We start from the raw sequence: 57671 nt of genomic DNA, 5'->3' as shown, positions 1-57671 counted from the left end.
CGCGAATTTAACTTCAAGATCGGCAACAATCATCCCTTCTTCTTCACTCATTTCAGGCAGAGAGTAAATTCTGTCACGTTCTTGTTTTACTTCCCAAAGCTCTTTGTAACCCATGATAACAGTGTCGATCACTGTGTATTCTTCATAGGCAAATTGGTCCTGATTAAGCTTGGCTACTCGCTCTTGTGGGTCGTAACTGACATTACCACCAGTAGGCTCTAACTCGCCGCTAAGAATTTTCATGAAGGTTGATTTACCACAGCCATTTGCACCGATCAGGCCGTAGCGATTACCTTCGCCAAATTTGACGGAGATATTTTCAAAAAGCGGCTTAGAGCCAAATTGTTGTGTGATATTCGCTGTAGAAATCAAAATCTCATACCTTAAAAAGTTTAAATCGGCGCCACGTTACCCGCTGAAGGCTACAACTGCAAGTGCTGAACCATATAAATGTGTGATTTCGTCAATTCGATGTGGTGAAAACTATGGCATTGTTCAGATTCGTTCAATTTTAGTGTCAAACTCGCCAATATGCAGATTGTTGACTATAAGTTTAATTACGTAGACATAAAATGACCATTACAATATGCAATTAACCGTTTCGGCTCGTGTAATGAGTGGGTTTACGGCAGTTGTAGTTTTAGCTTGCATTATTTACATAGTAGCGCTGACAGGGAACATAACTATCGGTGGATCTGTTCAGAAGGTTTCCAAACAAAGCGTACCTACGCTGATCTCTGGCAATAATATGTTGCAGTCTATTTTGTTATCCAGACTGTCTCTTACACAACTCGATCAAGCAACGTCGCTTGGTGCAGTAAATGCGATTCGTACTGAGTATGATACGCAAAGAAAAAGAAATGAAAGTGCGCTGAGTCAGTTATCTGAGCTGACCAAATCAGAACTTACATTAAGCACACCATTTGATAATTCAAGAAAGCTAAACGCACTCTTTTTTCAACGGGCAGATCAAGCATTTGGTAGTGCAATCAATGCAATTAAGTTAAAAGAGAAAACGTCAGAATTAGCCAGCGAGTTTGCAGACATGGGTGACGAAACACTGAGCCTAGCTTACGACTTGGATGGCATATCCGACGACCAAAGCGTATCAGATACGGTAAATGCACTCATAGAAAATGTTGAAGCGCTTGTTGACGAAGTGAATGCTGGGTTGGCCTCGAGTATCACGTTTGAAATCATGAATGTAACCAGTGTCGCCAAAGAGTCGATAGCGGAAATGGAAGGCCAGTTAGTAACATTGAAGCAATCACCTGATATAGCCAATAGCCAGTCGCTGGCTGATATGGAGAGCAACTTCACCCTGTTCAAAGAAGCAATTGTGGGCTCAGATAACGCACTTAAATCAAGGATAGAGACGTTAAATGAGAAAAAACGCTTAAAAACTTTAATAGAAGAAGCCTCTATTACGGCGAACAAACTACAAACACAGCTGAAAGAGCTCAATACGCGTATTGTTGGGTCAACTGAAGAGGCGCAGCAAGCGGCTGAAAATGCGATTGCAGAAAGCCAACAAGTCACCACTGCACTGACAGTGGTCACGATAGTATTGTCTGTGATGATTGCATATTTTGTGATTAACAGTGTGCGTAAGCCCTTACACTCAATTATTGATTCAATAAACCAAGCTGCACAAGGTGATTTAACGGTGCAACTTATTGGCTTTAAACAAGACGAGTTTGGGCAACTTGCTACAAATATTCAAAAGCTGATCACCACGCTTGCGTCAACCCTCAGAGATGTTACCAGCAACACTCAATTACTGGCATCGACTGCCGAGCAGACCAACATCATAGCGGAGCAAAGTTGCAGTAGTGCAACGCAGCAGAGTGAGCAAATGAGCGCAATGAGCAGCTCTATCTCTGAGATGAAGGAGACAGTGAGCTCCGTTACCGACAGCATACATCGCACTTTGGAGCAAGTGCAGCAAGCAAGTTCTGAGGCAGCGTCAGGGGAAAGCCTGCTAGTAACGAATGTACAAAATATTAAAGGGCTAGAGTCATCTATTGAGACCTCAGCTAATGCCATTAATCAACTCAGTAATGAGCTTGAAAATATCAATACTGTCCTTGCGGTGATCAGAAGCATTGCAGAGCAAACTAACTTATTAGCATTAAATGCGGCCATAGAGGCAGCTAGGGCGGGAGAGCAGGGGCGTGGTTTTGCTGTTGTAGCAGATGAAGTAAGAACACTGGCGAGCCGCTCACAGGATGCCACCGAAGAAATCGAGAAAGCGATTGCTGGCTTACAAGATGGTGCCAAGGGCGCTGTGGATACCATGTCGAACTCACAGCGTGAAACGCATACGTGTGTGAGCGGTATCGAGGCTGTTCAAGGCACGTTAGGTTCGATAGTAACCAGTGTCGAGACAATCAAAGATATGAGCCAACAGATAGCTGCTGCGTCTGAGCAGCAGAGCTTGGCTGCTGTGAGCCAATTTGAAAACGTGCAGCATATGCATGACATCACCAATCTCAGCTCAAATCACGCACAAGAAAATAAGCAGGCGAGTCAGCAACTGGCAGAAATGGCAGAAACACTCAGGCTGATGATGAGCCAATTTAAAACTTAGGAGATGAAAATGAAATTACTTTTAGCAATAGGGGCTGTATCACTGGTTTTAAGTGCCATGCCAGTGGAGGTAAAGGCCGGAACATGTGAAATAAAGTACCTCAGAACCGCGTGTCCTGGGAAAGAGAAGATCAGTTATAAAAAATGTAAGGGCAAACAGCGCTGCTCTAAATTTAAAGAAGCCGCCACAGCAGCAGAGTGTGGAGAAATGGCTGTTAAATCATGCCGCAATAAGCGCTTAACCATTACCGAGTCTAAAGTGATAACCGCATTATTTGATGGGCAGCAAATTAAAGCGAGTAATGGCAGTGAAGACTTTTGTACGGTATATGAAAAAGCGTCTGAAGAATTCAACAAGTGCGGTGGGTAATATACTTTATCGCTTGAACCATTTCTTTTAGGCATATAGCTAAGCTACATGCCTGAACTTTTTCTTTATGAAATAGGTGTTGTTTTCAACCTTGATAGCTAGTGGAATTTCAATACTAAGGTGCTTTTTAATCCTGCGTATGGGGTCTGCTCTTCTCTGACCAAGGTATTGCTAATTAAGCGTTGCTTCGGATTGTCTCAAAGTAAAAAATTAGCCATAATCACCTCAGTTTGATTTTTTATTTAAGAGCAACCAATTAGTTGATTTAGCGGCTAGAGTAGGTGTTACAGCCAAACATGTTGTTAGAAGTTAGCTCATAAATAGTGTTAGATAAGGCCAGAAAATGTGTGAGCTATTAGGCATGTCAGCGAACGTGCCGACAGATATTTGTTTTAGTTTTTCCGGGCTATTAGAGCGCGGGGGGAATACAGGCCCTCATAAAGACGGGTGGGGGATCACCTTCTATGAAGGTAAAGGGTGCAGGACATTTAAAGATCCAGAGCCGAGTTGCCAGTCCGAAATTGCCAAGCTAGTTAAAGCGTATCCTATTAAGAGTGTGTCGGTGATAAGTCATATCAGGCAGGGAAACCGAGGCCGGACGTGCTTGGAAAATACACACCCTTTCACCCGAGAGTTATGGGGCAGAGAGATCTCTTATGCGCATAATGGTCAGTTGTCGAATTATAAAGACCTGAAGCCTGAATATTATAAACCGGTAGGCAATACGGACAGTGAACTGGCGTTTTGTTGGATCCTAGATAAGATCCGAGAAAAGTACCCTAAAAAGCCATCAAATATGGCAACGGTGTTTCGTTATGCGGCGAAATTAGCCGATCAGCTTAGAGAAAAAGGCGTATTTAATATGCTGTTGACTGACGGCGTGTTTGTACTGGCATATTGCAGTAATAATTTGCATTGGATAACGCGCAGAGCACCGTTTGGCAAAGCGACCTTGATTGATGCTGATATGGTGGTGGACTTTCAAAAAGAAACGACACCTAATGACATCGTTTCTGTGATAGCGACTCGTCCATTGACCAACGATGAGCAATGGACCAAGATGGAGCCGGGTGAATCGGTGCTATTTAAGCTCGGAGAAAAGATGTAAAACAGGTGCTTATGCACCTGTTTTTATTTATTTTTTGACTGTTTGGGCAGTCATTTGAATTTGAAACTGCTCAACACCATCTTTGCCTTTGAGCATTTGCACCAGCATGTAATCATATTCTGGTGCAAACCAAGCAAGTGCATGGCGTTTATTATTATCGTACAGGCGTTTGACTTTGACCGTTTTGACATTACCAATTGGCAAGGTTATGGTTTCTTCCCCAACGACTTTAAAATTGTACATGCGTACATTTCCATTTTTGTCGATGATGGGATAACTAAATTGTGTTTTACCTTGTTTAAGCTCGGTTCTCAGTTGGTTTTGGTAAGAAAGTACATCTTGTCGGGATTCATCCCAATCTACTTTTAACGGGTATTCTTGGGCTTTGGAAAATAACTGTTTGTTTTCTCTATCGAACTTAATCTTAAAGCTTTTATCTGGTCTTGTGCCTTCTCGGTTTAAGATATAGTGCAGTGGTTTTGTTTGCCCATCTTCAAATTTAAACAGGCTTTGTTCAGTGCGTTTTTCTGTGAAGATCATCCACTTCACATCAGTCTCATAGCTCAGTGCGTAAGTATTCTCTGCAACTTGTAGAAACTCTCTGGTTGCGGTGCCATGAATTTTCCCTTTTCTAAGTACATTGTACTCGGCTGTATATTCGGTGAGCGTAGAAGCATGAAGGGAAGAAGAGAAAACAGCGCTTAAGCCAAAGAGCAAAGCGCTGTGGATTTTAATTTTAGCTGTAATCGACGCCTTGCGTTGGAAGGGGTTGTTTATCAAAAACTGCATAGTCTGCTTCCATTGTTAGTCTGTGTTCACTGAACCACTTGACCACCAAAGGATAAATGACATGTTCTTGTTCATGCACCCGCTTCGCTAGTGTCTCTGCTGTGTCCTCTGGCAAAATAGCAACTTTTGCTTGGACAATCACAGGACCACCGTCTAGTTCTTCTGTTACGAAGTGAACACTAGCGCCATGGTACGCATCATTTGCGTCAATTGCTCTTTGGTGGGTGTTCAGCCCTTGATACTTAGGCAACAAAGATGGATGAATGTTCAACATTTTCCCTTTAAATTTTTGCACTAAGTCAGGAGTTAGAATACGCATAAATCCAGCCAATACAACTAAATCTGGATTACAAGAGTCAATTAATTTTGCTAGTTGCTCGTCATAAGCCTCTCGACTATCAAAGTCTTTGTGACTTAAAACATGTGTATTGATCCCTGCTTGCTCAGCTCGAACAAGACCAAAAGCGTCCGCTTTATTGCTGATGACATTGACGATTTCGCCATTGATATCACCAGATTGGCAATGGTCAATAATTGCTTGTAAATTAGAGCCACTGCCAGAGATCAAAACAACGATCCGAGAGGGTGCCATTACTGGGCACCGCCTACGATTTCAACCTGCTCTTCACCTTCCACTGCATCTTGGATTTCACCAATGTGCCAAGCGTTTTCGCCTTGAGCGGTTAAAATTTCTAAGCTTTGCGTTAGCTTATCAGCTGGAACAACTAAGATCATACCTACACCACAGTTGAATGTACGGTACATTTCATGTGTGCTGATGTTGCCATTTTCTTGAAGCCAGTTGAAAATTGCAGGCCACTCCCAGCTATCACCTTTTACAACCGCTTTTGCTGATTCAGGAAGTACGCGAGGGATATTTTCCCAGAAACCACCACCAGTGATATGTGATAGTGCATGTACATCAACATCTTTTAGTAATTCAAGAATAGGCTTAACGTAAATGCGAGTAGGCTCAAGTAAATGTTCGCCTAGGGGTTTACCCGCATATTCTTCATTAGTATCCGCGCCAGAGACTTCTAACACTTTGCGAATTAATGAGTAGCCGTTGGAATGAGGTCCGCTTGAAGCAAGTGCGATAAGCTGATCGCCTGCTTTTACTTTAGTACCGTCGATAATTTTCGACTTTTCAACAACACCAGTACAAAAGCCTGCCATGTCGTAATCATCGCCTTCGTACATGCCTGGCATTTCAGCTGTCTCACCACCGATAAGTGCACAGCCAGAAAGTTCACAGCCTTTACCAATACCGCTTACTACATCCGCTGCTGTATCAACGTCTAGTTTGCCAGTAGCATAATAGTCTAGGAAGAAAAGCGGCTCTGCGCCTTGTACGATTAGGTCGTTTACACACATAGCGACAAGATCGATACCTACCGTGTCGTGTTTTTTCAGGTCAATGGCTAAACGAAGTTTAGTGCCCACACCGTCAGTACCAGCAACCAAGACAGGCTCTTTGTAACCTGTTGGAAGTTCACATAGTGCGCCAAAACCACCGATACCGCCCATCACTTCTGGACGACGTGTTTTTTTCACTACGCCTTTAATGCGCTCTACTAATGCGTTACCCGCATCAATATCAACGCCTGCGTCTTTGTAGCTCAGAGACTGTTTTTGTTCGCTCACAGGTTTTCCTCAAAATAACAGTATAGATTTGCTTAGAAACGCGCGTATTTTACAACAATTGCGCCCAAGCGGCTAGTTAAAATAAACGCTCAGGGCAACCTTGTTTGAAACTGGGGTTTAGAGAAAGCGAAAAATAGTTCTTAGCGATTATGTTTCAGGGCATTAAGTGGTATTTAACTTGCGGTAGATCAAGGCTGAAGCCGTATTTGAGCTTAGTATTTGTGATGTGGCATAGGGCGATAATCAGCGAATGGATCATCAGACTAAGGTGTGGTTAGACCAAAATAGCGCGTGATTCCAAAATCAATGAAGAGGGATTGTCAGCAGCTTTCTCTTTTACGTTTAGGCAATAGGGGTCGATTATGTGTATAGAGCGTTGTAGTTTAGTGAAAGAGCTACCCGAGTTTAAGTCCAAAATAGATGAGTTGATATTGACAGATGAGGAGTTTGCTCAGCTTTCAGAGGATTATCACGCACTTGAGCAACAAATAACGGCATGCGAAAAAAGTAATGGGCCAATGTGTGAAGCAAAACTAAAAGAGCTAAAGATCCGATGTTTTACGCTCAAAGATCGGCTGTATATGCGTCTAAAGCATGGGGCATGAATATGTATCTAAATTGGATTGGCATGCCAAGCAGAGTGAAAATAATAAACTATAATAAAGGCAAGTTTCGTTAACAGGCTGCGCTTTTGGAAACTTTGAGTCTTTGCTTAATTTTGATGGGGTTAATTTTTTTACTGCTATCAATCAAGCCTGCTGTAGAGATATGTGGCATAGCGCAATCGAAAGGCTGGTGGTTGCTCCTTTCGTTGATATGCATATTTACCTTTGGATACGCAAGTTTTGCTGCATATGTTTATTTAAGTGTTGATAGCTCACAAGTCGTGATGGCTTTTTCTCTCATCCTAGCCTTGGGCGGTTTATTTGTCATCGTTGTTGTGGACTTGGGGAAAACCAGTCTGGTCAGATTACAGGCTGCTCTGGATTTGGAGAAATATAATGCGCAGCATGATCATCTAACTAAATTACAAAATCGTCCACAGTGTTTTGCTTCTATTGAACAAAGAAAACAGCAAAAAGCAGACTTTGCCGTTGTTATATTTGATCTTAATAACTTGAAACAAATCAACGATGCAATGGGGCACTTTTTTGGTGATCAGCTTTTGGTTGCTTTTTCGGGTGCGATATCCAACAGTTTGCTACCGGGCAGTGAGCTGTTTCGTATTGGGGGAGATGAGTTTGCTGTGGTCAGTGAAGCCCGTAATGAATCAGCATTGTTCGCACAAAATAATGCCATTTTGAGTGCGCTACACAATGGGTTAGTGGTAGAACAAACAGCGGTTGATGTCATATATAGCTCCGGCGCTATCCTCAGCAAACCCAGTGAAGATATTTCTGCGCCTGAGCTGCTTAAGCGTGCCGATATTGCAATGTATGCAGCCAAAAGAAGTAAACAGAGTTTAGTGCTTTTTGATAAAACCTTACATCAAGGGGTTGTATCTGAATTTCACATGCTGAATGACTTTAAAGGCGCTTTGGCACGAGGCGATTTAATGGTGTTTTATCAGCCAATAGTGGATGCGCAGAGTTCTATGATCCATGGGGTAGAGGCGTTGGTCAGATGGCCGTCAGACGATGGCAGTTATATCATGCCAGAACGTTTCATTCCCATTGCAGAAAAAAACAACATGATAAAGTACTTAAGTGCCTACGTTATTAATACTGTTTTCAGTGATTTAGAGATGCTATTGAAACTCAATAGTAAATTGACGGTACACATCAATTTATCTTGCCAAGATTTATTGGGTAAAAACCTTATCAATGTATTAAATAGTCAAATTAGCAGTAAAAAAGTAGACCCAAGTCGCATCATATTTGAGCTCACTGAAAGTATGGTAATGACGGATGTCGAACAAACTAAAACGTTGATAGAGCAACTAATCGAAATGGGATTTTCTGTTAGCATAGATGATTTTGGCACTGGCTTTTCGTCTTTTTCTATACTGAAAGAGCTACCTATATCGCAAATCAAAATAGACAAATCCTTTGTCACTCAGTGCCTTTTGGAAGACAAAGACCGTGCAATTATAGAAACAACCCTGTTTCTTGCTAAGCGACTTGGCTGTTCGGTCGTGGCTGAAGGGGTTGAAAATGACGAGACCACACACTATCTAGCACAGCAAGGCTGCAAATATATTCAGGGTTATAACATCAGTGAACCGCTTGCACTTGGTGAGATAAAGCGCTGGATATCAAGCAATGGCTTAGTGCACACCGCGTTAAGGAAGTATTAAGGTTTAATCTCCTATAATGTCAGGCTTTTTCACTTTGAGTTGTCACTAAAATACAGGCAATTAACGTGTTTTATTAGTCGCGGTATAAATTTATTTTGTGAACTAAATCAATCCACTACTACGTAATAACATTGAGTTTTGGTATTTATTACCACAACGATGAATGTGATTTACCAGCGGTGCGGTCCATTCTGTTTGGGAGAATGTATCATTCTGTAAAATCCCATACAATTTTTGACAACTTTTGCGATCATTAAACCGTAATATATGCCTTAGTTTACTCAGGTCTATACACCTGTTTTGTTATCGTTAAATCCGCCTTCGCATTTGAGCCGTGTGAGGCGTAAATATTTTTTGAGGAATTAAAATTGAAAAAAGTCATCAGCTTTTTATTTTTACTTGTTTGCTCAACGATGGCTATGGCCAATGAGACTCCATATCAACTCATCAATCAAGTGGGTGAAGGGCTCTTTGCGGACATAAAAAAAGTCAATGCAGGAGGCAAAGCAACATCCAAGGAAATGCGAAGTATTGTTAAAGTACGATTAATGCCACATATTGATACGCGTTTTGTATCGAGAAAGTTACTTGGAAAACATATTAAAGGACTTAAACGCCAAGAAGCGATTAAGTTCATTGATGCTGTAACTCATTATCTAGAAGTAACTTATGCAAGTGCATTAATGCAGTATAAAGGGCAAGAAGTGGTGTTTGAGAAAGCGCCAGCTCCCACAGACAGTAAGTACGCTACGGTCAAGGCAGTGATTAAAGAAACTTCAGGTCCAGATATTGACTTACATTTTAAGTTTCGCAAAGGAAAAGACGGTAGTTGGAAAGTCTATGACCTTGTCGCTGAGGGAATATCTTTACTTAGCGCGAAACAAAAAGAGATTGTTTCGCGCATTTCTCAAGTAGGCCTTGCACAGGTTACTGAAGAGCTTAATAAAAAAGCTTAACCTATTTTGTTAACCACGAGGAGATAAAAATTTACCCGTTTCTATCTCCTCACGGGTCTTAAGTGCTAGTTGATTTAATACGCCGATACTTCTGCCACGCGATGTGAGCTCGTGCTCTATATCGATGATGTCAATTTCTTTAAAACCTGATAGTTGAGCAATTCTTGCAAAAGTATATGCGTGTTTGTATTTTTTTTGTTTGTAAAAAATACTTACCAGAGCCTTGTACACCTCTAAATCAGGTGTTTGACCAGCCTGATTAAGTTCTAGTACGCGGTACAGGAAGTCGATGGTTTTGTCATCGTCAAACTTTGCATAGTAGGTTGCCAAAAACATTTGTATTTCTTGGCTTTGACGTACATAAGGCTCATCTTCTTGGCGCAGCAATTTGTTCATTGCAAATTGGCTGTTATTTCGTGACCAATGATAGTAGAGCAAACCCGGATGCGAAGTTTGTTTCGTATCTTGATAAATTCGATTCATTTCTTTCAAGCTGGTGAGGTGACCTTCAACGCGAGAAGTGGTTTTCTCTTTTAGCTTGATATGCTCAATTTTTGCCGCAAGTGATACGCATTCATTATATGCTTCGAATTGTTTAAGGAGTTGGTATTTATTTTCGTCTGTTGGGTCTTTGTACTCAACATAACGACCGATGATCACAGATGCTCTTTCCTCTTTACAATGACTGTCTTTATTTAAATCATTGCAAAAACCAGGGGTTTCCTCACACACCTTTGCCAATGTCAACGGTTCTTCACATCCACTCAGCAGTGTCAATAAAGAAGCGCTAACGATGGCTAGCATCCACTTATTAGCCATTGTTTATCCTACGTAATATTTAAACGCGCACAACATACCACTTTTGCTCCTTTCGAAACAGCCCAAACGCGTTGAACATCACTAACTTTGCTGTGTGGGCTCGCTACTTTACTACTAATTACCTAGTTTAGTCCGATATCTCGAATAAGATATAAGTATATTTTCTCCAATGTTCGGAAAAAATAAGACATTTTTCCTGCTTTTAAATGTTCCCTTTACGAAAACAACAGGAAATGTATGGCTAGGAGTGGAGAATAATTGCAGATTAAATTAGAATGGCTGTGCCCAATAGGGCTATCCGTTCAAAAAAATTGTTTATTAGGCAGAAAAAATGACCTTATCTCACGAGCAAGAATATCAAAATAGCTGGCAAGAACGCCAAGACTACGCTGAAAATATGCAACCTATCATTGGTCGCTTATACCGTAACTTGGGTGTTGAAATTGCTGTTTATGGCCGTCCACTTGTTAACACAAGCACAATCGACGTAATTAAAGCACATAAAACAGTAGCACGTTTTGAAGAGACTAAATTGCGTCTTCGTGAAAGCTTCCCTTTCCTAGAAGCTATCAGCAAAATGGAGCTTGCACCTGGTCGTATCGATTTAGGTAAGCTAGCTTATGCATATATCTACAAAAATGCAGGTGAAGGCCGCTCTATCGAAGAGTATTTAAATGGCGAGCTTGCTGACTTATTAAATAAAGGCACAGGCCCAGAACCTCGCGATGTTGTATTGTATGGTTTTGGTCGTATTGGACGTTTATTAGCGCGCCTGCTTATCGAGCGCGGCGGCTCTCACGCTGATTTACGTTTACGTGCAATTGTTGTACGTGGTGGCCGTGATGGCGATCTTGAAAAGCGTGCAAGTTTATTGCGTCGTGATTCTATTCACGGTCCTTTTGACGGTTCAATTACTGTTGACCATGAGAAAGGCGCAATTAAAGCAAATGGTAATTACATTCAGGTGATCTACGCAAACTCACCAGAAGAAGTTGATTACACAAAGTATGGTATCGAAAACGCACTTGTTGTTGATAATACGGGTGTATGGAAGGACGAAGATGGCCTAGGCAAGCACCTAGCATCTAAAGGCGCGTCAAAAGTGCTACTTACTGCACCTGCTAAGGGCGACATCAAGAACATCGTTTACGGCGTAAACAACCTTGATATCCTTAACGAAGATAAAATTGTATCAGCAGCAAGCTGTACGACAAATGCAATCACGCCAGTGCTTAAAGCGTTAAATGATAAGTTTGGTATTAAGAATGGCCACGTTGAAACTGTTCATTCTTACACAAATGACCAAAACTTAATTGATAACTACCACAAAGCAGAGCGTCGTGGTCGTAGTGCTGCATTGAACATGGTTATCACGTCAACGGGTGCTGCAAAAGCCGTTGCTAAAGCACTTCCAGAGCTTGCTGGCAAATTAACTGGCAACGCAATTCGTGTTCCAACTCCAAATGTTTCAATGGCAATTTTGAACTTAAACTTAAATGCAGAGACGACTGCAGAAGAGTTAAATGAGTTCTTACGTGAAACGTCGTTGTATTCAGATCTTCGTGATCAGATTGACTACACTGCGTCTACTGAAATCGTATCAACAGATTTAGTGGGTAGCCGTTATGCAGGTGTTGTTGACTCTCAAGCAACAATCGTAGATGGCGACCGTGTTGTACTATATGTTTGGTATGATAATGAGTTTGGTTACAGCTGCCAGGTAGTCCGTGTAATGCGTGATATGGCGGAAGTTGCTTTCCCAAGCCTGCCATAATTTCGCTTTGACGATGAAAAAAGCCAGCATTTGCTGGCTTTTTTAGTTTTTGATCTGCGTTATGTATGATAGGCTTTTCAATGTTTTTAGCTACATTTGGCTAACATGAATAACAACTCATTGTTTAGCGAAGAAAGCGCAATATTACGGCAAGAATCTTGCCATAAATTTTAGGGTATATATGAGAATTTCTAGTAATTTTGACAGTGGTAATATCAAGGTCATTTCGGCACAGCAGCCTCACGATATTCAACTTGAAATCAACAAAGACAACAACTCAGACTTCTTTCAGTGGTTCCACTTCCGTCTTGAGTCAACTCCTTTTGTAGAACATAAATTACATATCAACAATTTAAAAGCATCAGCATACCCTGAAGGGTGGGATGACTACCAAGCGGTTGCGTCATATGATAGACAAAACTGGTTCAGAGTGCCTACATCGTATCAAGATGGCCAGCTCGTCATTGATTTTGAACCAGAGTACAGTCATACGTTTTTCGCTTATTTTGCACCATATAGTTATGAGCGCCATTTGGACTTATTGTATTGGGCTCAAAGCCACGATGCATGTCAGATTGAAACGCTTGGTGAAACAATTGATGGCAGAGATATCAGTTTACTCGTAGTGGGTGAGCCGAGCGAAACTAAGAAAAAGATATGGATCACGGCGAGGCAACATCCAGGTGAAACGATGGCTGAGTGGTTTGTTGAAGGTTTACTGCACAAACTATTAGACGATGAAGACCCACATGCGGCAGCATTGTTGTCAAAGTCGGTATTTTATATTGTGCCAAATATGAACCCAGATGGCAGTGTTCGCGGTCATTTAAGAACAAACGCAAATGGTGTTAACCTAAACCGTGAGTGGGAGACACCGAGCGTTGAAAACTCGCCAGAGGTTTATTACGTGCTTGAGAAGATGCGCGCGGTTGGTCTAGATTTGTATCTAGACATTCATGGTGATGAAGCATTGCCATACAACTTTGTGGCTGGTAGTGAAGGGATCCCAAGCTATGATACACGCCTTGAGAGCCTTGAAAACCAATTTAAAGACGCGTTGTTGGCGATTACTCCAGATTTCCAAGATGTGTATGGCTACCCGAAAGATGAACCTGGTCAAGCGAATTTAACGGTTGCTTCTTGCGCTGTAGGCGAAGAGTTTAAAGCACTGTCTTATACAATTGAAATGCCATTTAAAGACAACGCAGACTTACCAGATCCTCATTATGGTTGGTCTGATAGACGCTCTTACCAATTTGGACAAGATACGTTATCAGCAATAGTGAAAGTAGTTGATAACCTAAGATAATCAATAATTAAGGCAGTCTGTAAGGTTGCCTTTTTTAATATAACAACAATTAAAAGAGGATAAGTTGTGGACGTATTAGGAAGTTTTCTTGATAGCTTAGATGCCATGCTGGGGGGCTCGTGGTGGTTTCCCTATGTATTGCTGGGGGTGGGATTCTTTTTCACAGTATATTTAAAGTTCCCGCAAATTCGCTATTTTAAACATGCTTGCCGAGTAGTCTCTGGTAAGTATGATAAACAGTCTCATGAAGGTGATACGACACACTTCCAGGCATTATCAACCGCATTATCCGGCACTGTGGGTACGGGTAATATTGGTGGGGTAGCACTGGCGATATCTATCGGTGGCCCTGCTGCTTTATTTTGGATGTGGATGACTGCATTCTTCGGCATGACAACCAAGTTTGTGGAAGTGACCTTGTCACATAAATACCGTGTTAAAACAGAGGATGGCACCATGGCTGGTGGTCCGATGTATTACATGGATAGACGCTTAAACATGAAATGGCTGGCCGTGTTATTCGCAATTGCAACGGTTATCAGTTCTTTCGGTACAGGTAGTTTACCGCAGATAAATAATATCGCTCAGGGTATGGAAGCCACTTTTGGGTTTGAAAGGATGGCTACTGGCGCGGTGTTATCAATTTTACTCGCTTTGGTTATTTTAGGTGGTATCAAGCGTATTGCGGCGATCACGTCTAAAGTAGTACCTATTATGGCTGCTGTCTATATCTTAGGTGCTTTTGCCGTTATTTTCTACAATATTGAAAATATTGGTCCATCTTTCGCGTCTGTTTTTACTAATGCATTTTCTGGTTCAGCGGCTGCCGGTGGCTTCTTAGGCGCATCGTTTGCATACGCATTTAACCGTGGTGTAAACCGTGGCTTATTCTCTAATGAGGCAGGTCAAGGTTCTGCGCCAATAGCGCACGCATCAGCAAAAGCAGATGAGCCGGTATCTGAAGGGATGGTCTCTATTTTGGAGCCTTTCATCGATACCATTATCATTTGTACCTTAACTGGCTTGGTTATTTTGTCTTCTGGTGTTTGGACTGAGAAGTTTGAAACCGAATTTGAACGCTCTTCGATGACTTTTATTAAAGGGAATTATGATGAGGCGAATGAAGCGGATAGAACAGAGCTGTATAAATACTTAAACGGATACGCAGACCATAAGGTTGAGGAGTACAATGGTGCTATTCAGGTTGTGCAAGGTATAGCAGTCAACAAGGATTTCACAGTCATCCATTCTCGTTCAATCGGTGAAGATATTCGTTTTGGGATCACGGATAAACACCAGTACACCGGTACAGTCGAAATTGAAGGGGGGATCCCAGCGGATCCGAGTATATCTGTTCAGGGTAAATCACTCGTTCATTCGGCCGAGCTGACGACAAAAGCATTTACTCGCGGGTACTTTGGCGACAGTGGTAAATACATCGTATCTATTGGTCTGTTGTTATTTGCATTCTCTACAGCCATTGCTTGGTCATATTATGGTGACAGAGCGATGACTTACCTGTTAGGTCCACGTTCGGTGATGCCATATCGTGTATTTTATGTTGCAGGTTTCTTTTGGGCATCGTTTGCAGACACAACCTTAGTATGGAAGTTAGCAGCGGTGGGGATCGTAGTTATGACGTTACCAAACTTATTCGGCATTATGGTTTTAAGAAAAGAGATGAAAGAAACCGTTGATGACTACTGGGAAAAGTTTGAAAATGGAAAAGGTCAAGCGTCAGATGACGATAAAATAGAAAAATCTCGCGATTTCCAGTAAGACAAAGTAACTCAAAACAAGTAGAATAGGGCGCCATATGGCGCCTTATTTTTTATTCGGAGTAACGAAAGTATGGCAATAGCCCAATGCCCGAGTTGTAATAAACCCATTTCATCAAAGCACACGGTTTGTCCGCATTGTGACGTTGAGATTGGAAAAATAAGTGATGACGAACTTCGTCGAATTGCGGTTAAAAACCGTATAAAGAAACAACAGAGTATTATGAATTACTCGTTTCTGGCTTTGATTTTGTTTTTGGGTGGTTTTTTATACCTATATTGGCAGCACCCAGTTGAAGGCAGTATTGAAATGTATGCTGCAAAATCCGCGATTGGCATCGGTATGGTTTGGTACCTTATCAATCGTGTGATATTGGTTATTTTGAAAAAGAAAAAGTGACGATGAATGTAGATAATTTGGTAAGTAACATTACCCCAGAAGTATTCGAACGCCTTCAGTATGGTGCCTCTACAGGTCGCTGGCCTGACGGTACTGAGCTGACTGAAGCACAAAAAGAGCAAACTGTTCAACTCGTCATGTTGTACCAGGCAAAAGTTGCTAAATCGAACGAGCAATTTACGATTAATGAAAATGGCGAGATGGTTCAAAAGTCTAAACGCGAATTGCAAAAAGAATTTAAAGCAGAAAACGAAATAGCTAGGTTCACTGAAAATGATCTTTAAACACTTATTTACACCTAAATGGAAGCACCCTAAGGCGCAAGTGCGCTTAGCGGCGGTGGATAAATTAGACACAACCAAGGATGTCGAAGCACTAACAACGCTAGCCCTAGAGGACGACTCAATTCAAATAAGAAAAAAAGTCCTTAATAAGATTGATGATTTAGGCTTGTGGTGGAAAGTCTACAAGCAGGATCAAGAGCTTAAAGACATTGCTGAACAACACATCAGCCAAGCAGTCTTATCAGGCTCGAATATGTTGAGTAATGATATTCGCGAAGAGTACATCGATAGGTATGCACCGCAAAAAACGCTAGAAAAGTTAGCGTTTTCTGATATTGCACAGCCACAGCGTGTTAAGTTATTGAAGCGTATTGCCAATGCGCGTTTGATTGAGAAGGCATTTAAAGAGGGACAAGAAGCCCTTCAGGTTGCTTTGCTTGACCTTATTTTTCAATATGACTTAACTAAAGTTGTACTAAAAAGTGCTCAAGGCGAGGCAAAAATTCAATTAGATGAGCATCTTGAACAAGCTAGGCTCGCAAAAGTAATGCCTAAGCAGGTTGCAGAGCAGGTTAAACTCATTTTAGCTAAGTTCAATGCATTGAGAGAAAAGCTTGATTATGAAAGTGTTAGCACTCAGTTTAATGCACTAAGTCAACAGTGGCAAAACGTAGAGCTCAAGTGGTTGGACGAAGAAACGTTAAACGTACAGTCTGAAAAATATCAACTACTTACTGATAAACTCACCACTCACATTGAAAAGCTAAAAGCGCAATTTGACGCAGATGTTGCGGCGCAAAAAGCACAAGAAGAAAAGCAGCGTATCGTTGCAGATTACACCTCTCAAGTGGATGCTTTTGAGTGTTTACTCAATGAAGCTGTTAGCAAATTAGATATTGAGTCTCAAACATCACTGCAAAGCAAGTTCACACAATTGCAAGGTACTTTAAGCGAGTCCCTGTACAAAGATTCTGATCAGCTAAGAGCACTGTCTCAACGCTTAGCAAAGCTTAGTCAACTGTTACAATCACTGCCTGAAATGATCGCTGCATCAAAAGAGTTTCAGGTGGCATTAGACGCTTTAAAAGCCATTGAAGCAAGCGACGACTTAAGCCAATTAGATGCATTATTGTCTACGCAAAAGTCGGCATATCAAGCATGTAATAACGCGTTGAAGTCTTTACCGTCTGAGTTGAAGCAGGTGGCGAAAGTTGAATTAAGCCAAGCTTCGAAAGTATTTTTAGAAGCAATGAAGCCATTAGTCGATAAACAGCAAAAGCTGCTAAAAGAGGCTCGTAAAAAAGCGCGTGATGTGCAAAGGCTCATTGAGCAAGGTCGCTTTAATATTGCATTCGGTGTATTTAATGGTTTATCTGAAAGCTATGATGCGCTCACTGAAGGTCATAAGGAACAAGTAAGTAAGCAGTATGAGGCCTTACAGTCTCAGCTCGCTGAGTTTAAAGATTGGCAAAAATATGCATCGGCGCCGAAGCGCACAGAACTATTGGAGCAATTGGAAGAAAAGTTGGCAGAAACTGACATTGATCCTAAAGTGCGTGCTGCTGATGTAAAGATGTTACGTATTCGATGGAATGAACTTGGACGCATAGAAAGTGAAGAAGAGAAGCAGCAAGCTCAAGTATTCGATGAAAAAATTGAATTGCTGTTTGCACCATGTCGAGCGTATTTTGCTGAACAAGAAGAAGCGCGTAAACAAGTGATTGTTGAGCGTGAAAAGCTGATCAATCAAATGAAAGAGCTTGAGCAGTTCTCAGTGGAAGAAGAGGGTGGCTGGCGTAAGCTGGAAAGCCAATTTAATCGCATAAACAAGCTGTGGCGCGGTGCAGGTAGTCTAGATTCACAGACTTACCAAGCTTTGAACGGACAATATCGTGATGCGTATGCACAGGTTAATGGACGACTTAAAGCGCATCATCAAAATAATGCTGAACAAAAGCAAGCACTTGTTGATGAAGCTTTGGCTCAAGTAGAAAACGAGAATGTAGCTGAAGCGTGTGAAGTTCTTAAAACATTGCAAAAACAGTGGCAAGGTATTGGTTTTGCAGGTAGTAAGAGTGAGCATGTTTTATGGCAGTCATTTAGAAAGCATAATGATGCTGTTTTTGCTAAACGTGAAGAAATGGCTGCGCAGCAAAAGCGTGAAAATGCCGCGTTGGAAGCACAGCAGCGACAAGAGTTAGCGAATTTTGATAATTTAGTGATTGAAGCTAAAACGCAGTCAGAGCTTACTCAGCTACAAGAGCAGATCAGCGGCCTTGATGTGCTTGGTGGTCTAAATAAAGTTAAGAAGTCTTTACTTGAACAAGTTGACGTTAAGCTGAATGAACTGTTTTCGACATTGAATCGTGAAAAGTTCTCAGAGCTAGTCAGTGCTGTTGAAAACAATCAAGAAATTCCAGCATGTTGGCAAGGTAAAAATGTATCTGGGATAAGTGCTGCGCAGTTGCTATTAAGGTTAGAGATCCTCACAAATATAGAGTCTCCAGCAGATGAGCAGCAGGCGAGAATGGCTGAACAGGTTGCATTATTAGATGAAAAGCTTCAAGGTGAGTCTCACAAACTTGATTTTTACTTGGTCAGCTATTTTGCACAAGCTAAGATCGAAGGTATTGAGTTTGACTCAAGCAGAATCTTAAGAGTATTAAACGCATAATGTTAAAGGGCCCTGTTTAGGGCCTTTTCTTTTCTTTTCTTTTCTATCTCGTGTTGTCTACGTCGAGTGTAAAATCACATTTGTTTTACATGCATTGCACAAAGCTTTACTTTGTTTTGTTTTTATCAATTAAACGTTTCTCGCCTTTTTTAATCAATTGCTGTCGTTTTTATTTTAGGTATTGTTTTGAACAGCAAGCTCATCTTATCCTCTCAATTTATTGATTTAATTTCATATATTTATATCTCTATAGCGTGTATAAGGTTGTTTGTGTTGAAGCTTATGCTTTCAATTGTGCAGTTATTGTCATCAATTGGTTTGAAATTGGGCGCTCTGTCATCTACTTTTAGCGAGGAACGTGACAAATATTTATCTCGGAAATAATAATCATTATCACATAATTGGTATTTATACCGCCCATTAACTTTATAAATTAGCGTAACCTAGTGAATTTAGTGTATTTTGCGGCGCAAACTAATACTAAAAAGTGCTTTTTAGTTAAATGATTACTAGCGCTTTAAATTTAGGGTAAAATAACCCTGATTTATATATGCGTATTACTGCCTGACGAGGTTCATATGAGTTTGTATACTGAGTACTTGGAAGAAATCCAAACCCGTAAAGCGGAACTTGGACTTAACCCAAAACCAATTGATAGCGCTGATTTGCTATCAGAAATTATCGCCCAAATTAAAGACACAGAGAACGAGCATCGCGAAGATTCTCTTAAATTCTTCATCTACAACACACTTCCTGGCACAACTAGCGCAGCTGGTGTAAAAGCACAATTCCTAAAAGAAATCATTCTAGGTGAAGAAACTGTCGCTGAAATCTCAGCTGAGTTTGCGTTTGAACTACTTTCACACATGAAAGGTGGTCCTTCAATCGCTGTGCTTCTTGACCTTGCTCTTGGCAATGATGAAGCAGTTGCAAAGCAAGCTGCTGATGTACTTAAAACACAAGTATTCTTATACGATGCGGATACTGCTCGCCTACAAGAGGCTTTCAAAGCAGGTAATGCCGTTGCTAAAGATATTTTAGAAAGCTACGCGAAAGCAGAGTTCTTCACTAAGCTTCCTGATGTTGCTGAAAAAATCGAAGTTGTTACTTTCATCGCAGGTGAAGGTGATATTTCTACTGACTTACTTTCTCCAGGTCACCAAGCGCACTCACGTGCAGACCGTGAGCTTCACGGCCAATGTATGATCACACCTGAAGCACAACAAGAAATCGTTGCGCTTAAAGAAAAGCACCCTAACGCGAAAGTGATGCTTATCGCAGAAAAAGGCACAATGGGTGTTGGTTCTTCACGTATGTCTGGTGTGAACAACGTAGCACTTTGGGCTGGTACTCAAGCAAGTCCATATGTTCCATTTATCAACATCGCACCTGTTGTTGCGGGTACTAATGGCATTGCACCTATCTTCCTAACTACGGTTGATGTAACCGGCGGTATTGGTCTTGACCTTAAAAACTGGGTTAAGAAAGTAGATGCTGATGGCAACACAGTGACTGACGAAAATGGCGACCCAGTATTAGAAGAAGCATACTCAGTAGCAACTGGTACAGTGCTTACTATCGATACCAAAGCTAAAAAGCTTTTCAACGGTGAAGAAGAACTAGCAGATATCTCATCTGCGTTCACACCACAAAAAGTTGAATTCATGAAAGCGGGTGGTTCTTACGCAGTTGTATTTGGTAAGAAGCTTCAAACTTTAGCTGCAGAAACACTAGGTGTTGATGCGCCGACTGTTTATGCGCCTTCGAAAGAAATCTCACACGAAGGACAAGGTTTAACAGCTGTTGAGAAAATCTTTAACCGTAATGCGGTAGGTGTTGCTTCAGATGCACCACTACACGCTGGTTCTAACGTTCGTGTTAAAGTGAACATCGTAGGTTCACAGGATACAACGGGCCCTATGACGTCACAGGAGCTTGAAGCAATGGCTGCTTCAACGATTTCTCCACTTGTTGACGGTGCATACCAGTCTGGTTGTCATACAGCGTCTGTATGGGATAAAAAAGCGCAAGCGAACATTCCAAAGCTAATGGCATTCATGAACAAGTTCGGTCTTATCACAGCGCGTGATCCGAAAGGCATCTACCACTCAATGACTGACGTTATCCACAAAGTACTGAATGACATTACAGTGGACGACCGTGCTATTATCATCGGTGGTGACTCGCATACACGTATGTCTAAAGGTGTAGCGTTCGGTGCTGACTCTGGTACTGTTGCACTTGCATTGGCAACGGGTGAGTCTGCAATGCCAATTCCTGATTCTGTTAAAGTAACCTTCAAAGGTAAAATGGCAGAGCACATGGACTTCCGTGATGTTGTACACGCAACTCAAGCGCAAATGCTTAAGCAGTTTGGCGGCGAGAACGTGTTCCAAGGCCGTATCATTGAAGTACACATTGGTACACTTATGGCTGACCAAGCGTTTACTTTCACTGACTGGACTGCAGAAATGAAGGCGAAAGCGTCAATCTGTATTTCAAACGACGAAACGCTTATCAAGTCAATTGAACTGGCTAAGAGCCGTATCCAGATCATGATCAACAAGGGTATGGAAAACGAAGCGAAGACACTACAAGGTCTTATCGATCTTGCTGACGAGCGTATTGCAGGTATCAAGTCTGGTGAGCAACCAGCGCTTGCACCAGATGACAACGCGAAGTACTACGCAGAAGTTGTAGTTGATCTTGACGAAATCGTTGAGCCAATGATTGCTGACCCTGATGTAAACAACGAAGACGTATCTAAGCGTTACACGCACGATGTAATTCGTCCAGTTTCATTCTACAACGATAAGCCAGTCGATCTTGGTTTTGTTGGTTCTTGTATGGTTCACAAAGGCGACATGCAGATCATTGCACAGATGCTACGTAACCTTGAGAAGCAAAATGGTTCGATTGAGTTTAAAGCACCACTAGTTGTTGCGCCGCCAACATATAACATTGTTGACGAGCTTAAAGCAGAAGGTGACTGGGAAGTGCTAGCTAAGTACGCTGGTTTTGAATTTGATGATGAAAAGCCAAAAACAGCAGCACGTACTAAGTATGAAAACATCCTTTACCTAGAGCGCCCTGGGTGTAACCTTTGTATGGGTAACCAAGAGAAAGCTGAACCTGGTGACACTGTAATTGCAACGTCTACACGTTTATTCCAAGGCCGTGTTGTAGCTGATACATCAGAGAAGAAAGGTGAGTCACTACTTGGTTCAACACCATTAGTAGTACTTTCAACTGTATTAGGTCGTTTCCCAACGATGGACGAGTACAAAGCTGCGGTTGAAGGTATCGACCTAACAGCATTTACTCCGCTTGAAGAAGAACTAACAACTAAGTTTGGTTCTGAGCAAGCAGTGCCAGTAAAAGTCGTTTAATCTATACAGATTGACTAAGAAAAAGCGCGTTTCAAACGCGCTTTTTTTATGGCTGAATTTTAAATACGCCAGTACAGTCTTCAACTCGTCTTCATGTGTTTGGCATCAAGATGCTACTCCCATCATTTCCCATCACGTATGTAGCGTCAGTCAGCATATAGCTTTATATGTTTGTTGTTTTAAGAAATACAGCTGTTGCTCGTCTCGGTTCATCATGAAAGAAAAGGGCTATACATTAATCTAAAGTCGAATTTGATGGGTATTTTTACTTTGTAAGTCTAAACTTTACTTCTGCAAAATCGTTATATAGTAACATAAGTTGTATGCTCTACTGTTCCAGGGGGCAGTTCAGTACTTTTCATTACGCGCTAATATAAAGGAGTCTGGGTATTATGAATGATCACAGCAGTTTTTATTTTCAAAGTTATGAGCAGTGGCGCCATGCTATCACTGTACGATGCAAAATTAATTTGACCGCTGAATATGCAAGGACTCGTATTAGTGCTTTGAGCGATCCAACAGACCTTCACACGCAAGAATTTGCGGCTAAGTATGGAGATGCATACTTAAAGCAGGTCATCGCTTGGTTTACACGTGCTGAGCAAAGTGCATAGCTGCTATTTTAGCAGTGTGCGAGCGCGGGGATGAGTGAGAACTGAAATATAAGGATGATTTTAGGTGATCGAGCAGGTTGTGTTCGACCACCCTCATCTTAAAAGTTTTTATTATAACCCACCTCTTCAAGTGACACTAAAACAGCTTCAACAAACATCCAATGTGCCTCAGTGCCAAACTGACTATCCCAAGCGATAATTCTGATGTTATAGGGCTGAAAATCGAAGGCCAAGGCGCCCCAAGAGCCTGCGTGACCAATCATTTTAATTTGCGTGTCATAGCTATCGAGCTCGCCAATAGCGGATTGTAACCCTAAGCCATAAAACTCAGACCCTTGTTCATTCGTCGGTATTTTCCAAGACAGCCACTGTGCTTGTAACTGAGGGTCTTGAATAAGAGTGCCATCATGTATCGCGCGATAGAATTTAGTTAAATCTTCCAACGTTGAGACAACGCCGCCACCAGCCCAAGCGAAGGAGGTATTCATATGAATTCCAGGTATATTGTGATTACCGTAAAAGTATTCGGGATAGTCTCCTTCATGGCTTTCTTTGCTAAAAATATAGTAGTGGTCGACAGGTGCGAGGCCTTTATTGTCTTCATGAAAGTCCATAAAAGTATCGTCCATTGCCAACGGGGCAAAAACCAGCTGCTCCATTAATCTGTGTAAGGGAGCTTTGCCTATTTTTTCTAATACAATACCTAGCAACACAGCGTTACTGTCAGAATATACGTGATGTTCTCCTAGAGTGGATTGCAGATCACGAGTTAGCTTCCGATCGAGCATGTCTTTTAGTATGTCTTTTGGGTTCCACATCTGCGCATTTTGCTGCGTGCCTTTTAGTGCACTGTCAAACGCTAAATAGTCCGGTGACATAGGATCATTAAGGTAAGATATATAATCTTTAATGCCCGTACTTTGATCGAGTAATTGGCGAATGGTAATTTCTCCACCTCGTTTCACACCATTGTGCTCGTGTAGATCGGCCACTTGGTAGCCTGTTGGCATATCTGAGTCCGACAGTAACTCTGACAGTTGAGTATCCAAGTCAAATTTGCCCATTTCTATCATTTTCAGTGTGACAGCAGCCGTTACTGTTTTTGTAATACTCGCAACTCTAAATGGATGTGAGGGAGTCATTTTTAGTTGATCTTTCACATTGGCAAAACCGGTGGCGCCTTGCCATGTATAGTCTAAGTCATTAAAAGTCACAGATAGTGCCATATTGGCAATCAGTGGCTGGTGCATTTTATATAGGCTGTCCATTAATTTGGTGAGTGCAGGTTCGGCGAATTCGTGTACAGGTTTAACCTCGATATTGATGGTTGCTTGAGATTGACTGCCTTGTTTATCGACAGCTGTTAGACGAAATTGATATTGTCCTGGTAGCTTCGGCGCTAAAAAACGAGTAGAGGCTTTATTGGGGTTTTCAATGACGGCTTGTGCCTGCCCACCAACTTGTTGCCAATGTAGCATCTCGAGGTTGTTTTCATTGTCGCTCACTGTAGCAGACAAAGTGCCCTGACTATTTTGAATGACAGAGAATTGTGGTGTGCTTACTTGAATATTGGGCGCGGTGTTTTCATTATTTGAGCCACATGCGGCCAAATTGTTTAAGGTGAATGTGATAAGCGCTAAGCGCACATATTTATTCGTATATGGTTGAATCATTGAGTCTAACCTCAAGTTTATTAATGTTGTATTTATAAAATATATGAGCATAGCGTTCAGCGTCTGTATCAAACTGTCGCTGGCTGTATGAGGGTGTATGTTTAGTTTTTTTGTTTTGTCAGGGGAAGCAGAACGCGAATCATGCGGGTTGTTTTTTGTACGTATATCTGAGAGCTGTTATTAAGTGTAATAGTTATTCTTTCGCGAGAGGCTAGTCTTTAATTTACTGAACATTATGAAATTAGGGAAAGTCATGTATATAAAATCTTTTTTATTTTTAGTGATTGGGTTTTGGTTTTGTGAGTTAGGTGCATATGAGCTAAAGCACAGTCAAGAAGCGGAGGTATCTAGCATAGTTGATACACAAGCATTTAAGTTTTATACCATGTTAGGTAAAGGTAATAATTGGCATATCGCTCACTATGCGAATAGACGTTTGGCTGTGCACATACTTAGTGCTTTAAATGCCCGAGAAGACCGCAGTTTGTATGGATTTCAGGCCAAAGACATAGAGGGAATGCCACTTTCCTCAACGCAAAGCTATACTGTGTTTATGAATGGCAATGGTAACGGTTGGTACGAATGTGCTAGAGGCTTTGTTGTCACAGGCATGTATTTTTATGATCAGGGCGATAGAAGTGTTGAACGTTTTGAGTGTACTAAGGTATTGGGTAAAACCACTTATCCATTGTTTGACTTCCAAAATGCAGACATAAATGGTCCTGTTGTTTGCGGAAAAGTGCATGGTAAAGACACCTATACGACAGGTTTCTACTACCAAGATAGCGGAGATGACCGTATTCGGTTTATGCTGTGTGGCTATTTTTTTGATGAAAATTAAATAGGGTTGAGTGTATCGCATTAAAACAACCCTATATTGTTTGTGGTGGTTTTTTCTACTTGAACTGGACTGTGCCTGTAAATGATTTATTTGATTTGCTTACCCTGATAAAAGCGGGTGTCGGCAATACCTAACATGGCATTGTCCTCTTTGGTATCACCATACGCATAGATATGTTCATAATCTGACAAGTTGATTTGCTTTTTGAGTAGGTCAACTTTTCTCGCTTCACTACAATCTCCATGAGTGTAGTTACCGGTATACTTTCCATCGACACATTCAAGCTCACTGCATATCAAGTGAATGCTATGTTGTTTACACCACAACGACAAATAAGGATTAAGCGATGCAGAGACGACAAACACGTCATGCCCCTCAGATTGGTGCCATTGTATTTTTTCAAGCATATTCTGTCTTATTAACGGTGGCAAAATCTGCTCGACATAACAGTATGCTTTGTCCATCACATCACTTTCAGCGCGACGCCAAAATGCAACTTTAGATAGAATTGGACGGGTTCTACTCGCAGGTAACATACCCAGTTTATATAAAAGGATGATTGGTAGCACAATAAAGTAACCCAAATACAGCCGAGTCTTGGGTGAAGCAAAGAATAAAAACTGGGTATAACAGTCTTGTGTTGTGATGGTGCCGTCAAAATCGAATAAAGCGAGTACCATATTTTTCCTAAAAATGGCCAAAGCTGTGAAATTGAATGTGTGTCAGCATAGCGCAATTCGTGTCTACAATCACTGTTCAAGGCTTGATTTATACTTGTCAGGCCCTTGAAGGGCTATAAACTGTCGTCATCAGTACTGCGCGTTGGTGCGGCCTAAGTACATCCTTAACTGTTATGGGAAGAGAAATTCATTAGATAAGATCTAATTTCTTGCTTGGGTAAAGCTTTTTGGTAATACCATCCCTGTACGGTTTCAATCTGCAGACCGCGAACAAACTCTAATTGACGTTGAGATTCGACCCCTTCGGCGACTAAATGTTTATCCATTTTATGAAGTAACTCAACTACATAGGTATAAAAGTCCGCACCTGATTCCTCTTTTGCATTGTCTAATAATGATTTGTCTAACTTAACAATATCGATAGGTAGATCTGCTAGCATCGATAAGCTGGAGTACCCGGTGCCAAAATCGTCAATGACAGTTTCTATTTTTGAGGAACGTAGTTTAAGGATATTTTTGATGACTTTGTTCTTATCGCTTAAGTAACCGGACTCGACAACTTCTATTTTGAGCTGATTTGGAAACTGATGAAACGTTTCGCATAGGTAGTTAATGAGCACATGATTGGTCATCACTTTAGGGTTTACATTGATACTAATGATTGGGAAAAATCCTTGTTTTCTAAAATATGCAAGGTCGCGTTGGGCTTGCTCTATAACCCATTTGTCAATGATATCTGTTTGGTCATGCTTTATTAATGTGTCAAGAAAGTAAGGGCCAACTAAATTGCCATTTGGTTTTTGCAGCCTTAAGAGTGCTTCAAACCCATTGACGGTTGCTGAGATCTGACAAATTTGTGGTTGGTAGTATAACTTGAGCTTGCCTTCACTTATATCATTAAGCACTTGATTAAGCTCTTTACTGGCATAGTCAATATCTCGCTGGTGGGCGATAAAAACAGATTCCCCCGTACTTCTTAACTGCTCAGAAATTTTTAATTTATCGGTCAGTTTGTTAATCGCCTTTTCAAAGTTAACTTGGCGGTTGTGCCAGTAGAGGAAAGGGTAATAGATGACTGCACTGATGAGAATTAAAGCGCCTTGCAAAATGGCACCAGATAGGCCGCCTGATACTTTATAGCCGCTGATCAGCGCAGGAGTCATCCAGCTGAGCTCAATATTTGAGACTTCAACCCAGCCATGACTTAATACAAAGTAGGCCAATATAAAATTAATGCTCGGAACTAAGATAAATGGGACGAGCATGATTGGGTTTAAGAATATAGGTAGGGCGAAAACAATGATCTCGCAAAAGTTAAATACGGTAAAAGGAATAGAAAGCTTGGCGATGTTGCGTTCATGGCCGCTACGCTGAAGACATAACGCTGCTAAAATTAGACCTGCGAAACAGCCTGTCCCACTGATAAGCACAAAGGTGTCGTAAAATGTTTTTGCTGTGATCCCTGGTATGATTGGCTGAGATAAAAACTGAGGGCTAAGTAACATATCAAATGTATTGTCGCCATGGATTCCCAGAAACCATAAACCATGTGTAATGATCATCCTTTGATAGGTTAACCAAGCAACAGAGGTGTTGGTGGTATCTGGGGTGATCCACAAGGCAATGATGTCACCGATGGCAAAGAGGAGTGGCATAAACAGGTAGAAACTGAAGAAGACCAAAGAGAAGGGGAGAATTGTGCGGAGCTTTTCACTCAAGAAGTGACTGACGCGATATAAATAGCTATCAAAGCTTGGCTGAAGCCGCATACATAGGACTAACAACAAACTGCTGATACTGGGGATAATAATGGCAAACGGCGTTGCGCCTGTGGGATTGAGTTCAAAGCTAGTTTGCACGAAAATGATATACTGTCCATGCAGTGAAAAGCTGAGTAAGGCAAGCATAGCGCCAATGATCCCGCTCTGCCCATAATTTTTGCAGATAAAGAAGCCGATTGAAGTGGCAACGATGAGCGGAAATAGACTTAAAATTAGTGCTGCACCATTAAATAATACCGCATATAATCCATTATCTTTATTAATTAAATTGAAGAACAGTGCGCTGTTAATGATAAGCAGTGCAAGCGCGCTACTGACAAAATAAGGTAAAAGAGCAATAAATGCTTCGCGCAGCGAAAGTAAGTACTTGCTGTGTAATATGGTTTGAATGGATTTATTGAATCGAGAGTAAGGCAATCATACGGCTCTTTATAGATGGTATGTTTAAGTATAATCATACTCTAGAAATCTGCATGTTCATGTGAGTGAATGTAAATGATTACTTTATAAAAGGGGACAAAAAGGGCGCTCAGATTGCTAGCCCTTTTTGTGGGTACTTATGAGTTAGTGCATTATTTGTTTCAATGCTTCTTCTAATGATTGATAGCGGAATCTGTAGTTAGCATCGAGCGCTTTTTTTGGGATTACTTTTTGGCCATAAATTAGAATATCTGACATTTCTCCAAATGCCCATTTTAAGAAGCTTTCAGGTAGCCAGAAAAAAGCAGGGCGGTTTAGGACCGTGGCAAGACAGTCTGAGAATTCTTTATTTGAAACAGGCTGAGGCGCGGTCGCATTGAATGCCCCATGAAGTTCAGTATGGCGAATAAGGAACAAAATAAGCTGGATCATGTCATCGATATGTATCCAAGACATCATTTGCTTTCCTGAACCCATCGGTCCACCCATGCCCCAAGAAAATGCAGGCAACATTTTTTTGAGTGCTCCGCCCCGACGAGACAACACGACACCGGTACGCAGGAGGCAGACTCTTGTTTGCTCACTTTGACTCTTTAATGCTGCTTGTTCCCAGTCACGACACAACTGGTGGCTAAATTCGTCATAGGGTTTGTCGAATGTTTCATCGACTGCGATATCGGCGTTTTGTCTGCCATAAAATCCAATGGCGCTGCCGGAGATGAATGTATGGGGTGGCGTCTCAGCTGCATTGACATAGTCTGTGATTTGTTGCGTAATGCCCACTCGACTCTCGATGATCGCTTGTTTTTGTTTGTCGCTCCATCTTTTGTCAGCTATGGGTTCTCCTGCAAGGTTAATGATGATGTCAATGTCATTAAAGTCCACTTCCGATAGACAAGTGACAAAGCGTGAGTTTTGTCCTATCAGCTGTCTTGCCTTTAACTCATTCCTAGTCAACACGACCAAGTTGTATTTGTTGATTAAAAACTTACAAAGTTCCTGCCCAATTAGTCCGGTTCCACCCGTGATCAATATATTCATTCCACGCTCAATTATGATTTGGTTTATGTATGTTTTTTAATTAGCCCTAGTGCTTTGAATTTAAATTCAATTACAATAGTAGCAGATACATATAAAAGTTAAGTGTTAACTTTACCTTCAACGTTGCGACCTCGCATAAGGATCAACAGTGTCATCATTGACCGGCATAAACAAGAGCTTAGTTGTATTGGCATCATTATTCATTGTATTGGCAGGTGTAAAACTTGCAAATGACATTTTAGTGCCGTTTATTTTAGCTGCATTTATTGCGATTATTTGCAATCCCTTACTTAAGTTTTTCGCCAGTTATCGTATTCCAAAAGGGGCTGCAATTGTCATTATTATCGCGTTAGTAGGGCTATTAGGGATGAGTTTAGCGGGCTTGGTAGGGCAGTCTTTAAATGACTTTTCCCAGCAGTTACCAAGTTATAGAGAAGCGCTTCAAGGCAAATTTATTTGGCTGGTTGATACCGCAGCAAATTATAATATATTGATTGATAAGCAGCAGCTCATAGCTTTATTTGATCCAGGGAAAATGATTGATGTCGCTACCAATATGCTTGCGGGCTTTGGTGGTGTAATGGCAAATATCTTCTTAATTTTACTCACGGTTGTTTTTATGTTGTTTGAAGCACCTATGCTCAGTAAAAAAGTACATATTGCGCTAGATGATCCACAGATGAAAATGCAACAGATTGACCGCTTTTTAAATTCAATCAATAGTTATTTGGCGATTAAAACAGTGGTCTCTTTAGCCACCGGTGTTTTAGCAAGTTTTTTATTATGGCTGCTTGATGTTGATTATTTTGTACTGTGGGGCGTATTGGCTTTTTTACTCAATTATATCCCAAATATCGGCTCTATTATCGCGGCTGTGCCACCCGTTTTGTTAGCTTTAGTCACACATGGCCCTGTTGTCAGTGGTTTGGTCGCAGCGGGTTATTTATCTATCAACACCATCATGGGGAATATTATTGAGCCAAAGTATATGGGTAAAGGTGTTGGATTGTCGACCTTAGTGGTTTTTGTATCATTAATATTTTGGGGTTGGTTACTGGGTACTGTAGGTATGTTGTTATCGGTACCATTGACGATGGTGGTCAAAATCGGCTTAGAAAATAGTGAAGATGGCCGCTGGTTGGCGACCATGTTAGGTAGCTATGAAGAGCCTAAAAGTTAGTTTGTAATTCTTTGATATGCAGCTGTAAAAAGGAAATTTTACAGCGCTTGAACACTTTGGCTGCTCGCGTCGAATTTGGCAATTCTTTTAAATACCTCCACTTACAGGCATCATCCATATATCGACTTTGATTGAGAATGCCGCGTTGTATTATGGGCATTAACTGTGTATTACCTGTATTTTTCTCAAGTTCTTCGGTGTCCATGATTAATTTCGTGATCCAGGTCTGACGATTTCGTTCAAGCAGCTCAATGTTGCTGTCTAAGCACATCAAATATTTTTTGGCTTTTTGAGGATGATCTGACTCCAGATGGCTGCAGTCTTTGAGTGTCTCAGTGCGAGCCTGCGCCTCAAAACTGAATGTAATAGCAAGAAACAGAAAAAATTTAATGGTTTTGGTCATCGCTAAACTCTATTGTAAATTGGGCACCGCCAAGCTCACTATAGTCAATAATGATTTTGCCATGATAGGAAGCAACCAGATCAGAAACAATTGCCATCCCCACACCGTGTCCCGCTTCATAGGTGTCCAGCCTAGAGCCACGTTGTAAAAGTTCCTCTCGTTTGTTTTCAGGAATACCTGGGCCATCATCACTTATTATGAATATAATCCCTTTTTCGGTGTCCGTTTTAACAGTGATATCAACTTTATGCACACATGCTTTACATGCATTATCGATGATATTACCTAAAATTTCCATTAAATCAGTTTTATCACCAAGAAATGCAGCACTCTGATCACAGTCAGCTGTGAAGTCTATTCCCTTATCCAGGTAGACTTTTCCCATGGCATTGAGGATAGAGTCTAAAACAGGTTTTACTGTGGTTTGCTTTTTCCAGGTATCCGAACCACCTGTCGCTGCCCGTTTAAGCTGGTGTTCAATCATTGCATTAATACGATCTAATTGCTCTTGTGCTTCTGAATCTGCTGCAAGTGGGCTAGATTTAAGCACCGCCAATGGTGTTTTCAAAGCATGAGCTAAGTCACTTAAAGAGGCACGATAGCGCTCTTTTTGTCGCCTTTGTGAATCTAGCAATAAGTTAAGGTCGGCTTTTATCGTGGTCAGCTCTACAGGATATAAACCCGAAATTTTATCTCTCTCACCTGCTTCGACCTCTGTTATCTCTTTGTCTAAGCGCTGCAGAGGGCGTGCATTCCATACAAATCCGATGGCCATCAATGCGGCAATAACAACGCCCATTATCAGCATCCAGTTGACCAAGGTATTTCTAAATTCTGACATCAGTGCTAGCAGCGCTGAGTTTTTCTTTAATAAGATGAATTTTGCCTGCTGAGATTGCTCTGCATTACCTAAAATAACGGTTAAGCTCAGCTGTCGATAGTCCTCGCCGTTATAACGGACTTTTTTGAATTCAGATGCACCAGCTTGTGTCTGAGATACATCCGGTGTGACGGTGAGATTGACTGCAGATTCGGAATACCAAACGAGGGTGTTTTCTTGGTACACTAGAGCGTAGGTATCTGAATTTAGGCGGTTTAGTTCTGGGGCGAGGATTGTCCTTGGCATTGATATACCATCAGATAAAAACTCAACCTCTGAGATTAATGAATAAAGATGCGCTTCAAGGGTTTTTTCAGTGGCATCAACTAAGGTGGCATAATAAGCGCGACCGATAGAGAAAAACAAAGCGGGTAGCGCAACGATTAAAACAAAGACAAGGATGAAACCTTGCCTTATTTTTAGAGAGATCTGTGCGCTACTTACCACTGAGTTTTGAACCTATAACCTCTACCGCGTAAGGTTTCCACTGGGTTTAATGAACCATCAGGATCGAGCTTTTTACGTAATCGCAAAACAAATACTTCAATGACATTGGAGTCTAAATCAAAGTCTTGATCATAGATATGCTCTGTTAGCTCAGATTTAGAAATCACTTTATGAGGGTTGACCATTAAGTATTCGAGTACTTTATATTCATAGGCGGTCAGTGACAGCTCTCTTTCATTCACGAACACTTGCTGAGAGCGGGTATGTAACGTGATAGGGCCAATACTAATCTCAGGGTTAGCTTGTCCTGCACTTCTTCTGATAAGCGCATTACAACGTGCGATTAACTCTTCAACATGGAAAGGTTTAGTAAGATAGTCATCGGCACCTGCATCCAAGCCTTCTACTTTTTCTTGCCAGCGATCACGGGCTGTGAGTATCAAAATTGGGATCTTGATATCTTGCGCACGGGCACGTTTAATTAACTCTACACCATCAAGCTTAGGGAGACCTAAGTCGACAACCGCTAAATCAAGCGGGTACTCTGTCAAATGAAAAAGGCCGTTTTCACCATCATGACACAGGTCAACGCTGTACTTTTCTTTTTCTAGCACATTTCTTAGGTTTTCAGCCAGTTGCACGTCATCTTCAATTACTAAAATTCGCATTGTCAGTCCTTCTTCACTTCACCCGTTATTTTGTGGACTTTTACATCAACTATCCTGCCGTCGCTTTGTAAAATACGCACAATAAAGTAATCACCTTCAAGGGAGATTTTGAGTGTTTTCCCTGGTTGTTTGGTGGTTGCTAATTGTACGGCTTCTTTTTTACTTATGGTGTTTTGCCCAGTCGCATGTGCCTGATTTATAGTCAGGATAGAAACAAGCGCTAAAATAGCAAAACATAAAGGCAACTGCATTCTAAGCTCCACGTTTGGGTTGCTTAACATCTTGTAAAGCAGGTTAAGCTCACTTGTCTTAACCCGTGCTGAACTTTGTTAAGGTAGTACTCTTTTATATGGTTTGACTACGCTACTTGCGTATACGCCAGCTTCGATATAAGGGTCGGCAGCAACCCATGTTTCGGCGTCTTGTAAAGAAGCAAACTCAGCAATGACCAAAGAACCGGTAAATCCAGCATCTCCTGGGTTTTCATCATCAATCGCTGGCAGAGGGCCTGCTGCAAACAGCCTACCTTCTTCTTTTAACGCGTTTAGGCGCGCTAAATGAGCTGGTCTTGCTTTCATACGTTTTTCTAGAGAGTTTTCCACATCCGTTGAGTAAATCATGTAAAGCATAATAATCAGAAATAATGCGTAATTAATTTTGTGTTTCGTATCATAGACTGGATTGTCCCTAAATGTAAATGAAATGACGTTATCTGAGGAGAATCCCTATTTATACTTGAAATCCTCAGGGCATGGCTGTTACAGTCCTTCGACTATCATGAAAAAATAATAATAAGGTTGTTTTAATGAGTGCAAATCGCGAGCAATTTAGCTCTCGACTGGGTTTCATTTTGGCAGCGGCAGGGTCCGCTGTGGGGATCGGAAATCTAGTTGGATTCCCAGTTTCTGCTGCAAAAAATGGCGGCGGTGCATTTTTAATCGTATATGCGCTGTTTGTTATATTTATTTGTCTACCCGTTATGATTGCTGAAATGGCCCTTGGCCGCAAAGCACAAAAAGATCCGTATGGTGCCTATCACTCTTTGACTGGAGGTGATAAAAAGTGGTCGTTTGCGGGGGCATTAGCCGTATTAACCCCGTTTATGATTGCGGTCTTTTACATGGTCATCACTGTTTGGATTTTTGGTTATTTGGTACAAACAGTCATGGGAAACTTGGATCAGCTGGCAAACCCGAATAACTTTGGCGTATTCATTAACGAGTATAGTGTTTTCGGCTACATGGCTGGCGTCGCTATCTTAGTGAATCTTATTTTAGTCGGTGGCGTAAAAGAAGGGATTGAAAAAGCTGCAAAGCTGATGATGCCTGCTTTATTTGTCCTGTTAATCGGCTTAGTGGCTTATGTACTGACGCTCGATAATGCCATGGCGGGTGTGCGTTATTACATTGTCCCTGACTTTTCGAAAATGGATGCCAGTGTTCTCAATGGCGCACTGTCACAAGCGTTTTTCTCATTGTCTCTTGGCATGGGTATTTTGATCACCTACGCATCTTACATCTCAAAGAAAGAAGACATTGTAGGCAGCTCTAAAATGGTGGCAGTTACAGATTCTTTGGTGGCATTCATCGCAGGTCTGATGGTACTTCCTGCTATTTTCAGTTTTAACCCTGACGTTAAACTTGACGAATTATCAGACTCGTCGGTATCTATGATTTTTGTTTATTTACCGCAGTTATTCTTAACTATGCAGGCAGATATTGGGTATACCGGCGCATCGATTGTTGCAGGTATCTTCTTCTTATTAGTGTTTTTTGCTGCGATTACCTCATTGGTGTCGATTGTTGAAGTCCCGACAGCGAGCTTAATGGAAGCTAAAGGTTACAGTCGTAAGAAGTCATTGACAGTGTTGGCTGTATCGACAGGTGTGTTAACCGTGATGTGTACAATGTCATTTGGTATGGTCGAGTGGTTAACGCAGTTTACTTATTACGGTGGTGCAGATAAGAGCTTCTTTGATATTGTTTCCGATGTATTCTACGACACGATTTTACCATTTAATGGCTTACTACTTTGTTTGTTCGTGACATACCGCTGGAGAAAAGCAAACCTTTCAGATGAACTGTCACAGGGCTGTGAAAGCTACAAAGGCAGCTTTATGGAGAAGTATGTCAATTTCTCACTGTCGACTTTTATTCCAGTCATCTTACTTGTCATATTTGTAAACACAGTGGCCACTAAGTACTTCGCCGTCAGTTTATTTGGTTTTTAACATTTAAAAACGTGGGGCTTTTGCTCCACGTTTTATGTAAACGTGACGCCAGCATCTAAATATTTTCCCGCTCCAATTGTAAATATCCAAAGCCCCCATAAACTATGCTCTAAAACACATACAGCTAATGACCGACTGTGTGCATAGGTATATGAAAACAGCAGTCCGCCTAAAAACGACAGAATGATGGCCATCCAGTTATCATAAACGCAGTGAGCCAATGCAAATACACTGGCACTGAGAATGACTCTCACAGTTTTACTGGGTAATATGTGCTTGTAGCGATGAAAAAAGTAACTTCTAAAAATGAGCTCTTGCGGCAAAACAGATAAAATAGGATAGGCGATTAATAGGACTAACCAATCTAATGTTGAATTGATGGGTAACGAAAACCAGCTTTCTTGGCTGATTAATCCATACAGCATGCCAGAGAAGAGTGCTCCGATAAAAAACATTGAAAACAGTCGTTTTTTAATGGCTGAGAATTGCCCGAGGCTAGTGAGCCTGAACCGTTTAAAGTGCGGATCGGTGAGCAGCAGGTAAGTACATACCACCATTAAGGTTATCAGCGCAGGGAAGAGCCAGTTGGCAAGCTCTGCGCGAAAGAAATAAGCGATACAAGGGAGAAAAATAAAAACAGAGAATAATTCAAACCATCGATATTGATGTGCGTTCAAAGGACCACCTTAATGAAAATCTGCCTTGCTTAAAATATAGCAAGGGGTGTCATTTTGGCTGGATCTTTTACTGAGTTATTTTCACTTTCATATGGCGAGTTATTGTATAGACATAGGTTGAATTACCGCATTTTCCTTATTCATCTTCTGGAAGGTATTTAGATACCTTGGCGATGGTTAACATGACGGCGATAAAGGTGATTGCCATTAAGCCAAAGACCTTAAAGTTGACCCAAAAGTCGAGCGAAAAAGTATAAGCTACGATTAAGTTTAATATTGCAATGATGAAAAAGAGCGCTGACCAAGCGACGTTAAGCTGTACAAAGAGAGAGTCAGGGATCGGGAGATCTTCTGCTTTTTGCTGGTTGGAATGTTTTTTGTCGTTTAGATCAGTTTGATGCATTTGCTTCATTGCGCTGTTCAGTATACCAAGCAAGGCTTTTCTTGTGAGGTTTTTACCCAAAACATGGTGTGACACCAGCAGTGTGATACCAAGCGCAGCGTATATGATAGTGGCTTTCCACATAATGAACTGTTCGTCTTGGAATAGTATGGTTAGTCCGCCGAGTAATAAAGCGATGGTAAAGAAGATCCAATGCCTTTGTGAGATTGCGCCATCTTTAAAATATTGCCATGCCATTTGTATTAAAGATGCGACAATTAAAACACCCGTAGCCCAAAATATATCCATAAATTTATAGACAAGAAAAAATAGGATTAGGGGTAAATACTCAACAATAAATGCCATTTAAAACCTCGCGCTACCATACCTATATTGCGTTGTATCAAGTTATGTCCATAAGTTCAAGATTGACTTTTAGCTGCTAAACTTCTAGCCTCCGCACACCTTAAAAATAATTTGAGAACTCAATGAATAAGAGTGAATTAGTTTCAGCGATGTCTGAGCGCAACGAACTGACTAAAAAGGATTCAAAAGCCGCGTTAGACAGCATTTTAAACGCCATTACAAAACGATTGTCAGAAGGCGATCCTGTTGCTTTATCTGGTTTTGGCTCGTTGACGCTAAGTTATCATCCAGCAAAGCCGGGAAGAAACCCAAAAACTGGGGAAGAAATTATCATAGAAGGTCAAAATAAAGTGTTATTTAAACCAGCTAAGGCATTTAAAGATGCCTTAGCTGATTAAGTAAGCTTACTTCGCTGTTGCAGCCTTCATGGTTGCAACAAACTCACGTAAACGCTCGCACATTAGTGCCGGCTCATTCAAATTATCTTCAATAATTTTCACGACTGCTGAACCAGAGATTGCACCCGCCGCTCCAGACTTAATGGCTGCTTGTACATGCTCCGGTGCAGAGATCCCAAAGCCTAATAGTGTAGGCGCTGCATTATATTCATGCAGTTTATTGATCATGGTATCTGCTGGCATTTCTGCTTTAGTTTCTGTACCAGTTACACCTGAACGTGATAGCAGGTACGTGTATCCGCGGCCATAGCTTGCACATTGACGAAGCGTATCATCGCTGGCGTTTGGTGTTGCGATGAAGATTGGTTCAATTTCAGCTTGCTGAGCAGCTTGTCTGAACATTTTTGATTCATGCAGAGGCACGTCAGCCACTAAGATAGAATCAACCCCAGCATCTTTTGCCTGCTGATAAAAGTTTTCCAGACCTTGTGCAAAGATTAAATTGGAATACAGCAGTAGACCAATTGGAATGTCTGCATTGTACTCTCTGATCTCACGAATGATATCAAAACAATCTTGTGTGTTAATTTTACTTTCAAGTGCACGGATATTCGCTGCTTGAATGACTGGGCCATCAGCAATTGGATCTGAGAATGGGATCCCAAGCTCTAGTGCATCAGCACCGCCGTCGATCAAGCTTTTCACGATATCAATACTGATCTCTTTTGTCGGATCGCCTAAAGTAACAAATGGCACAAATGCACCTTCTCTGGCGTCGTTTAGGCGTGTAAATAAGTTGCTGTAACGGCTCATAGTGCACCTCGCTCGTTCAATACGTTGTGTACATGGGCAAGATCTTTGTCACCACGGCCACTTAGGTTTACGACAATCACGGTTTCTTCAGTTTGTTGCTCCGCGTACTTTAATGCATACGCAATCGCATGGCTTGACTCAAGGGCAGGAATAATCCCTTCATGTTTTGCCAGTGCTTGGAAGGCGTCAAGTGCTTCGGTATCTGTGATCCCAACGTATTGAGCACGACCTGTTTTATGCAGGTAGGCGTGCTGAGGACCAACAGCAGGGTAATCAAGACCAGCAGACACTGAGTAGGACTCTTCAATTTGTCCATCACTGTCTTGCATTATGTAGGTATAGGCACCGTGTAAAATACCTGTACTACCTTTACACAGGGCTGCACCGTGTTCGTCTGTATCTAAGCCTTTACCTGCAGGCTCGATGCCTATAAGCTTAACGTCTTTTTCATCAATAAAATCTGCAAACATACCGATTGCATTGGAGCCACCGCCAACACACGCCATGACGACATCAGGTAAGCGACCTTCGGCTTCAATGACTTGTTGCTTTGCTTCCTCGCCGATCATACGTTGGAAATCACGCACGATTGTTGGGAATGGGTGAGGGCCTGCTGCCGTGCCTAATAGATAGTGTGCTGTTTTGTAGTTTGCAGACCAATCACGCATAGCTTCATTCACCGCGTCTTTTAACGTCCCCGAGCCTGCTGTGACAGGGATAACTTCAGCACCCATTAAGCGCATTCTGAATACGTTAGGTTGTTGACGCTCTACGTCTTTTGCACCCATGTAGACTCGACATTTTAAGCCAAGTAGTGCACACGCCAGAGCGGTTGCTACACCATGTTGTCCCGCACCAGTCTCAGCGATGACTTCTTTTTTACCCATACGCTTAGTAAGCAGTGCTTGGCCTAATACTTGGTTCGTTTTATGTGCACCGCCATGAAGTAGGTCTTCACGTTTTAAGTACAGTTTAACTTTCGGGTTTTTGACTAAATTACGAGACAGCGTCAATGGCGTTGGACGGCCCGCGTATTCGTTTAATAGTGCATAGAACTCAGATTTAAAGCTTTCATCCTGCTGTGCTTTTTCAAACTCCTGTTCAAGCTGTTTTAGTGCTGGTACGAGTAACTCTGGGACATACATGCCGCCAAAATCACCAAAATATCCTGTATTCATTCTATCCACCTCAGTATTTTCGAATATTGTTAAAAGCATCGCGTAATTTTTCAGGACACTTTTTACCGGGGCTCGTCTCCACCCCTGAATTAAGATCAAAGCCTGCTGCACCTAAATAGGAAGCGTCTTTAACATTGTCTGCATTAAGACCGCCTGCAAGCATAAATGGTTTTTTTGCACTTTTAAGTAGTTGCCAGTTGAAAACTTTTCCAGTTCCGCCAAAAGCTGATGCGGTTTTTGTGTCATATAGGTGCTTGTCTACTTCATCAAAAGGCACTGGAAATTCGTCAACAATGCCCTGAGCTTTCCAAATCTGGCAATTGACTGGCAATTGCTTGCGCAGTGCACTGATGAATTCTTGCGTTTCATGACCATGTAGTTGCACCACGCTCAGCCTAAGGCTTTGCGCATATTCAACAACTTGCTCAAGTGGCGCATCAACAAACACGCCAACATATTTGAGTGGGGCACTATCCACTACGGCACGGGCGCAGTCATAGTCGACAAAGCGTGGAGATTTTGGATAAAAAATCAAACCACCGTACACTGCGCCAGCTTGATATGCCGCAAGGGCATCATCAACTCGGGTTAAACCACAGACTTTATTTTCACCCAATATCAGTTTGCGACAGGCACCTTCCAGGTCGGTTTCAGCCATTAAAGAGCTACCGACTAAGAAGCCGTTGCAGTGTGTTGTGAGTCGCTTAACATCATTATGTGTGTAAATACCTGATTCAGAGATAACGGTCTTGTCACTCGGGATAAGCTTTCTCAGCTGCTCAGTCGTTGCCAAGTCAGTACTTAGATCTCTCAAATTGCGGTTATTGATACCGATAAGCTGTGCATCCAGATTCAGTGCTCTGTGCACTTCTTCTTCGTTGCTCACTTCTGTGAGTACAGCCATGTTCAGAGAGTGGGCAAGTGCGGCCAGTTTTTCATACGTTTCATCATCTAATACAGACAGCATCAATAAGATTGCATCGCCGCCTTTTAGGCGAGCGAGATATACTTGGTATTCGTCGATGAAGAAGTCTTTGCAGATAAGTGGCTGTTCAACTTTACTGCGGACATAACTTAAGTAATCGAAGCTACCTTGGAAGTATTTTTCATCGGTCAACACACTGATACAGGTTGCATATTTGGCATAAACTGAAGTAATTTCATCTAAATCAAAATTATCTCTGATCAAACCTTTTGAAGGAGATGCTTTTTTACACTCTAAAATGAACTGAATGCCTGGTTTTGCCATTTCGCCATAAAAGTCACGTTCACTTGGTTTAACCAATGATTGAAACTCACTTAATGGCAGTGTCTTTTTACGCTCAACGAGCTCAACTTTTTTGTCTTCTACGATCTTTTCTAAGACGTTAGCCATGACTGACCTCCGCAATTGTTTGCAGTGTTTGAACACATTGACCTGATGCTAATACGTCTAGGACTTGCTTTGTGCCTTCTTTAAGGTTGTCTGCCTTGCCTGACATTACCAGTAATGCGCTGACATTGGCGGCAATCGCTGCATTGTGTGCAGCCTTTCCGTTGCCTGCTAAAATATCGCGTGTCGCTTGTGCGTTATATTCAGGGGTATCGCCGGCAATCTCTTCAAGTGAGTAGTTATCTAATCCGAAATCTGCCGGTGTTAGCGTGTATTCAGTAATTTCACCGTCTATAAGCTCAGTGACTTGTGTCGTTCCGTGCAATGCGATTTCATCACATCCTGCACCATGTACTACCATCGCCCGCTCTGTGCCGAGCATTTTAAGCGTTTCAGCCATTGGACGGCATAGGGCAGGATCATACACGCCAAGTAATTGAAGCTGTGGTTTTGCAGGATTTGCGAGCGGGCCTAAAATGTTAAACAAAGTTCGTGTTTTGAGCTTGGTACGTACTGGCATCGCATGTTTAACCCCACTGTGATAAAGCGGTGCAAATAAGAATGCAAAATTGGTTTTCTCTAGGCAGTTTGCCCCTTGCTCTGGTGTCATTTCTAGGTTGATACCCAGTGTACGTAGTAAATCAGCTGATCCTGATTTACTTGAAACACTGCGATTACCGTGTTTGACCATAGGGATACCGCAAGCAGCAGCAACAATGGCCGCGGTTGTGCTGACATTGATGGTATTGGTACCGTCGCCACCGGTACCACAGCTATCTGCGCAATATAGACCGCGATTATCAAAAGCGACGGCATGGTCACGCATTGCTTTAGCTGCGCCAGCTATTTCTGCTGCTGTCTCACCTTTTATTTTTAGTGCGATGAGGGCGGCGGTTAATTCAACTTCGGATAGCGCACCTTGCATAACTTGCCCAAATAGCTCTGTTGCTTGTTCAAAGCTAAGTGATTGCTGATCAATCAGCTGATTTAAACTGTCCATGTTGCCTCCTAACAGGTCAAGTAATCGATGCTTTGCTTTAACAGCTTCGCACCATCTGGCGTTAAAATTGATTCAGGATGGAATTGGTAACCAATTACTTTGTCAGTTGAGTGGTATACCGCCATCGGAATATCTTGGTATCGAGCAATAATCTTTAGTGACTCAGGTACACTTGTCGCCATCAAGGAGTGATATCTCGCGACAGGAAATTTCCTACCCAGACCTGCAAAGACAGGGTGTTCTTCAACGTCAATTTGTGATGATTTCCCATGCACCGTTTCACCCGCATGGCCAATAGTACCGCCATAACTTTGTGTGAGTGCTTGCTGGCCTAGACAAATGCCTAGCATTGGGAACTTACCTTTGCATAACTCAATCAGTTCAAGTAAACAGCCCGCTTCACTCGGTTTTCCTGGACCGGGTGATAGTACCAATACAACAGGGACGGTTTCATTACACATTTTGTCGTAGATGGTTCGTGCGTCGATATGATTACGATATACAATTAATTCGCTACCAAGCTGGGATAGTTCATCAACAAGGTTATAACTGAATGAGTCGAAATTATCTAAAAAGTATACTTTAGGCGTCATGACCCACTCCTTGATAACTTGACTGAATCGCTTTGATCACTGCGCGCGCTTTGGCTTTAGTTTCATCGGCTTCGGCTTGTGGGTCTGAGTCATAAACAACCCCTGCACCAGCTTGCACATGGGCGGTGTTATTTTTTACAAATGCTGATCGAATGACGATACACGTATCCATCGCACCATCACCGGTTAAATAGCCAACGGCGCCACCATAACTACCGCGACGTTGTTTCTCTGTATCGCGAACCAGTTGTGCTGCTTTTACTTTGGGCGCGCCTACTAGGGTTCCCATGTTCATGCAAGCTTGATAGGCGTGCAGTGCATCAAGGTCGGGTTTTAATTGGCCAACAACACGAGACACCAAGTGCATGACCTGTGAATAGCGGTCTACTTTCAGTAACTCTTTTGCATGACGGGTACCTGGCACACTAATTCGAGCGACGTCATTTCGCGCTAAATCAACCAGCATTAAGTGCTCTGCACGCTCTTTTTTGTCGTCACGCAGTTCTAGTTCAATACGGCTATCCAAGTCAGGGTTGATGGAGCCGTCTGCAAACTTTCCACGAGGGCGAGTGCCTGCAATTGGATATACTTCAACTTGATTACTGTCTTGGCAGTATTTTAAGGCCGACTCAGGAGAGGCTCCGAATAGCACAAATTTTTCGTCCCGCATATAAAACATGTACGGGCTTGGATTTTGCTTCTTTAAATGCTTATAAGCCGCGAGTGGTTTGGCACAAGGCAGTGAGAAGGTACGAGAAGGAACCACTTGAAAAATATCACCATCGACAATATTTTTCTTCAATTGGATCACCTGATCTTTGAATAACTCATCACTGATATCAACATTGACCTCATTTGAAGTGTTTTCAGGTGCTTCTTTATAGGTCTCGTATTCATCACATTGGCGATTGAGTTCTTCTAGTTGCTTGCCTACTTCAAAACAGTTTGCATGAACATCAGGCCCGTTAAACACGTTGCCTATTAGCTCAGTGGTTTTGGCTTGATGGTCAATCATGACTAACGTTTCTGCCAGGTAAAATACATAATCTGGGCAGTCATTCTTGCCATCTGGCACCGCTGGCAAGGTTTCGAAGTTGGCCACCATATCATAAGCAAATACTCCGCCTAAGAAGACAGAGAATGGCGTATCTGAGTTACGTTTAATCGAGTTGATACAAGTACGTAATGCGCTAAATGCGTTGTCTGCTTTTAGTTTACTGTACTCATCTAATGTTAAATCTTGAGCATTATATGTCAGAGTAAGTACTGCATACTCTTTTACAACAGTGCAGTTGCTTACTTGATCTGCCAAATAATTTAGCAATTGCTCACCATTATTTGATAGTGCACGTACTTTCACTTCAAGTCCGTTGCACTCAATACGAAGCGCTGCGTCTGCCAAGATAATACTCTTTACATTGTCTTTAGAGTCTATTTCTGCAGACTCCAGCAACAGTGTATTGGGCTTGTTGAGGGCGGCATATAATGACAAAGGGCTTTCGATATAATCGCGCCGCTGCCTTATGCTCGTCACCTCACCCGGTGTTGTAGTTATATGACTAAAAATCAAACCTCATTCCTCTTTAGTACAAAAAACCCCCCGAAGTATTTTTACTTGCGGGGGGTGTGTATTTAGTTACAACAATGCCTTCCCGCTATTTCAGGCACCACCACCAAGATTTTGTAGATGAATTGTTGCAAAAATTGTTAATCACTAAAAAAATTCCATAAAAAAACCCGCGTACTCAGCGCGGGTTTAAAAGTTGTTAGACACAACGAATCACACCCGCAGTTACGAGCGCCACCACCAAACGATTTTTGTTTTTTGTGTTAGATTCATTTGTAAAGTTTTCGTTATGTCAATTTAAGTGCCTACAGTAAACCCTACTCGGGTGCAAACTGTCAAGCACTAAAATCAAAAAATAAACAATCGTCTGTTATCTACCAAAATAATACGATTTTTGGCCGAGTAAAGTAGTCTGTACAGTTACTTGCTTTTGGGTCTAACTAAATAAAAGCGTACTCGGCTTTATTGGCATGGTATACTGCGCTCGATTGGTTTTTAAGGGGAAAATTTTGATTAAATATGACTTACACAGTCATAGCACTTTTTCTGATGGGCGTTTAGCAGTACCTGAGCTTATTGAGCGGGCAACAGAAAAAGGCGTTGATGTACTGGCGTTGACTGACCATGATACTGTGGCAGGCGTACCTGTTGCACGTGACTATATTGCAGAGAAAAATCTAGACTTAAAGCTCATTTCAGGCGTCGAGATCTCTACTAAGTGGGAGAGCTTCGAAATCCACATTGTTGGCCTGAATATAAATATTAATGATCCATCCCTTTTGGCACTATTGACTACACAGCAGCAAAAACGTCGTGAACGAGCCAAAGAAATTGGAGCTCGGCTTGAAAAGCGCGGCTACGAAGGTATTTATGCGCAAGCCTTAGAGTTGGCACAAGGTGCAGAGATAACCCGTGCTCATTTTGCTAAGGCGCTGGTGGAGCGCGGTGTGGCAAAAAACATTCAGGGTGTATTTAAAAAGTTTTTAGCGCGCAATAAGACCGGCTATGTGCCCAGTGTTTGGTGCTCTATGCAAGAAGCCATAGAAGCCATACAAGGGGCGGGCGGCGTTGCGGTGTTGGCTCACCCCGGGCGTTATCAGATGTCCAATAAATGGCTGCGAAAATTACTGGATGAATTCACCGATGCTGGTGGTAAAGCGATGGAGGTGGCTCAGCCGCAACAAGCGCCAAGTGAAAGACAGTTTCTCGGTCAGCTATCGCAAGAATATAATTTATTAGCCAGCCAAGGCTCTGATTTTCATTACCCTATGAGCTGGTTAGATTTAGGAAGAAATCTATACTTACCAAAAGATTGCCAAGGTGTATGGCAGTTTTGGGGAGCCACAGAGGAATGTTAGCATGAGTCAATTTTTTCATATTCACCCAGATAATCCGCAAGCCAGATTGATCCGTCAAGCGGCTGAAATCATCCAAAAAGGCGGGGTGGTTGTGTATCCAACTGACTCGGGGTATGCGATCGGGTGTAGTTTAGGAAACAAGCAGGCAAAAGAACGCATTGAGCGCATAAGAGGGATCGAAAAGCATCACAACTTCACACTAATGTGTCGCGATCTATCCGAATTATCGACTTATGCGCGTGTTGATAATCAAATGTTTCGTTTGATAAAAAATAATACGCCGGGACCGTATACCTTCATTTTAAAGGGCACCAAAGAAGTCCCTAAAAGATTGATAAACGACAAGAAAAAAACCATAGGTATTCGCGTCACTGAGCATCCAATCACTTGCGCGATATTGGAAGAACTCAATGAACCGTTGATGTCTTGCTCGCTTATTTTACCTGGCGAGCACTTCACTGAGTCTGATCCTGACGATATCCGCATGCAACTTGAAAAGCACGTTGATTTAATTGTGCATGGCGGCTACTTAATCGAGCAAGCAACGACAGTGATTGATATGTCTGAGGACAATATCGAGGTTTTACGCCATGGCTGCGGCGATGCTGCACCATTTGAATAGTCTATGACAGACACCTCGACTCAATCATCACCACTGGCTTTTTTAAACGGCGAAGCGGTTTTAGAAAAGCCAGAAGATCTTTATATCCCACCTGATGCCTTACAAGTGATCTTAGAGAGCTTTGAGGGTCCATTGGATTTGTTGTTGTACCTGATAAAGCGTCATAAACTGGATATATTAGAGTTACCGATCCTTAGCATTACTCAGCAGTACGTGCAATATGTTGAGATGATGCAAGAGCTACAACTGGAATTGGCCGGTGAGTACTTGGTTATGGCGGCTTTACTGGCGCAAATTAAGTCCCGTTTATTACTACCTACCCATGAAGAGCTTGAGGAAGAGGAAGATCCGCGTGCCGAGCTTGTTCGGCGTTTGCAAGAGTACGAACAGTTTAAAGTCGCCGCTGAAAATCTCGACAACATTCCCCGTGAAGAGCGAGACATTTTTGTTGCTCGTGCATTGATTGAAGATACAGAGCAAAATGATGAGTCATTACCCGATGTGGACTTAAAAGAGTTGCTATTGGCGATGAGTGAAGTGATGGCTAGAGCTAGGCAATTCGAGCATCACCAAATTAGCGCAGAGGCTTTGTCTACGCGTGAGCGGATGTCGATGATACTGCAATATTTAAGTGAGCAATCAGAACCAGTAGAGTTTGCTCGGTTATTTAGTGTGCAAGAGGGCCGTAGCGGTGTGGTAGTCACATTCATCGCGATGCTAGAGTTGTTAAAAGAGCAGTTAATTTCGATCGTTCAAATCACTTTAGACAGTGCAATTTATTTGTCATTAAAGCTACAAGAGTAGTCTCAGCTCTGTCATAATACCGCGCCTTCTACTAGCCTTATGAAGTAATAGAGACATGAAACGCCGAGTCAGTGATGAACAACTTGTCGAATTGGTTGAGGCTGCAATTTTTGTTGCAGATAAGCCTTTATCGAAAAAGCATATGAAAGAGACCGTGCTGCAAGATATTCATGTATCTGATCAACGAATAGGGCAGGCGATAGAGACAATTTTCGAACACTACCAAACACGCGGTGTACGACTTGTTGAAGTAGGGACAGGGTACCGCTTTCAAGCATGCCCAAGTTTGAGTCCGTGGCTCAATATGCTTTGGCAAGAAAAAGCACCTAAATATTCGCGGGCAACATTGGAAACGCTGGCATTGATTGCCTACCGCCAACCAATAACGCGTGGTGAAATTGAACAAGTCCGTGGTGTAACCGTCAGCTCTAATATTATGAAAAGTTTACTAGAGCGACAATGGATAAAGGTGGTTGGACATAAAGAAGTGCCGGGTAAGCCTGCACTGTATGCGACGACCAAGTTATTTTTAGATTACTTCTCATTGAATGGTCTGGATGGGTTACCAAAACTGCCAGAGCTGCAAACTGAGAAGCTAGATCAGATGTTAAATGATCCTTCTGTGAGAGAACCATCAGAATGAGTGAAAAGCTACAAAAAGTATTAGCGCGTGCGGGCGTTGGCTCGCGCCGTGAAATGGAAAAATACATTGACTCAAATCGTGTCAGTGTTGACGGTAAAGTTGCTAAATTAGGCGACAGAGTCGAAGAAAATGCGGTGATCCGTGTTGATGGCCATGTGGTTAAGATTGAGCAAAAAGAAGAGCGCATTTGTCGAGTATTAATGTACCACAAGCCTGAAGGTGAGTTGTGTACGCGTAAAGATCCTGAAGGCCGCCGTACAGTATTTGATAGATTACCGCGTTTGGAAGGCGATCGTTGGATTGCCATTGGCCGATTAGATATCAATACATCCGGTTTATTACTGTTTACCAACGATGGTGAGTTGGCTAACCGTTTAATGCACCCTAAATATGAAGTAGAGCGTGAATACTCTGTACGCGTATTTGGTGAGGTGACGAATCAAACCTTGAAAACGCTTTCACAAGGTGTTGAGTTAGAAGATGGTCCTGCTAAATTCTTAACAATTAAACCGCGTGGTGGTGAAGGCATCAACAAGTGGTTTAATGTAACGCTAACAGAAGGTCGTAACCGCGAAGTTCGTCGATTATGGCAATCACAAGAGGTTGAAGTGTCACGCTTGATCCGTGTGCGTTACGGTAAGCTTGAACTGAATAAACGTCTACCACAAGGTGGCTGGGAAGAGTTGGCGTTAGAAGACGTAAACTACCTAAGAAAATCAGTGAGCCTAAGACCTGAAACACAAACTAAGTTATCTGTGATGCCTGAAAAGCGCAAAGATAAGCGTGCTAAAGTAAACCGTATTAGAAAAGCGGTACACAAGCATAATCAACGCTTGAAGCAAACTAAGCGTCGATGATCGCGAGTATAGTAAAAAAGGGCCTATTGGCCCTTTTTTTGTTTTAAAGTATGTATAAACGCTTATTTGGGCTGAGCATCAATAGATTGGCCGTTCACTTCAGATGAGTCATCTGACATCAAATATAAGTAGGTTGGCATGAGATCTTCCGCTGTTTTTAGCTTATCTCTGTCTTCGCCCGGGAAGGCTGCTTCTCGCATACTAGTGCGAGTTGCGCCAGGGTTGATGCAATTTACTCGTATATTGGTTTTGCCCACTTCACATGCCCATGTTTGCATCATCCCTTCAGTTGCAAATTTAGAGATGGCATAAGCACCCCAAAACTCGCGCCCTTGGCGTCCTACACCTGAAGAAGTAAAAATAATAGAGGCACTGGGGGCTTTACGCATGACTGGAAATAAAAAGCGTGTGATCATCGCCTGTGCGGTAACATTTACTTTCATGACATTTTCAAATGTCGATACGCAGAAATGCTCTAACGGGCCCATAGTGCCCAAAATAGCGGCATTATTCAGTAGGCCGTCTAATTTACCAAATTGTTGCTCGATGGTTGAAGCCAGATCTCGGTAATGTTGTTTGGTTGCGCCTTTAAGGTCCAATGGTACGATGGCTGGTTGAGGATAACCTGCATTGATGATTTCATCATAAACCGCTTCTAGTTTGCTGGTGGTTTTCCCTAACAAAATCACAGTGGCACCATGCTTGGCATAGTGGATTGCGGCAATACGACCGATACCGTCACCCGCACCTGTGACCAAAATCACTTTATTTTCTAGTGCATTACTAGCTGCATTATATGTTTGCATATTGGACCTCGAACAAATACATTTGCTATATTTTATCATAGTCACGACGCAAGTTATCGAATTTATTGCAAATATGAGTGGCGAAAGGCTACACTTTGCGTTAAGTTAAACTGGTCTAATGTCTTATTAAAAGCAAAATTACATAGTTTTAACGAATTATTCTCGGCGGCTTATTTATGCTTACATCTTAGAGGCAAGGGTAGGCGCTGGCCGAGGGAACAAGAATAATAAAATTATGTCGGAGCCAATACAATGAAGAAACTGTTACTACCACTCGCTGTTTCAGCTGCATTAGCAGGCTGTGGTGGCGGTGAAACGCTAGAAGATGTAAAGCAAGACACCAAACCTGTAACGCCAGTTGCATCGGTTAAATTTGATCCCTCCAATGGTGTTATTTCCGTACCGAATGATATTCTCTTTAGTGGTACACAAGATGGTACACTCAATATCCCAGGTGAGCTAGATGGTGATTTTAAGCCTCTGCTATCACGCGCAGGGTATGCTGATCCGTCTCTAGCACTGGGTGGTTTAGACGGTTGGTCTACACAAATGCCATATCAAATTGGCTTGAATACACCGACAGGTGTGACAATCGATGCCGCAACCGTTGCAGCGCCAGGTGCTGTGCGTATATTTGAAGTGGTGATGGGCGATGATACGCAAACAGAAGCGTGTCAAAACTTTAGCCCAGCTTTCGCTTGTCGAGTGGTGAGTGAGTTAACATTTGGCCCAACTGGCGACTTTGTCTCTCAACTAAGTGAAGATGGCCAAAACATCAATGTTATTCCAGTTAAACCGTTTAAGTCTAATACGACTTACATCACGGTGCTGACTACCAACATTAAAGACACGGTAGATGGCGGCAGAAGCCTAACGCCTTCATCGACTTATACATTGCTTCGTCAAGAAGCGCCGTTAGTAACTGATTCACAGAAATCTTTGCAAGCAGTTATTCGCAGTTATGAGCAAGCGCTGGTTTCTAGCGAGTCTATTGGTGCTGATGAGATAGTTTACACAGCGGCAATGACAACACAAGCAACAGGCCCTGTTGTTGGCACTATCAAGCAGTTGTTAGCATCAACATTTGGGACAGCTAAACAGCCAGTTGTAGCCGTCCCTGATCAAGACTTTATGTCAGTTGCTGATAAATTTACTGAGCTAGGTTTAGCTGCGGCATTGCCGCCTGAGTTGTTGCAAGCAGCTGGCGGGATCCGTTACCTAAAAGGTAATATTCAACTACCTCAATATTTATCTCAGCCAAAAAATGGCGAAGATGCGGCGCTAGCTGATACGTATTGGCAAGCATTATGTGACAACGGCGTTGCTGTTGCGGCTGCCAAAGGCGCTGCAGAGGCTGCTGGTGGTCAGTTACCAGAGCCGGAAGCTGGCACCGTCGATGCGCAGTGTGATGCGCTTTCTGGTGGCCAATTGCGTGACTTAGGTCTTGATGCACAAAAATTTGTGTCTAAATACAATGTTATTCCTAGAGAGCAATGGGTTGCTAATGCGCCAGTGCAAATCACATTCCCATTGTCAGAAGCGCCTGAGACTGGCTTCCCTGTTGTGATTATGCAACATGGTATCACCAGTAAAAAAGAAGACATGCTTAGCTTGACGTTAGCATTGTCTCAGGCTGGCTTTGCAACTGTGGCGATAGACCACCCAATGCACGGTGAACGTGGTATTGACGTAGATGGTGACGGTGTTGATGAGTTTAATGCCACCACTAAGAGCGTTTTACACTACATGAACTTGCAATCACTGCTTGTTGCCCGTGATAACCTGCGCCAATCAACGGCGGACTTACTGGCATTACGATTTGGTTTAAATGCAATTAATGCATTTTCTCAAGTACCACTTAACTTTAATACGAATGACGTGAGCTTTGTCGGCCAGTCTTTGGGTTCAGTTGTGGCACCAAGTTTCATAGCACATGCAAACTTACCGTTTGACAATGAAGCGCTTAAAGCAGCAGAGCCATTGTTTAAAATGGGCCCTGCGGCGCTGTCTAGCGGTGGTGCAGGCATTGCAAACTTCTTAGTAGAGTCTGCCTCATTTGGACCTGTTGTAAAAACAGCTGTGGTTCAGGGGGCCTCTGACTTAGCAGTTTCTAAGAAATTTGTGAGTTACCTTGAAGAAGGTGCGGTTGCTGATTGTGGGGCGTTTGCTGGCAGCGCGAGTGCGTTTGCTGCATGTGCATACAATACATTTGTTGCAAACCTAGAGGCTGAGGGTGACCTTGCGTCAATTGCGGCCATTAACGGTACCGTTGATCAGTTCGCTTATGCGTCACAAACCGTGTTAGATACGGCAGATCCTCTGAACTATGCGCCACTGGTACGTGCGGTAAACACACCAATGTACATGAGTGTTGTTGTCGGTGGTGAGGGTGAAAACAAGGGCGACCAAGTTATCCCTGCGACTACGTTGCCACGTAACCCACTGGGTGGTAGCACGCCTTTGGCAGCGTTGATGGGATTGGAGACAGCCACTGAGTCGAAGCAATCAACCGATGGCACTGCTGGTCGTTATGTTGTGAACTTCTCTCAAGGACATCACAGCTCGTTGTTAACACCATCATTTGATGAGCGCACGGGCGGTACAGCACAAGGCCATGCTCAGGCAACAGCGGAGATGCAAAAGCAAGTTGCTACTTATCTTGCATCTAAAGGCTTGTTGTTACCAATTACGGATGAAAGCGTGATTGCCAAGTAACATCGTTGCAAAGAAAAAGCCGCTAATTAGCGGCTTTTTTTATGCTTATCATTTGATCGAAATGAGAGTAGTTATTATGGTTTTATTGCAATGTAGCGTTATTTAGGACAAGATTAATGCTGATTGTTTTTGATTATATAGACTGATAAATAAGGGTTTGGGAGATAGCGTTGGCTTTTTTGTTTGAATATGGGTTATTTTTGGCTAAAGCAGTAACAATTGTGATTGCTGTGGGTGCCATTATTGTACTAGTGGTGGGCGCAAGCCAAAAACCAAAAAGCAAAGCAGGTGAGATAGAGGTCAAAGACTTATCTTCTCAATTGGCGGAAGCAAAAGAAGAGTTTCTACATCAGACTTTGGATAAAAAAGCGCTAAAAGCACATCTGAAAGAGAGTAAAAAGAAATCAGATGAAAAGCCACAGAAGAAGGCATTTGTTATCGACTTTTCGGGCAGCGTTGATGCGAATGAAGTGGCGAGTTTGCGCGAGGAAATTACGGCAATTCTAACGATTGCTGATAAAGAGAAGGACCAGGTATTGGTCAATGTTGAAAGTGGTGGTGGTGTTGTTCATGGTTATGGTTTAGCGGCGTCTCAACTGATCAGGCTAAAGCAAGCAGGCTTACCGCTTACAATTAGCGTTGATAAAGTAGCGGCAAGTGGCGGCTATATGATGGCGTGTGTGGCAGATAAGATTGTGGCAGCGCCTTTTGCTATCGTCGGCTCCATTGGTGTACTTGCTCAAATACCTAACTTCAATAAAATTTTGAAGAAAAATGACGTTGAGTTTGAGCAGATCACTGCGGGTGAATATAAGCGCACATTAACCATGTTTGGTGAAAATACCGAGCAGGGTCGTGACAAATTTAAGAGTGAAGTTGAGCACACGCATACTTTATTCAAACAGTTTGTTGCTGAACATCGACCGCAGATGGATATCGATAAAGTGGCAACCGGTGAGCATTGGTTTGCAACGCATGCTAAAGAATTTGATCTAGTTGATGAGATCAAAACCAGTGATGATCTGCTATTAGATTTAAATGAATCACACCAACTTTATAAAGTGAAATATAAAACTAAGAAAGCGTTGGCTGAGCGTTTTGGTTTAGGGTTGAGTGTCGTTGCGGAAAAGCTAGGTGTTAAACTGCTTTCTCGTATTCAATCTAATAAGTTGTAGTCTTTTAAAGCTTGGTTTCGGCCTGTTAAACATTTTTAATGAGTAACAGGCTGACGCAATATATTATTTTTTTTTATGTAGTCTTATTTTAATTCCTCTCACGCAGCCTCAACTTATACGCGCTGTAGAAAGCCCCTTATATCCTGAAAAATCGGCATAAAATTATGTTTATATGCGTTTTTAAGCTTTGTCTATTATTACGTGGCGAGATTTTTAATTTGGTATACAGGTGTAGAAAGGGCTAGATTTTACACAAAATGTTACAATATAACTTTAGACTCTATTTTCTGTAATCTCAGCGAATATTTACATACGTATATCATTTTTTAAGTTAATGTTGATTTGAAAAAAACAAAAACCAACATCGGTGGGAAAATGAATGTACTACTAAAAGCAGCAGTTGCTGTATCTTTAGCTTGTGCCAGTTCAAATACGCTGGCTGCTAAATCAGATGAAGAAAAAGCCCTCTTTAGCAGTAAAACCTTTGAGGCAATGAAACTTCGAAATATTGGTCCAGCATACATGTCAGGACGTATCGCTGATATAGAAGTGGATCAAAACAATCCGTCCACATGGTATACAGCAGTGGGCTCCGGTGGTATCTGGAAAACAGTGAATGCGGGCACAACTTGGACGCCTATTTTTGATAAACAGGCCGTTTATTCGACTGGGGATGTGACCATAGATCCGAGCAACTCAGATATCATTTGGGTGGGCACTGGAGAAAACAATGGTGGTCGCCATATCAGCTTTGGTGACGGTGTTTATAAGTCAATGGATGGCGGTAAAACTTGGAAAAACATGGGCTTGAAAAAGTCTGAACGTATTTCTGACATCATCATTCATCCAACAGACTCAAATACGGTTTGGGTTTCTGCACAGGGTCCGCTTTGGACTGATGGCGGCGAGCGCGGTCTATATAAAACCACTGATGGCGGCGAAACTTGGAAATTGGTATTAAAGCCAGAAGATGAGTGGACTGGTGTGACATCGCTGCTGATTGACCCAAGAAACCCAAACAAATTATATGCTGCAACTTGGTCACGACAAAGAAAAATTGAGGCTTACGTTGGTACGGGCCCAGGATCTGGTATTCATACCTCTGATGATGGTGGCGAGACTTGGACAGAGCTTAAAACTGGGTTGCCAACAGGCAATATGGGTAAAATAGGTTTAGCCATTTCTCCTATTAATCCTGACGTTGTGTATGCCGCTGTTGAAATTGATAACCGTAAAGGTGGTCTTTATCGTTCTGCCAACCGTGGTCAGAGCTGGACTAAGATGTCTGACGAAGTAGGTGGCGGAACCGGTCCGCATTATTACCAAGAAATCTTCGCGGATAAGCATCAATTTGACCGTATATATATTGCTAGTAACTACAGTAAAGTCTCTGACGATGGCGGTAAAACTTGGACGCCAATTAATACCAAGCGCAAGCACGTAGATGACCATGCGATGGCATTCCATCCAACCGATCCTGATTTTGTGCTGATTGGTTCTGATGGCGGTATTTATATGTCACATGACCGCATGGCAAACTGGCGTTTCATGGCGAACTTGCCACTAACTCAATTCTATAAAGTCGCGCCGGATGATTCCAAACCATTCTATAAGGTTTACGGCGGCACACAGGATAACTCGACACAAGGCGGCCCATCTCGAACCATGCGTTCAGAGGGGATCAAAAATAAAGATTGGTTCTTAACCTTGGGCGGAGACGGTCATCAGCCAGCAGTTGAGCCGGGTAACCCAGATATTATGTATTCTCAATGGCAGCAGGGTAATTTAGCTCGTCATGATTTTAAAACGCGTGAAAATGTATATATTAAACCTCAACCTTTGCCGGGCGACCCTGCTGAGCGTTTCAATTGGGATGCGCCGGTAAACGTATCTACTCATGATCCTAAGCGCGTGTACTTTGCATCACAGCGTGTTTGGCGCTCTGACGATCGTGGTGATAGTTGGACACCTATTTCAGGTGATTTGACTAAAAATGGTAACCGTATGCATACTCCAATGATGGGCCGTACATGGTCTGTCGAAGCTGGCTGGGATCTCTATGCAATGTCTGAGTACCATACGATTGCGAACTTCTCCGAAAGTCCGGTGGATGAAAATATCTTATGGGCAGGTACTGATGATGGTTTAATTCAAGTAACCAGTGATGGTGGCAAGAATTGGAAAAAAATCGACCTCAAGCGTGTTAAAGGCGTGCCAGCGACTGCGTATGTGAATGACATTCGCGCGGACTTGTTCGATCCGAATACCGTATATGTCGCGCTAGATAATCACAAATATGGTGATTTTAAGCCATATCTGATCAAGTCAACAAATCTAGGTAAAACTTGGAAATCACTTGCTAAAGATTTACCTGAGAATCACTTAGTTTGGCGTATTGTCCAAGACCATGTAAATAAAGACCTTATGTTCATTGGTACTGAATTTGGTATTTTCTTCACTGTTGATGGTGGTAAAAAATGGATTGAACTCAACGGCGGTATTCCGACGATTTCTACACGCGATGTGAAAATACAGCGTCGTGAGAATGACTTAGTTGCGGGTACTTTTGGTCGCGGTATTTACATTCTTGATGACTATACACCATTGCGTACATTGACCGAAAAAGCCATGGAGCAAGATGCTATCTTGATGGGCCCAGGTCGCCCTGTTAAGTGGTACCAAGAAGACACAAATCACAGTCGTACAGACGGGGATGATCGCTTTGTTGCGGATAACCCTAAGCATGGCGCGACATTAACTTACTTCTTAAAAGACAGTTTATTAACAGCCAAAGAGCTGCGTCAGCAAGCTGAAAAGGAACTGGTTAAGAAAGAGAAGTATCCTAAATACCCGACTTGGGAAGCGGTTGAGAAAGAAAACCAAGAACCAAAGCCTGCTGTTTATCTTGAAATTCGTGATGCAGAGGGCAACTTTGTGAACCGTGTCACTGGTAAAACAACTAAAGGCATACACCGTGTAACTTGGGATATGAAGTATGCGGCTAATCAGGCTATCACTGGTGAAAAAGCGTCGATGTGGGACCCGTTTGCGATGACAAGTATGGTTATGCCTGGTACTTATACAGCCACACTGTATAAGCGTGTCAAAGGTAAAGTATCCCAGTTAGCCACGCCTGTTGAGTTTGAATTGCAAGCGATCTCCGAAGGTGCTGTGTCAGGCCCTACTGCAGAGTCCATTGCTGAATTTAGCGAGCAACTAAAAAGTGTGCAAAGGCGTTATACGTCAACAACGGCAGCGCTAAATGAAGTCACTAAGACAATGCAATCATTGCGTACAGCGATAGATCGCACGCCTGGTAATATCAGCTCACTTGAGTCTGCATACGCACAAGCTCAGGCTGATATCAATGCTATCAATTTTGAACTAACAGGATTGAAATCGCGTGATCGTAAAGGCGCGAAGCCTGCAAATATTTCTAGCCGTCTTGGTTATGCGATGTCTGCGCTTTGGTCTTCTTACGGTCCTACCAAGCAGCATCGTCAGCAGTTTAGCTATGCGCAACAAGGTCTTGAGGATGTCATGAGACGTGTTTCAACGCTGCAGGAAAGAACAATTCCTAACCTTCAGCAGTCAGTGATTGACGCCGGTGGACCTTGGACGAGCGGCGCAGCTGTTGTGACAAAGTAAGTTCACTCGACATGATGGCGTCGTGCGGTTAGCGGCGCCTATTTAATACCAATGCTAAGCTTTACGTCTAGTGCAGGTTAGACGTGAAATTCCAGGACGAAAACGGTTAGCTTTTTAAAAAATGAATGATGAAGATGTCCTGATGAGATAACGATAACACACCGTATAACAAGTTAATTGAGCAGTTTATTAACGATGAAAACGATATTTTTTTTTCTGTTTGCTGGCACGCCGACTATGGTCAGCGCACATGGCGAACAGCTTGAAGTGATTGAGGTTTTAGCACCTAAAGAATCACTGACAATTGCTTCTGCGAATCATACCTCAGCCTATTTGGATGAGCGCTTTACTTTTTCACTCAATAGAACCGTTGCAGATCAACTTATAGCCTTACCTGGTGTGAGTTTAAACGGACAAGGTGGGCAGTTTCAAAGTTATGCCATTCGAGGTTTTAGCCGTGGCAGAATACGGACTGAAATTGATGGCATTCCCATTATTACAGATAGGCGAGCAGGAAATTCTGTGTCATTTATCGCGCCGACATTGCTCAACTTGGGGCATGTCATTAAAGGGCCTAGCTCATCACTTTATGGCTCGCAGGCTATGGGGGGCGTCGTTAGCTTAAGCTCTGAGATGCCAGACAAGACGCAATTTTCAGGTTCAGTACAAAGTAATAATCAAGGGGTTAATTTTGCCTTTAAACACCAAAAAAATGACTTAACCTCTGCCTTTGCTTACCAGCATGCTAATAATGATAATGCCCCTAATGGTGATGTGCTAAACACTCAGTTTGAGCGTGCGTCAGGGCTTGTGAGATTTAAAACGCAACATCAAGGCTATACGGTGACTTACTCTTGGTTGCCTAGCTATGGTAAGCATATTGGTAAGAGTAATACAAAATATCCTACTGAGCAGATAAGCGATTACCCTGAAGAGATACATTCTCTTGCGCAGGTTCAGTTAAATGGCGAGGAAAATTGGATAGCGAAGCTTTATCATCATTACCAAAACTGGGATAGTAGGACAGCAAGGTTTGAGCGCTACGATGGCTTGAGTCAATATCAGGGCCATACGTTGGGCGGACAATGGTTACAGCAATTTAATTTGCAGGGCCTAGAAACCCATTGGGGGGTAGACTGGCTTTCACGTAAAGGGGTGAAAATTACCAGTGATTATTTAGTGGTGGATGAGTTTGCACTTAGTACACTGGGTAATGAAATGAATGCTGAAGAAGACAATCTCGCTTTGTATGGTAAAACCCATTGGCAATGGGGCAAGGTCAATTTTGACTTTGGACTCAGATATGATTGGATTAAGCAGCAAAGTAAGCAATCTGAAGATGCGACTGATGGTCGCTTAAATGCTTCTTTTTCAGCCATGCTACCACTGTCAGAAGCTGTCGATCTTGGGATCGATATCGGCACTGGATTTCGATACCCAACTCTGTCTGAGCGATTGTTTTATGGTCAAACGCCGAGAGGACTTATTGTGGGTAATCAAGCTTTGGACCCTGAAACCAGTGTGGGTAGTCAAGTTTCTTTCAATTGGCATGTTTCTGACAAGGTGAGCGTGTATGGTGCCATTTATCATTATGACTTGGATAATTACATTGATCGTTATGAAACCCAGTCGGGCTATCTGACCTATCAAAACTTAAGCT

General features: G+C 42.3%; 50 protein-coding genes (2 of these 50 running past the window's edge). 27 read left to right on the top strand and 23 right to left on the bottom strand.

The features are described 5' to 3' along the window. Window positions 1-372, bottom strand: partial view of an ABC-F family ATPase gene (locus N473_RS09670; protein ID WP_063367729.1) — the 5' end (the start) only. The gene continues 1221 nt to the left of window position 1, outside the view; only the first 372 of its 1593 coding nucleotides appear in the window; its start codon is at window positions 370-372; its stop codon lies off the left edge, out of view. 376 nt (window positions 373-748) lie between these two features. Between N473_RS09670 and N473_RS09665 the strand changes: the two genes are divergently transcribed. The 3 genes from N473_RS09665 to N473_RS09655 all read left to right on the top strand — a co-directional run bounded on the left by N473_RS09665 (window position 749) and on the right by N473_RS09655 (window position 4067). Then, window positions 749-2590 carry a methyl-accepting chemotaxis protein gene (locus N473_RS09665; RefSeq protein ID WP_196766386.1) on the top strand — a complete coding sequence of 614 codons (1842 nt, stop codon included), beginning with the start codon at window positions 749-751 and terminating at the stop codon, window positions 2588-2590. A 9-nt stretch (window positions 2591-2599) separates the two neighbouring features. Further along, complete coding sequence (locus tag N473_RS09660) at window positions 2600-2959, top strand: hypothetical protein (RefSeq protein ID WP_063367727.1); 360 nt, start codon at window positions 2600-2602, stop codon at window positions 2957-2959. 343 nt (window positions 2960-3302) lie between these two features. After that, window positions 3303-4067 carry a class II glutamine amidotransferase gene (locus N473_RS09655; protein WP_063367726.1) on the top strand — a complete coding sequence of 255 codons (765 nt, stop codon included), beginning with the start codon at window positions 3303-3305 and terminating at the stop codon, window positions 4065-4067. Between the two features lie 27 nt (window positions 4068-4094). Here the strand turns inward: N473_RS09655 and N473_RS09650 are convergent, their stop codons facing one another. Genes N473_RS09650 through purM form a run of 3 tightly spaced genes read right to left on the bottom strand, consistent with a single transcriptional unit; the run spans window position 4095 to window position 6500 of the window. Then, window positions 4095-4856 (bottom strand): DUF3108 domain-containing protein, encoded by a 762-nt coding sequence (locus tag N473_RS09650; RefSeq protein ID WP_196766385.1) that lies wholly within the window; start codon window positions 4854-4856, stop codon window positions 4095-4097. After that, window positions 4804-5448 (bottom strand): phosphoribosylglycinamide formyltransferase, encoded by a 645-nt coding sequence (purN, locus tag N473_RS09645; RefSeq protein WP_063362210.1) that lies wholly within the window; start codon window positions 5446-5448, stop codon window positions 4804-4806. Before purN ends, N473_RS09650 begins: the two co-directional genes overlap by 53 nt. Continuing rightward, window positions 5448-6500: a phosphoribosylformylglycinamidine cyclo-ligase gene (purM, locus tag N473_RS09640; protein WP_039607848.1), complete on the bottom strand. Its 1053-nt coding sequence runs from the start codon at window positions 6498-6500 to the stop codon at window positions 5448-5450. The genes purN and purM overlap by 1 nt, the downstream gene beginning before the upstream one ends. 362 nt (window positions 6501-6862) lie before the next feature. Here purM and N473_RS09635 point away from each other — a divergent pair, with 362 nt between their 5' ends. The 3 genes from N473_RS09635 to N473_RS09625 all read left to right on the top strand — a co-directional run bounded on the left by N473_RS09635 (window position 6863) and on the right by N473_RS09625 (window position 9752). Next, window positions 6863-7105, top strand: coding sequence for a YdcH family protein (locus N473_RS09635; RefSeq protein ID WP_063367725.1), 243 nt, complete (start codon window positions 6863-6865; stop codon window positions 7103-7105). A 116-nt stretch (window positions 7106-7221) separates the two neighbouring features. Continuing rightward, the gene (locus N473_RS09630) at window positions 7222-8796 is read left to right on the top strand and encodes a putative bifunctional diguanylate cyclase/phosphodiesterase (RefSeq protein ID WP_231099551.1); all 1575 of its coding nucleotides are present in this window, start codon (window positions 7222-7224) and stop codon (window positions 8794-8796) included. 413 nt (window positions 8797-9209) lie between these two features. Beyond that, window positions 9210-9752, top strand: coding sequence for an ABC transporter substrate-binding protein (locus N473_RS09625; RefSeq protein ID WP_196766387.1), 543 nt, complete (start codon window positions 9210-9212; stop codon window positions 9750-9752). A gap of 9 nt (window positions 9753-9761) precedes the next feature. Here the strand turns inward: N473_RS09625 and N473_RS09620 are convergent, their stop codons facing one another. After that, window positions 9762-10571, bottom strand: coding sequence for a DUF2989 domain-containing protein (locus N473_RS09620; protein ID WP_063367723.1), 810 nt, complete (start codon window positions 10569-10571; stop codon window positions 9762-9764). A gap of 331 nt (window positions 10572-10902) precedes the next feature. Here N473_RS09620 and N473_RS09615 point away from each other — a divergent pair, with 331 nt between their 5' ends. The 8 genes from N473_RS09615 to N473_RS09580 all read left to right on the top strand — a co-directional run bounded on the left by N473_RS09615 (window position 10903) and on the right by N473_RS09580 (window position 22793). Beyond that, a complete protein-coding gene (locus N473_RS09615) occupies window positions 10903-12345 on the top strand; it encodes a glyceraldehyde-3-phosphate dehydrogenase (RefSeq protein WP_039607852.1) in 1443 nt (480 codons plus the stop codon). A 181-nt stretch (window positions 12346-12526) separates the two neighbouring features. After that, the gene (locus N473_RS09610) at window positions 12527-13654 is read left to right on the top strand and encodes a M14 family metallopeptidase (RefSeq protein WP_063367722.1); all 1128 of its coding nucleotides are present in this window, start codon (window positions 12527-12529) and stop codon (window positions 13652-13654) included. Window positions 13655-13720: 66 nt separating this feature from the next. Continuing rightward, the gene (locus tag N473_RS09605; protein WP_063367721.1) at window positions 13721-15433 is read left to right on the top strand and encodes an alanine/glycine:cation symporter family protein; all 1713 of its coding nucleotides are present in this window, start codon (window positions 13721-13723) and stop codon (window positions 15431-15433) included. A gap of 72 nt (window positions 15434-15505) precedes the next feature. Continuing rightward, the gene (locus N473_RS09600; protein WP_063367720.1) at window positions 15506-15832 is read left to right on the top strand and encodes a hypothetical protein; all 327 of its coding nucleotides are present in this window, start codon (window positions 15506-15508) and stop codon (window positions 15830-15832) included. Between the two features lie 2 nt (window positions 15833-15834). Then, window positions 15835-16116, top strand: coding sequence for a YeaC family protein (locus N473_RS09595; protein WP_039607855.1), 282 nt, complete (start codon window positions 15835-15837; stop codon window positions 16114-16116). Then, window positions 16106-18790 carry a DUF349 domain-containing protein gene (locus N473_RS09590; RefSeq protein WP_063367719.1) on the top strand — a complete coding sequence of 895 codons (2685 nt, stop codon included), beginning with the start codon at window positions 16106-16108 and terminating at the stop codon, window positions 18788-18790. Before N473_RS09595 ends, N473_RS09590 begins: the two co-directional genes overlap by 11 nt. 578 nt (window positions 18791-19368) lie before the next feature. Next, complete coding sequence (locus tag N473_RS09585; protein ID WP_081221056.1) at window positions 19369-22179, top strand: bifunctional aconitate hydratase 2/2-methylisocitrate dehydratase; 2811 nt, start codon at window positions 19369-19371, stop codon at window positions 22177-22179. Between the two features lie 392 nt (window positions 22180-22571). Beyond that, window positions 22572-22793, top strand: coding sequence for a hypothetical protein (locus N473_RS09580; RefSeq protein WP_063367718.1), 222 nt, complete (start codon window positions 22572-22574; stop codon window positions 22791-22793). Between the two features lie 98 nt (window positions 22794-22891). On the opposite strand, the gene N473_RS09575 is transcribed toward N473_RS09580, so the two are convergent. Continuing rightward, a complete protein-coding gene (locus tag N473_RS09575; RefSeq protein ID WP_063367717.1) occupies window positions 22892-24466 on the bottom strand; it encodes a serine hydrolase domain-containing protein in 1575 nt (524 codons plus the stop codon). Window positions 24467-24719: 253 nt separating this feature from the next. Between N473_RS09575 and N473_RS09570 the strand changes: the two genes are divergently transcribed. Beyond that, complete coding sequence (locus tag N473_RS09570; RefSeq protein ID WP_063367716.1) at window positions 24720-25307, top strand: hypothetical protein; 588 nt, start codon at window positions 24720-24722, stop codon at window positions 25305-25307. Between the two features lie 86 nt (window positions 25308-25393). Here the strand turns inward: N473_RS09570 and N473_RS09565 are convergent, their stop codons facing one another. From N473_RS09565 to N473_RS09555, 3 genes are all read right to left on the bottom strand, one after another. After that, complete coding sequence (locus N473_RS09565; protein WP_063367715.1) at window positions 25394-25987, bottom strand: HAD-IB family hydrolase; 594 nt, start codon at window positions 25985-25987, stop codon at window positions 25394-25396. 164 nt (window positions 25988-26151) lie between these two features. Then, window positions 26152-28185: an EAL domain-containing protein gene (locus tag N473_RS09560; RefSeq protein ID WP_063367714.1), complete on the bottom strand. Its 2034-nt coding sequence runs from the start codon at window positions 28183-28185 to the stop codon at window positions 26152-26154. Window positions 28186-28332: 147 nt separating this feature from the next. Beyond that, the gene (locus tag N473_RS09555) at window positions 28333-29229 is read right to left on the bottom strand and encodes a TIGR01777 family oxidoreductase (protein ID WP_039607861.1); all 897 of its coding nucleotides are present in this window, start codon (window positions 29227-29229) and stop codon (window positions 28333-28335) included. Between the two features lie 148 nt (window positions 29230-29377). On the opposite strand from N473_RS09555, the gene N473_RS09550 reads away from it, so the two are divergent. After that, complete coding sequence (locus N473_RS09550; protein ID WP_063367713.1) at window positions 29378-30409, top strand: AI-2E family transporter; 1032 nt, start codon at window positions 29378-29380, stop codon at window positions 30407-30409. On the opposite strand, the gene N473_RS09545 is transcribed toward N473_RS09550, so the two are convergent. The 5 genes from N473_RS09545 to N473_RS09525 form a co-directional block, all read right to left on the bottom strand. Next, window positions 30399-30812, bottom strand: a complete 414-nt coding sequence (locus N473_RS09545) for a hypothetical protein (protein ID WP_063367712.1) — start codon at window positions 30810-30812, stop codon at window positions 30399-30401. The two genes, N473_RS09550 and N473_RS09545, sit on opposite strands and share 11 nt — an antisense overlap. Continuing rightward, window positions 30796-32139: an ATP-binding protein gene (locus N473_RS09540; protein ID WP_063367711.1), complete on the bottom strand. Its 1344-nt coding sequence runs from the start codon at window positions 32137-32139 to the stop codon at window positions 30796-30798. The genes N473_RS09545 and N473_RS09540 overlap by 17 nt, the downstream gene beginning before the upstream one ends. Then, window positions 32133-32807: a response regulator transcription factor gene (locus N473_RS09535; RefSeq protein ID WP_039607865.1), complete on the bottom strand. Its 675-nt coding sequence runs from the start codon at window positions 32805-32807 to the stop codon at window positions 32133-32135. The genes N473_RS09540 and N473_RS09535 overlap by 7 nt, the downstream gene beginning before the upstream one ends. A gap of 2 nt (window positions 32808-32809) precedes the next feature. Continuing rightward, window positions 32810-33058 (bottom strand): PepSY domain-containing protein, encoded by a 249-nt coding sequence (locus N473_RS09530; protein ID WP_063367710.1) that lies wholly within the window; start codon window positions 33056-33058, stop codon window positions 32810-32812. 78 nt (window positions 33059-33136) lie between these two features. Then, entirely contained in the window at window positions 33137-33436 is a 300-nt protein-coding gene (locus tag N473_RS09525) for a YciI family protein (RefSeq protein WP_063367709.1), read from the bottom strand. A 176-nt stretch (window positions 33437-33612) separates the two neighbouring features. Between N473_RS09525 and N473_RS09520 the strand changes: the two genes are divergently transcribed. Then, window positions 33613-35037 (top strand): sodium-dependent transporter, encoded by a 1425-nt coding sequence (locus N473_RS09520; protein WP_063367708.1) that lies wholly within the window; start codon window positions 33613-33615, stop codon window positions 35035-35037. Window positions 35038-35069: 32 nt separating this feature from the next. Here the strand turns inward: N473_RS09520 and N473_RS09515 are convergent, their stop codons facing one another. After that, window positions 35070-35714, bottom strand: a complete 645-nt coding sequence (locus N473_RS09515) for a CPBP family intramembrane glutamic endopeptidase (RefSeq protein WP_063367707.1) — start codon at window positions 35712-35714, stop codon at window positions 35070-35072. Window positions 35715-35850: 136 nt separating this feature from the next. Next, window positions 35851-36462, bottom strand: a complete 612-nt coding sequence (locus N473_RS09510; protein ID WP_063367706.1) for an inner membrane-spanning protein YciB — start codon at window positions 36460-36462, stop codon at window positions 35851-35853. 122 nt (window positions 36463-36584) lie between these two features. Here N473_RS09510 and N473_RS09505 point away from each other — a divergent pair, with 122 nt between their 5' ends. Beyond that, a complete protein-coding gene (locus tag N473_RS09505; RefSeq protein ID WP_039607871.1) occupies window positions 36585-36860 on the top strand; it encodes an HU family DNA-binding protein in 276 nt (91 codons plus the stop codon). Window positions 36861-36866: 6 nt separating this feature from the next. Here the strand turns inward: N473_RS09505 and trpA are convergent, their stop codons facing one another. Genes trpA through N473_RS09475 form a run of 6 tightly spaced genes read right to left on the bottom strand, consistent with a single transcriptional unit; the run spans window position 36867 to window position 43386 of the window. Continuing rightward, complete coding sequence (gene trpA / locus N473_RS09500; protein WP_063367705.1) at window positions 36867-37673, bottom strand: tryptophan synthase subunit alpha; 807 nt, start codon at window positions 37671-37673, stop codon at window positions 36867-36869. After that, window positions 37670-38851, bottom strand: coding sequence for a tryptophan synthase subunit beta (gene trpB / locus N473_RS09495; RefSeq protein ID WP_063367704.1), 1182 nt, complete (start codon window positions 38849-38851; stop codon window positions 37670-37672). Before trpB ends, trpA begins: the two co-directional genes overlap by 4 nt. Before the next feature lie 10 nt (window positions 38852-38861). After that, the gene (trpCF, locus tag N473_RS09490) at window positions 38862-40226 is read right to left on the bottom strand and encodes a bifunctional indole-3-glycerol-phosphate synthase TrpC/phosphoribosylanthranilate isomerase TrpF (protein WP_063367703.1); all 1365 of its coding nucleotides are present in this window, start codon (window positions 40224-40226) and stop codon (window positions 38862-38864) included. Continuing rightward, window positions 40219-41223 (bottom strand): anthranilate phosphoribosyltransferase, encoded by a 1005-nt coding sequence (gene trpD, locus N473_RS09485; RefSeq protein ID WP_063367702.1) that lies wholly within the window; start codon window positions 41221-41223, stop codon window positions 40219-40221. The genes trpCF and trpD overlap by 8 nt, the downstream gene beginning before the upstream one ends. 8 nt (window positions 41224-41231) lie before the next feature. Then, complete coding sequence (locus N473_RS09480; RefSeq protein ID WP_063367701.1) at window positions 41232-41816, bottom strand: aminodeoxychorismate/anthranilate synthase component II; 585 nt, start codon at window positions 41814-41816, stop codon at window positions 41232-41234. Beyond that, complete coding sequence (locus tag N473_RS09475; RefSeq protein ID WP_063367700.1) at window positions 41806-43386, bottom strand: anthranilate synthase component 1; 1581 nt, start codon at window positions 43384-43386, stop codon at window positions 41806-41808. The genes N473_RS09480 and N473_RS09475 overlap by 11 nt, the downstream gene beginning before the upstream one ends. Before the next feature lie 506 nt (window positions 43387-43892). Between N473_RS09475 and rnm the strand changes: the two genes are divergently transcribed. From rnm to rluB, 5 genes are read left to right on the top strand one after another with little or no spacing between them, the layout of a single operon-like run. Continuing rightward, window positions 43893-44741, top strand: coding sequence for an RNase RNM (gene rnm, locus N473_RS09470; protein ID WP_063367699.1), 849 nt, complete (start codon window positions 43893-43895; stop codon window positions 44739-44741). A gap of 1 nt (window position 44742) precedes the next feature. After that, a complete protein-coding gene (locus tag N473_RS09465) occupies window positions 44743-45363 on the top strand; it encodes an L-threonylcarbamoyladenylate synthase (protein WP_063367698.1) in 621 nt (206 codons plus the stop codon). Window positions 45364-45366: 3 nt separating this feature from the next. Next, window positions 45367-46167: a segregation and condensation protein A gene (locus N473_RS09460; RefSeq protein WP_063367697.1), complete on the top strand. Its 801-nt coding sequence runs from the start codon at window positions 45367-45369 to the stop codon at window positions 46165-46167. Window positions 46168-46222: 55 nt separating this feature from the next. Further along, on the top strand, window positions 46223-46810 hold the full coding sequence (scpB, locus tag N473_RS09455; protein WP_063362172.1) for an SMC-Scp complex subunit ScpB: 588 nt from the start codon (window positions 46223-46225) through the stop codon (window positions 46808-46810). Further along, window positions 46807-47667 (top strand): 23S rRNA pseudouridine(2605) synthase RluB, encoded by an 861-nt coding sequence (gene rluB / locus N473_RS09450; protein WP_063367696.1) that lies wholly within the window; start codon window positions 46807-46809, stop codon window positions 47665-47667. Before scpB ends, rluB begins: the two co-directional genes overlap by 4 nt. 62 nt (window positions 47668-47729) lie before the next feature. Here rluB and N473_RS09445 read toward each other — a convergent pair whose 3' ends face one another. After that, complete coding sequence (locus N473_RS09445; protein WP_063367695.1) at window positions 47730-48473, bottom strand: YciK family oxidoreductase; 744 nt, start codon at window positions 48471-48473, stop codon at window positions 47730-47732. 252 nt (window positions 48474-48725) lie between these two features. Here N473_RS09445 and N473_RS09440 point away from each other — a divergent pair, with 252 nt between their 5' ends. The 4 genes from N473_RS09440 to N473_RS09425 all read left to right on the top strand — a co-directional run. Continuing rightward, window positions 48726-51188: a VolA/Pla-1 family phospholipase gene (locus tag N473_RS09440; protein WP_063367694.1), complete on the top strand. Its 2463-nt coding sequence runs from the start codon at window positions 48726-48728 to the stop codon at window positions 51186-51188. A gap of 170 nt (window positions 51189-51358) precedes the next feature. Then, window positions 51359-52363 carry a protease SohB gene (gene sohB, locus N473_RS09435; protein WP_063367693.1) on the top strand — a complete coding sequence of 335 codons (1005 nt, stop codon included), beginning with the start codon at window positions 51359-51361 and terminating at the stop codon, window positions 52361-52363. Window positions 52364-52738: 375 nt separating this feature from the next. Next, the gene (locus N473_RS09430; RefSeq protein ID WP_063367692.1) at window positions 52739-56011 is read left to right on the top strand and encodes a WD40/YVTN/BNR-like repeat-containing protein; all 3273 of its coding nucleotides are present in this window, start codon (window positions 52739-52741) and stop codon (window positions 56009-56011) included. 195 nt (window positions 56012-56206) lie between these two features. Then, window positions 56207-57671 carry the 5' portion of a TonB-dependent receptor domain-containing protein gene (locus N473_RS09425; RefSeq protein ID WP_063367691.1) on the top strand. It continues 407 nt past the right edge of the window, so 1465 of the gene's 1872 nt are visible here — the first part of the coding sequence; it begins with the start codon at window positions 56207-56209; its stop codon lies beyond the right edge, outside the window.

It is taken from the genome of Pseudoalteromonas luteoviolacea CPMOR-1 (genome assembly GCF_001625685.1).
Taxonomy (GTDB): domain Bacteria; phylum Pseudomonadota; class Gammaproteobacteria; order Enterobacterales; family Alteromonadaceae; genus Pseudoalteromonas; species Pseudoalteromonas luteoviolacea_K.
The sequence above is the reverse complement of the archived record's forward strand: the minus strand, read 5'-3'. Positions and strand labels throughout refer to the sequence as shown.

Excerpts from the sequence above, each read along its gene's own strand:
- N473_RS09570 (WP_063367716.1), top strand. The coding sequence starts at position 24,720 with ATGTATATAAAATCTTTTTTATTTTTAGTGATTGGGTTTTGGTTTTGT.
- N473_RS09530 (WP_063367710.1), bottom strand. The coding sequence starts at position 33,058 with ATGCAGTTGCCTTTATGTTTTGCTATTTTAGCGCTTGTTTCTATCCTG.
- N473_RS09600 (WP_063367720.1), top strand. The coding sequence starts at position 15,506 with ATGGCAATAGCCCAATGCCCGAGTTGTAATAAACCCATTTCATCAAAG.
- N473_RS09575 (WP_063367717.1), bottom strand. The coding sequence starts at position 24,466 with ATGATTCAACCATATACGAATAAATATGTGCGCTTAGCGCTTATCACA.
- N473_RS09665 (WP_196766386.1), top strand. The coding sequence starts at position 749 with ATGTTGCAGTCTATTTTGTTATCCAGACTGTCTCTTACACAACTCGAT.
- N473_RS09430 (WP_063367692.1), top strand. The coding sequence starts at position 52,739 with ATGAATGTACTACTAAAAGCAGCAGTTGCTGTATCTTTAGCTTGTGCC.
- N473_RS09445 (WP_063367695.1), bottom strand. The coding sequence starts at position 48,473 with ATGCAAACATATAATGCAGCTAGTAATGCACTAGAAAATAAAGTGATT.
- trpA (WP_063367705.1), bottom strand. The coding sequence starts at position 37,673 with ATGAGCCGTTACAGCAACTTATTTACACGCCTAAACGACGCCAGAGAA.
- trpCF (WP_063367703.1), bottom strand. The coding sequence starts at position 40,226 with ATGGCTAACGTCTTAGAAAAGATCGTAGAAGACAAAAAAGTTGAGCTC.
- N473_RS09615 (WP_039607852.1), top strand. The coding sequence starts at position 10,903 with ATGACCTTATCTCACGAGCAAGAATATCAAAATAGCTGGCAAGAACGC.
- N473_RS09595 (WP_039607855.1), top strand. The coding sequence starts at position 15,835 with ATGAATGTAGATAATTTGGTAAGTAACATTACCCCAGAAGTATTCGAA.
- N473_RS09620 (WP_063367723.1), bottom strand. The coding sequence starts at position 10,571 with ATGGCTAATAAGTGGATGCTAGCCATCGTTAGCGCTTCTTTATTGACA.
- N473_RS09585 (WP_081221056.1), top strand. The coding sequence starts at position 19,369 with ATGAGTTTGTATACTGAGTACTTGGAAGAAATCCAAACCCGTAAAGCG.
- purN (WP_063362210.1), bottom strand. The coding sequence starts at position 5,448 with ATGGCACCCTCTCGGATCGTTGTTTTGATCTCTGGCAGTGGCTCTAAT.
- scpB (WP_063362172.1), top strand. The coding sequence starts at position 46,223 with ATGAAACGCCGAGTCAGTGATGAACAACTTGTCGAATTGGTTGAGGCT.
- N473_RS09610 (WP_063367722.1), top strand. The coding sequence starts at position 12,527 with ATGAGAATTTCTAGTAATTTTGACAGTGGTAATATCAAGGTCATTTCG.
- N473_RS09630 (WP_231099551.1), top strand. The coding sequence starts at position 7,222 with ATGGGGTTAATTTTTTTACTGCTATCAATCAAGCCTGCTGTAGAGATA.
- N473_RS09465 (WP_063367698.1), top strand. The coding sequence starts at position 44,743 with ATGAGTCAATTTTTTCATATTCACCCAGATAATCCGCAAGCCAGATTG.
- trpD (WP_063367702.1), bottom strand. The coding sequence starts at position 41,223 with ATGGACAGTTTAAATCAGCTGATTGATCAGCAATCACTTAGCTTTGAA.
- N473_RS09480 (WP_063367701.1), bottom strand. The coding sequence starts at position 41,816 with ATGACGCCTAAAGTATACTTTTTAGATAATTTCGACTCATTCAGTTAT.
- N473_RS09580 (WP_063367718.1), top strand. The coding sequence starts at position 22,572 with ATGAATGATCACAGCAGTTTTTATTTTCAAAGTTATGAGCAGTGGCGC.
- N473_RS09510 (WP_063367706.1), bottom strand. The coding sequence starts at position 36,462 with ATGGCATTTATTGTTGAGTATTTACCCCTAATCCTATTTTTTCTTGTC.
- N473_RS09650 (WP_196766385.1), bottom strand. The coding sequence starts at position 4,856 with ATGCAGTTTTTGATAAACAACCCCTTCCAACGCAAGGCGTCGATTACA.
- N473_RS09505 (WP_039607871.1), top strand. The coding sequence starts at position 36,585 with ATGAATAAGAGTGAATTAGTTTCAGCGATGTCTGAGCGCAACGAACTG.
- N473_RS09440 (WP_063367694.1), top strand. The coding sequence starts at position 48,726 with ATGAAGAAACTGTTACTACCACTCGCTGTTTCAGCTGCATTAGCAGGC.
- rluB (WP_063367696.1), top strand. The coding sequence starts at position 46,807 with ATGAGTGAAAAGCTACAAAAAGTATTAGCGCGTGCGGGCGTTGGCTCG.
- N473_RS09520 (WP_063367708.1), top strand. The coding sequence starts at position 33,613 with ATGAGTGCAAATCGCGAGCAATTTAGCTCTCGACTGGGTTTCATTTTG.
- N473_RS09525 (WP_063367709.1), bottom strand. The coding sequence starts at position 33,436 with ATGCTTTACATGATTTACTCAACGGATGTGGAAAACTCTCTAGAAAAA.
- N473_RS09625 (WP_196766387.1), top strand. The coding sequence starts at position 9,210 with ATGGCTATGGCCAATGAGACTCCATATCAACTCATCAATCAAGTGGGT.
- N473_RS09590 (WP_063367719.1), top strand. The coding sequence starts at position 16,106 with ATGATCTTTAAACACTTATTTACACCTAAATGGAAGCACCCTAAGGCG.
- N473_RS09535 (WP_039607865.1), bottom strand. The coding sequence starts at position 32,807 with ATGCGAATTTTAGTAATTGAAGATGACGTGCAACTGGCTGAAAACCTA.
- N473_RS09660 (WP_063367727.1), top strand. The coding sequence starts at position 2,600 with ATGAAATTACTTTTAGCAATAGGGGCTGTATCACTGGTTTTAAGTGCC.
- N473_RS09655 (WP_063367726.1), top strand. The coding sequence starts at position 3,303 with ATGTGTGAGCTATTAGGCATGTCAGCGAACGTGCCGACAGATATTTGT.
- trpB (WP_063367704.1), bottom strand. The coding sequence starts at position 38,851 with ATGAATACAGGATATTTTGGTGATTTTGGCGGCATGTATGTCCCAGAG.
- N473_RS09545 (WP_063367712.1), bottom strand. The coding sequence starts at position 30,812 with ATGACCAAAACCATTAAATTTTTTCTGTTTCTTGCTATTACATTCAGT.
- N473_RS09635 (WP_063367725.1), top strand. The coding sequence starts at position 6,863 with ATGTGTATAGAGCGTTGTAGTTTAGTGAAAGAGCTACCCGAGTTTAAG.
- N473_RS09565 (WP_063367715.1), bottom strand. The coding sequence starts at position 25,987 with ATGGTACTCGCTTTATTCGATTTTGACGGCACCATCACAACACAAGAC.
- N473_RS09555 (WP_039607861.1), bottom strand. The coding sequence starts at position 29,229 with ATGAATATATTGATCACGGGTGGAACCGGACTAATTGGGCAGGAACTT.
- N473_RS09460 (WP_063367697.1), top strand. The coding sequence starts at position 45,367 with ATGACAGACACCTCGACTCAATCATCACCACTGGCTTTTTTAAACGGC.